This is a genomic window from Paracraurococcus ruber (genome assembly GCF_004353985.1).
Taxonomy (GTDB): domain Bacteria; phylum Pseudomonadota; class Alphaproteobacteria; order Acetobacterales; family Acetobacteraceae; genus Paracraurococcus; species Paracraurococcus ruber.
Window position 1 is genome coordinate 1 of the sequence record NZ_SMOA01000017.1, and the last position, 50,520, is coordinate 50,520.

The 50,520-nt window shown below is 74.0% G+C and carries 50 protein-coding genes and 1 tRNA gene; 22 read left to right on the forward strand and 29 right to left on the reverse strand.

Going from position 1 to position 50,520, the window contains the following annotated elements; genetic code table 11:
* Nucleotides 1-485: 485 nt before the first annotated feature.
* Complete coding sequence (locus tag E2C05_RS05805; protein ID WP_133218664.1) at nt 486-1,085, reverse strand: c-type cytochrome; 600 nt, start codon at nt 1,083-1,085, stop codon at nt 486-488.
* Nucleotides 1,085-2,311: a PQQ-dependent sugar dehydrogenase gene (locus tag E2C05_RS05810; protein ID WP_240046601.1), complete on the reverse strand. Its 1,227-nt coding sequence runs from the start codon at nt 2,309-2,311 to the stop codon at nt 1,085-1,087. Before E2C05_RS05810 ends, E2C05_RS05805 begins: the two co-directional genes overlap by 1 nt.
* A gap of 174 nt (nt 2,312-2,485) precedes the next feature.
* Between E2C05_RS05810 and ahcY the strand changes: the two genes are divergently transcribed.
* A complete protein-coding gene (ahcY, locus tag E2C05_RS05815; RefSeq protein ID WP_133218665.1) occupies nt 2,486-3,889 on the forward strand; it encodes an adenosylhomocysteinase in 1,404 nt (467 codons plus the stop codon).
* 60 nt (nt 3,890-3,949) lie between these two features.
* Here ahcY and E2C05_RS05820 read toward each other — a convergent pair whose 3' ends face one another.
* The 3 genes from E2C05_RS05820 to E2C05_RS05830 form a co-directional block, all read right to left on the reverse strand.
* On the reverse strand, nt 3,950-5,032 hold the full coding sequence (locus E2C05_RS05820; protein WP_240046603.1) for a TRAP transporter substrate-binding protein: 1,083 nt from the start codon (nt 5,030-5,032) through the stop codon (nt 3,950-3,952).
* A 143-nt stretch (nt 5,033-5,175) separates the two neighbouring features.
* On the reverse strand, nt 5,176-6,390 hold the full coding sequence (locus tag E2C05_RS05825) for a hypothetical protein (protein WP_133218667.1): 1,215 nt from the start codon (nt 6,388-6,390) through the stop codon (nt 5,176-5,178).
* A 170-nt stretch (nt 6,391-6,560) separates the two neighbouring features.
* The gene (locus E2C05_RS05830; protein WP_133218668.1) at nt 6,561-7,802 is read right to left on the reverse strand and encodes an NAD(P)/FAD-dependent oxidoreductase; all 1,242 of its coding nucleotides are present in this window, start codon (nt 7,800-7,802) and stop codon (nt 6,561-6,563) included.
* 242 nt (nt 7,803-8,044) lie between these two features.
* Here E2C05_RS05830 and E2C05_RS05835 point away from each other — a divergent pair, with 242 nt between their 5' ends.
* Nucleotides 8,045-8,458, forward strand: coding sequence for a DUF4149 domain-containing protein (locus E2C05_RS05835; protein WP_133218669.1), 414 nt, complete (start codon nt 8,045-8,047; stop codon nt 8,456-8,458).
* Nucleotides 8,459-8,552: 94 nt separating this feature from the next.
* Here the strand turns inward: E2C05_RS05835 and E2C05_RS05840 are convergent, their stop codons facing one another.
* The 3 genes from E2C05_RS05840 to E2C05_RS05850 form a co-directional block, all read right to left on the reverse strand.
* Nucleotides 8,553-8,969 (reverse strand): hypothetical protein, encoded by a 417-nt coding sequence (locus E2C05_RS05840; protein ID WP_133218670.1) that lies wholly within the window; start codon nt 8,967-8,969, stop codon nt 8,553-8,555.
* A gap of 252 nt (nt 8,970-9,221) precedes the next feature.
* Entirely contained in the window at nt 9,222-9,869 is a 648-nt protein-coding gene (locus E2C05_RS05845) for a CoA transferase subunit B (RefSeq protein WP_133218671.1), read from the reverse strand.
* A 145-nt stretch (nt 9,870-10,014) separates the two neighbouring features.
* Nucleotides 10,015-10,740 carry a CoA transferase subunit A gene (locus E2C05_RS05850; protein ID WP_133218672.1) on the reverse strand — a complete coding sequence of 242 codons (726 nt, stop codon included), beginning with the start codon at nt 10,738-10,740 and terminating at the stop codon, nt 10,015-10,017.
* Between the two features lie 198 nt (nt 10,741-10,938).
* Here E2C05_RS05850 and E2C05_RS05855 point away from each other — a divergent pair.
* Nucleotides 10,939-11,014 (forward strand) — tRNA-Ala (locus E2C05_RS05855).
* Nucleotides 11,015-11,227: 213 nt separating this feature from the next.
* Nucleotides 11,228-12,178 carry a hypothetical protein gene (locus E2C05_RS05860; protein ID WP_133218673.1) on the forward strand — a complete coding sequence of 317 codons (951 nt, stop codon included), beginning with the start codon at nt 11,228-11,230 and terminating at the stop codon, nt 12,176-12,178.
* Between the two features lie 113 nt (nt 12,179-12,291).
* On the opposite strand, the gene E2C05_RS05865 is transcribed toward E2C05_RS05860, so the two are convergent.
* Nucleotides 12,292-13,629 carry a hypothetical protein gene (locus E2C05_RS05865; protein ID WP_133218674.1) on the reverse strand — a complete coding sequence of 446 codons (1,338 nt, stop codon included), beginning with the start codon at nt 13,627-13,629 and terminating at the stop codon, nt 12,292-12,294.
* A 311-nt stretch (nt 13,630-13,940) separates the two neighbouring features.
* On the opposite strand from E2C05_RS05865, the gene E2C05_RS05870 reads away from it, so the two are divergent.
* From E2C05_RS05870 to cydB, 3 genes are all read left to right on the forward strand, one after another.
* Complete coding sequence (locus E2C05_RS05870; RefSeq protein ID WP_133218675.1) at nt 13,941-14,222, forward strand: hypothetical protein; 282 nt, start codon at nt 13,941-13,943, stop codon at nt 14,220-14,222.
* A gap of 214 nt (nt 14,223-14,436) precedes the next feature.
* A complete protein-coding gene (locus tag E2C05_RS05875; RefSeq protein WP_133218676.1) occupies nt 14,437-15,870 on the forward strand; it encodes a cytochrome ubiquinol oxidase subunit I in 1,434 nt (477 codons plus the stop codon).
* Nucleotides 15,871-15,875: 5 nt separating this feature from the next.
* Nucleotides 15,876-16,922: a cytochrome d ubiquinol oxidase subunit II gene (gene cydB, locus E2C05_RS05880; protein WP_133218677.1), complete on the forward strand. Its 1,047-nt coding sequence runs from the start codon at nt 15,876-15,878 to the stop codon at nt 16,920-16,922.
* Nucleotides 16,923-17,274: 352 nt separating this feature from the next.
* Here cydB and E2C05_RS05885 read toward each other — a convergent pair whose 3' ends face one another.
* The 8 genes from E2C05_RS05885 to E2C05_RS32835 form a co-directional block, all read right to left on the reverse strand.
* The gene (locus E2C05_RS05885) at nt 17,275-18,060 is read right to left on the reverse strand and encodes an FTR1 family iron permease (RefSeq protein WP_133218678.1); all 786 of its coding nucleotides are present in this window, start codon (nt 18,058-18,060) and stop codon (nt 17,275-17,277) included.
* Nucleotides 18,061-18,168: 108 nt separating this feature from the next.
* Complete coding sequence (locus E2C05_RS05890; RefSeq protein ID WP_133218679.1) at nt 18,169-18,978, reverse strand: EcsC family protein; 810 nt, start codon at nt 18,976-18,978, stop codon at nt 18,169-18,171.
* Nucleotides 18,979-19,273: 295 nt separating this feature from the next.
* On the reverse strand, nt 19,274-20,005 hold the full coding sequence (locus E2C05_RS05895; protein ID WP_133218680.1) for a choice-of-anchor W domain-containing protein: 732 nt from the start codon (nt 20,003-20,005) through the stop codon (nt 19,274-19,276).
* A gap of 199 nt (nt 20,006-20,204) precedes the next feature.
* Nucleotides 20,205-20,594 (reverse strand): type II toxin-antitoxin system death-on-curing family toxin, encoded by a 390-nt coding sequence (locus E2C05_RS05900; RefSeq protein WP_133218681.1) that lies wholly within the window; start codon nt 20,592-20,594, stop codon nt 20,205-20,207.
* On the reverse strand, nt 20,591-20,815 hold the full coding sequence (locus E2C05_RS05905; RefSeq protein WP_133218682.1) for an AbrB/MazE/SpoVT family DNA-binding domain-containing protein: 225 nt from the start codon (nt 20,813-20,815) through the stop codon (nt 20,591-20,593). Before E2C05_RS05905 ends, E2C05_RS05900 begins: the two co-directional genes overlap by 4 nt.
* A 77-nt stretch (nt 20,816-20,892) precedes the next feature.
* Nucleotides 20,893-22,212 (reverse strand): ATP-dependent protease ATPase subunit HslU, encoded by a 1,320-nt coding sequence (gene hslU, locus E2C05_RS05910; RefSeq protein WP_275670491.1) that lies wholly within the window; start codon nt 22,210-22,212, stop codon nt 20,893-20,895.
* A gap of 7 nt (nt 22,213-22,219) precedes the next feature.
* Nucleotides 22,220-22,795, reverse strand: coding sequence for an ATP-dependent protease subunit HslV (gene hslV, locus E2C05_RS05915; protein WP_133218684.1), 576 nt, complete (start codon nt 22,793-22,795; stop codon nt 22,220-22,222).
* 78 nt (nt 22,796-22,873) lie between these two features.
* Entirely contained in the window at nt 22,874-23,017 is a 144-nt protein-coding gene (locus E2C05_RS32835; RefSeq protein ID WP_158291970.1) for a hypothetical protein, read from the reverse strand.
* Nucleotides 23,018-23,373: 356 nt separating this feature from the next.
* Here E2C05_RS32835 and E2C05_RS05920 point away from each other — a divergent pair, with 356 nt between their 5' ends.
* The 6 genes from E2C05_RS05920 to hisA all read left to right on the forward strand — a co-directional run bounded on the left by E2C05_RS05920 (nt 23,374) and on the right by hisA (nt 29,162).
* Nucleotides 23,374-25,785, forward strand: a complete 2,412-nt coding sequence (locus E2C05_RS05920) for a methyl-accepting chemotaxis protein (RefSeq protein WP_133218685.1) — start codon at nt 23,374-23,376, stop codon at nt 25,783-25,785.
* Between the two features lie 228 nt (nt 25,786-26,013).
* The gene (gene hisB, locus E2C05_RS05925) at nt 26,014-26,616 is read left to right on the forward strand and encodes an imidazoleglycerol-phosphate dehydratase HisB (protein WP_133218686.1); all 603 of its coding nucleotides are present in this window, start codon (nt 26,014-26,016) and stop codon (nt 26,614-26,616) included.
* Nucleotides 26,616-27,002 carry a DUF2628 domain-containing protein gene (locus tag E2C05_RS05930; protein ID WP_133218687.1) on the forward strand — a complete coding sequence of 129 codons (387 nt, stop codon included), beginning with the start codon at nt 26,616-26,618 and terminating at the stop codon, nt 27,000-27,002. Before hisB ends, E2C05_RS05930 begins: the two co-directional genes overlap by 1 nt.
* The gene (gene hisH / locus E2C05_RS05935; RefSeq protein ID WP_133218688.1) at nt 26,999-27,655 is read left to right on the forward strand and encodes an imidazole glycerol phosphate synthase subunit HisH; all 657 of its coding nucleotides are present in this window, start codon (nt 26,999-27,001) and stop codon (nt 27,653-27,655) included. Before E2C05_RS05930 ends, hisH begins: the two co-directional genes overlap by 4 nt.
* Before the next feature lie 32 nt (nt 27,656-27,687).
* On the forward strand, nt 27,688-28,233 hold the full coding sequence (locus E2C05_RS05940) for a GNAT family N-acetyltransferase (RefSeq protein ID WP_133218711.1): 546 nt from the start codon (nt 27,688-27,690) through the stop codon (nt 28,231-28,233).
* 194 nt (nt 28,234-28,427) lie between these two features.
* Nucleotides 28,428-29,162: a 1-(5-phosphoribosyl)-5-[(5-phosphoribosylamino)methylideneamino]imidazole-4-carboxamide isomerase gene (gene hisA, locus E2C05_RS05945; RefSeq protein WP_133218689.1), complete on the forward strand. Its 735-nt coding sequence runs from the start codon at nt 28,428-28,430 to the stop codon at nt 29,160-29,162.
* Nucleotides 29,163-29,209: 47 nt separating this feature from the next.
* Here the strand turns inward: hisA and E2C05_RS05950 are convergent, their stop codons facing one another.
* From E2C05_RS05950 to E2C05_RS05965, 4 genes are read right to left on the reverse strand one after another with little or no spacing between them, the layout of a single operon-like run.
* Nucleotides 29,210-29,974, reverse strand: a complete 765-nt coding sequence (locus tag E2C05_RS05950) for an ABC transporter ATP-binding protein (protein WP_133218690.1) — start codon at nt 29,972-29,974, stop codon at nt 29,210-29,212.
* Nucleotides 29,975-29,976: 2 nt separating this feature from the next.
* A complete protein-coding gene (ssuC, locus tag E2C05_RS05955; RefSeq protein WP_133218691.1) occupies nt 29,977-30,798 on the reverse strand; it encodes an aliphatic sulfonate ABC transporter permease SsuC in 822 nt (273 codons plus the stop codon).
* A complete protein-coding gene (ssuD, locus tag E2C05_RS05960) occupies nt 30,795-31,937 on the reverse strand; it encodes an FMNH2-dependent alkanesulfonate monooxygenase (protein WP_200305818.1) in 1,143 nt (380 codons plus the stop codon). Before ssuD ends, ssuC begins: the two co-directional genes overlap by 4 nt.
* Nucleotides 31,938-31,948: 11 nt before the next feature.
* Nucleotides 31,949-32,902, reverse strand: a complete 954-nt coding sequence (locus tag E2C05_RS05965) for an aliphatic sulfonate ABC transporter substrate-binding protein (RefSeq protein ID WP_133218693.1) — start codon at nt 32,900-32,902, stop codon at nt 31,949-31,951.
* A 378-nt stretch (nt 32,903-33,280) separates the two neighbouring features.
* On the opposite strand from E2C05_RS05965, the gene hisF reads away from it, so the two are divergent.
* The 4 genes from hisF to E2C05_RS05985 all read left to right on the forward strand — a co-directional run bounded on the left by hisF (nt 33,281) and on the right by E2C05_RS05985 (nt 36,027).
* Nucleotides 33,281-34,051: an imidazole glycerol phosphate synthase subunit HisF gene (gene hisF / locus E2C05_RS05970; protein WP_133218694.1), complete on the forward strand. Its 771-nt coding sequence runs from the start codon at nt 33,281-33,283 to the stop codon at nt 34,049-34,051.
* Entirely contained in the window at nt 34,051-34,569 is a 519-nt protein-coding gene (locus E2C05_RS05975) for a phosphoribosyl-ATP diphosphatase (RefSeq protein ID WP_133218695.1), read from the forward strand. Before hisF ends, E2C05_RS05975 begins: the two co-directional genes overlap by 1 nt.
* Nucleotides 34,570-34,746: 177 nt before the next feature.
* Complete coding sequence (locus E2C05_RS05980; protein WP_133218696.1) at nt 34,747-35,136, forward strand: histidine triad nucleotide-binding protein; 390 nt, start codon at nt 34,747-34,749, stop codon at nt 35,134-35,136.
* Nucleotides 35,137-35,175: 39 nt separating this feature from the next.
* Nucleotides 35,176-36,027 (forward strand): SirB1 family protein, encoded by an 852-nt coding sequence (locus E2C05_RS05985; RefSeq protein WP_133218697.1) that lies wholly within the window; start codon nt 35,176-35,178, stop codon nt 36,025-36,027.
* A 37-nt stretch (nt 36,028-36,064) separates the two neighbouring features.
* Here E2C05_RS05985 and E2C05_RS35550 read toward each other — a convergent pair whose 3' ends face one another.
* A complete protein-coding gene (locus E2C05_RS35550) occupies nt 36,065-37,084 on the reverse strand; it encodes a sulfite exporter TauE/SafE family protein (RefSeq protein ID WP_456306479.1) in 1,020 nt (339 codons plus the stop codon).
* Here E2C05_RS35550 and gshB point away from each other — a divergent pair.
* The 5 genes from gshB to E2C05_RS06015 all read left to right on the forward strand — a co-directional run bounded on the left by gshB (nt 36,965) and on the right by E2C05_RS06015 (nt 43,162).
* Nucleotides 36,965-37,909, forward strand: coding sequence for a glutathione synthase (gshB, locus tag E2C05_RS05995; RefSeq protein ID WP_133218699.1), 945 nt, complete (start codon nt 36,965-36,967; stop codon nt 37,907-37,909). The genes E2C05_RS35550 and gshB overlap by 120 nt on opposite strands.
* 620 nt (nt 37,910-38,529) lie before the next feature.
* The gene (locus E2C05_RS06000; RefSeq protein ID WP_240046607.1) at nt 38,530-39,351 is read left to right on the forward strand and encodes an endonuclease/exonuclease/phosphatase family protein; all 822 of its coding nucleotides are present in this window, start codon (nt 38,530-38,532) and stop codon (nt 39,349-39,351) included.
* A 254-nt stretch (nt 39,352-39,605) separates the two neighbouring features.
* The gene (locus E2C05_RS06005; protein WP_133218700.1) at nt 39,606-41,117 is read left to right on the forward strand and encodes a phospholipase D family protein; all 1,512 of its coding nucleotides are present in this window, start codon (nt 39,606-39,608) and stop codon (nt 41,115-41,117) included.
* Nucleotides 41,118-41,358: 241 nt separating this feature from the next.
* Nucleotides 41,359-41,832 (forward strand): VOC family protein, encoded by a 474-nt coding sequence (locus E2C05_RS06010; protein WP_133218701.1) that lies wholly within the window; start codon nt 41,359-41,361, stop codon nt 41,830-41,832.
* Between the two features lie 175 nt (nt 41,833-42,007).
* Nucleotides 42,008-43,162, forward strand: a complete 1,155-nt coding sequence (locus tag E2C05_RS06015; RefSeq protein ID WP_133218702.1) for a carboxylate-amine ligase — start codon at nt 42,008-42,010, stop codon at nt 43,160-43,162.
* 110 nt (nt 43,163-43,272) lie between these two features.
* Here E2C05_RS06015 and E2C05_RS06020 read toward each other — a convergent pair whose 3' ends face one another.
* The 7 genes from E2C05_RS06020 to E2C05_RS06050 form a co-directional block, all read right to left on the reverse strand.
* The gene (locus tag E2C05_RS06020; protein ID WP_133218703.1) at nt 43,273-44,316 is read right to left on the reverse strand and encodes a hypothetical protein; all 1,044 of its coding nucleotides are present in this window, start codon (nt 44,314-44,316) and stop codon (nt 43,273-43,275) included.
* A 174-nt stretch (nt 44,317-44,490) separates the two neighbouring features.
* Nucleotides 44,491-45,579 (reverse strand): alkene reductase, encoded by a 1,089-nt coding sequence (locus tag E2C05_RS06025; RefSeq protein WP_133218704.1) that lies wholly within the window; start codon nt 45,577-45,579, stop codon nt 44,491-44,493.
* A 285-nt stretch (nt 45,580-45,864) separates the two neighbouring features.
* The gene (gene ald / locus E2C05_RS06030; RefSeq protein ID WP_133218705.1) at nt 45,865-46,983 is read right to left on the reverse strand and encodes an alanine dehydrogenase; all 1,119 of its coding nucleotides are present in this window, start codon (nt 46,981-46,983) and stop codon (nt 45,865-45,867) included.
* An 87-nt stretch (nt 46,984-47,070) separates the two neighbouring features.
* Nucleotides 47,071-48,141, reverse strand: a complete 1,071-nt coding sequence (locus E2C05_RS06035) for a hypothetical protein (RefSeq protein WP_133218706.1) — start codon at nt 48,139-48,141, stop codon at nt 47,071-47,073.
* 170 nt (nt 48,142-48,311) lie between these two features.
* A complete protein-coding gene (locus E2C05_RS06040) occupies nt 48,312-48,662 on the reverse strand; it encodes a DMT family protein (RefSeq protein ID WP_133218707.1) in 351 nt (116 codons plus the stop codon).
* Nucleotides 48,663-48,693: 31 nt separating this feature from the next.
* Nucleotides 48,694-49,392: a LysE family transporter gene (locus tag E2C05_RS06045; protein WP_133218708.1), complete on the reverse strand. Its 699-nt coding sequence runs from the start codon at nt 49,390-49,392 to the stop codon at nt 48,694-48,696.
* Between the two features lie 72 nt (nt 49,393-49,464).
* Nucleotides 49,465-50,280: a helix-turn-helix transcriptional regulator gene (locus tag E2C05_RS06050; RefSeq protein ID WP_133218709.1), complete on the reverse strand. Its 816-nt coding sequence runs from the start codon at nt 50,278-50,280 to the stop codon at nt 49,465-49,467.
* Nucleotides 50,281-50,520 lie beyond the last annotated feature (240 nt).

A 50,520-nucleotide genomic window follows, 5' to 3' on the forward strand; every position in this document is an offset into this window, starting at 1 on the left:
GCCCGGGCGCCCCCCCACCCCCGGGGCGGCGCGGCCGACCCGCCGCGCGGCGCGGGACTTGCGCCGACCGCGCCGGTTTGCTAGGAAAATAATCCGAAACACCCCACCCATGCCTGCCAGGGCGGCGGACCGGCACCGGCAAGCGCCGCAGGCGGGCGGGCGCCGGCCGGCGCGGCGCGGCCTCCGCCCCGCCGTCCCGATCCACCCGCATGCGGGTGCGGGCCAAGGAAGCGGCCGGGGCGCGCGGCGCCGGGCCCTGGCGCATAAAACGGCTCAATTCCTCAATTCCTCAGGGGCGGCAGCGCGGATCGTGGCCTTCGGGGCCGGTTTCCGCCGGATGGGGCCGGATCGGACTCAGTGGAATTGAGCCGGTCCGGCCGCGCCCGCGCCCTGCCGGCCGGTATGGGTGGCGACCGGCCCGGTCGCCCTTTCCAGCGCCGTCGCCGCGCGAAACCTGCGGACGCCCCGGCGTCCGCAGGCCGGCATCACTGGCGCTGTGCCAGGTAGTGCGCCAGGGCGCCGATCTCCGCATCGGTCACGCCGTACATCACCGCGTTCATGTTGGTGTCGGTCCCGCGCCGCGTGCCGTCGCGGTAGCCCTGCAGCGCATGCGCCAGGAATTCCTCCCGCTGGCCGGCGATGCGCGGGACCTGGTTCTGGCCGTGGTAGTCCGCGCGGTGGCAGATGCCGCAGCGCAGCCTTTCCGAAAGCCGGGCGCCCTCCTGCGCCAGGGCCTCCCGCGGCGCCGCCCGGTCCCCCGGCACGCCCGGCGGCAGGCTGGCATAGTAGGCCGCCAGGTCCTCCACCTGCTGGTCGCTCAGCCCCTGGGACAGCTGGTTCATCGGCGCGGCATCGCGGATGCCCTCGCGGAACAGGATCATCTGCAGGGTGACGAACTCGGCCTGCTGCGCGGCGAGGGAGGGGATGCCCGGCTGGGCCGACACGCCCTGCGCCCCGTGGCAGCCGCCGCAGGACCGCGCCTCGGCCACGGCGGCGCCGCGCGCCGCATCGCCGGCGGCCCAGGCCATGGGGACGAAGGCGGCGGCGGCCAGGACGGCCGCCGCCAGCACCCTTGCGCGCCGCATCAGTTCCCGTGGGTGATGCGGTAGATGGCGCCGTTCTGCTCGTCCGAGACCAGCAGCGACCCGTCGCGCCGCACCAGCACATCCACCGGCCGGCCGAGGAAGCGGTTGTTCGCCTCGTCCCGCAGACCGGTCAGGAAGGGCTCCACGCCCGTCACGTTGCCCTGCGCGTCCAGCTTCGCCACCGCCACGTCGTAGCCCGAGAGCCTGTCCCGGTTCCAGGACCCGCGGCGGGCGATGAAGATCTGGTTGCGGTATTCCGCCGGGAAGGCGGTGCCGGTGTAGAAGCGCATGCCCAGCGCCGCGACATGCGGGCCGAGCAGCGCCGCCGGCGCGGCGAATTCGCTGCAGGTGGCCGGGCCGCTGGCGATCGCCGGGTCGCGCCAGTTGGACGCGCAATAGGGGAAGCCGTGATCCTCCCCGCTGCGGCGGATGCGGTGCAGCGTGTCGTTCGGCATGTCGTTGCCGGCCCAGTCGCGGCCGTTGTTGGTCGCCCACAGTTCGCGCGTGGCCGGGTTCCAGTCGAAGCCGACGCTGTTGCGGATGCCCTTGCCCTCGATCCGCCGGCCGGAGCCGTCCGGGTTGAAGGAGACGATGAGGGCATGCGTGTCGCGGTTGTACTCGCAGATGTTGCAGGGCACGCCGATGTTCAGGTACAGCCGGCCATCCGGCCCGAAGGCGGCGAATTTCCAGCCATGGTGCTCCTCGGTCGGCAGGCCGAAGGCGGCGGTCAGGTCGGTCGGGGCGCCGGGATTGTCGAGCTTCCCTTCGATGCCGTCCCAGCGCAGCACGCGGTTGATGGCGACGACATAGAGCGCGCCGTCGCGCACCGCGATGCCGTTCGGGTTGTTGAGCTGGCCGGCGACGGTGCGGACCTGGCGCTGGCCGCCCTGGTCGCTGATGGCATAGACGCGGCCGATGGCGCGGGTGCCGACGAAGACGGTGCCGTTCGGGCCTTCCGCCATCATGCGGGCTCCCGGCGCGCCATGCGCCCAGAGCTCCACTTTGAAGCCGGCCGGCACCTTCAGCGCCGGCAGCGGCAGCTGGTCCGGCGGGGTCACGGTCAGCCGCGGCGCATGCGGCGCCAGGCTGGAGGTGGCCATGCTGTCCGGCCTTCCCTGCGCCCAGGCCGGGGCCGGGGCCTGCTGCGCCTGCGCAAGGCCGGGGAGCACCCCCAGGGACAGCGCCATGCCGGCACCCAGGCCGGCGGCGATGAGACGGGTTTTCATGCGGTTCGTTCCTCCCCACTGAACTTGGACGGACCATGGAGCGGGGATGGAGGATCCGCAAGACAGGCGCCAAGCCAGCGGATATAAAGACATGCTTATGTCTCGCGGATGCCCCTGGCCAAGCCGCGCCGGCCCGTGCTACGGGCGCGCCGACAGGAATAGGGATGCCGCGCGATGGCCGTTGCCGCCGACTACATGGTGAAGGACCTCTCCCTGGCCGATTGGGGCCGGAAGGAGATCGCCATGGCCGAGGACGAGATGCCCGGCCTGATGGCGGTGCGGAAGGAATACGACGCGGCCCAGCCGCTGAAGGGCGCCCGCATCGCCGGCTGCCTGCACATGACCATCCAGACCGCGGTGCTGATCGAGACGCTGAAGCATCTGGGCGCCGATGTCCGCTGGTCCTCCTGCAACATCTTCTCGACGCAGGACCACGCCGCGGCCGCCATCGCCGCATCCGGCACGCCGGTCTTCGCCGTGAAGGGCGAGACGCTGCCGGAATACTGGGACTACGTGAAGCGCACCCTGGAATGGGGCGATGGCGGCACGCCGAACGTCCTGCTGGACGATGGCGGCGACATGACGCTGCTGGTGCATTACGGCCTGCGCGCCGAACAGGGCGACACCGGCTTCCTCGACAAGCCGACGAACGAGGAAGAGGAAGTCTTCTTCGCCCTGATCAAGACCTGCCTGAAGACCAAGCCGGGCTGGTTCGCCCAGCTGGCCAAGAGCATCGTCGGCGTGTCCGAGGAGACGACGACGGGCGTGCACCGCCTGTACGTCATGGCGAAGGAAGGCCGGCTGCTCTTCCCCGCCATCAACGTCAACGACAGCGTCACCAAGTCGAAATTCGACAACCTCTATGGCTGCCGGGAATCGCTGGTGGACGCCATCCGCCGCGGCACCGACGTGATGATGGCCGGCAAGGTCGCCATGGTCGCGGGCTTCGGCGACGTGGGCAAGGGCAGCGCCGCCAGCCTGCGCAATGCCGGCTGCCGGGTGATGGTGAGCGAGGTCGACCCGATCTGCGCCCTGCAGGCGGCGATGGAAGGCTATGAGGTCGTGACGATGGAGGATGCCGCGCCGCGCGCCGACATCTTCGTCACCGCCACCGGCAATGTGGACGTCATCACCGCCGACCACATGCGGGCGATGAAGCACCGCGCCATCGTCTGCAACATCGGCCATTTCGACAGCGAGATCCAGGTCGCCGCGCTGCGGAACTACAAGTGGGACAACGTGAAGCCGCAGGTGGACGAGGTGGAGTTCCCCGACGGCAAGCGCATCATCCTGCTGTCGGAAGGCCGCCTGGTGAACCTCGGCAACGCCACCGGCCACCCGAGCTTCGTGATGTCCGCCAGCTTCACCAACCAGACCCTGGCGCAGATCGAGCTCTGGGCGAACCCGGGCAAGTACGAGAAGAAGGTCTACGTCCTGCCGAAGCACCTGGACGAGAAGGTGGCGGCCCTGCACCTCGAGAAGGTCGGCGCCAAGCTGACCCGGCTTTCGGCGCAGCAGGCCAGCTATATCGGCGTGGACCAGACCGGCCCGTTCAAGGCGGAACAGTACCGCTACTGAGCCCGGCCGGACCGGCGCGCAGGGAAGGGGGCGGGCGGCGACACCCGCCCCCTTCGCAATTCAGCGGGCCGTCGACACCGCGATGAAGTTCGCCAGGCTGTCCTCGGCCACGCGGAACCACTGCACCTGCTCCAGCCGGTGCCTGTCCCAGTGTTCCCAGACGCGGCGGAAGCGGCCGTCCTTCTCGCCAAGCTCGGCATACACCTCCTGCGTCGCGCGGTAGGTGGCGGCCAGCACGTCCCGCGGATAGGCCCGCAGCAGCGTGCCGGACCCGATCAGCCGCCGCAGCGCCGGCGGGTTCAGCACGTCGTAGCGCGCCATCACCCAGTGCCAGGTCTCGGTCCCCGCCGCCTCCATCGCCGCGCGGTAATGCGCCGGCAGCGCGTCCCACAGCTTGGCGTTGACCATCATGTCCACGGACGGCGCGTATTCCTGCCAGCCGGGGTAGTAGTAGTATTTGGCGATGCGGTGGAAGCCGAGCTTCTCGTCGTCATAGGGGCCGATGTATTCGGCGCCGTCGATCACCCCGCGTTCCAGCGACGGGTAGATGTCGCCGGGCGCCAGCTGCTGCGCGACGGCGCCCAGCCGCGTCACCACCGCGCCGCCCAGGCCGGCGATGCGGAATTTCAGGCCCTTCATGTCCTCCGGCGTGCGGATCTCCTTGCGGAACCAGCCGCCCATCTGGGCGCCGGTGCAGGCCATGGGGATCGCATGCACCCCCTGGTCGCGATAGACGTCGCGCATGATCTCCCGCCCGCCGCCGGCCTGCAGCCAGGACCAGGTGTGGCGGGAGGAGGGGCCGAAGGGCACCGCGGCGCCGATCGCCAGGGTCGGGTCCTTGCCGAAGTAGAAGCCGGCGCCGGTGAAGCCGCATTCGACCGAGCCCTGGCCGACCGCGTCCATCACCTGCAGCGCCGGCACGATCTCCCCGGGGCCGGAGGGGACGAGCTGGAAGGCGCCGTCCGTCAGTTCCGACACCTTCTGGCAGAAGCGTTCATGCGCCGCCCAGAGTGTGTCCACCGATTTCGGGAAGCTGCCCGGGCTTCGCCAGCGGATCCGCGGGGTCGCCGCGGCCAGGTTGGGGGTGGCCAGCGCCATGGCCGTGCCGGCGGCGATGCCGCCGGCTGCGCGTCGTCCGATCATCCGTTTTGCCTCCCGCATCCACGCCTTTGCTGGCGCTTGCGGTGAGCGTAACGGGTTCACGGCATGGTTGCAGCAGAAAACCCGCCGCCCGGCGCCGCCTGCCCCCGGGGGCCGGGTGCGGGCGGGCCGGCGATCCGCCCGGGTCAGGCGAAGGCGATGTCGCCCGGCGTCACCGCGGCATAGCCCTGCAGCAGGGCGGACCCGCCGTCCCAGGTCACCAGCGTGTCGCCGCCCACCACCTGCCGCGTCAGCGTCGCCGCCGCGGCGGCCGACAGCACCAGCCGGTCGCCGGTGGAGAAGGCCAGGTCGTCCAGGCCGAAATAGCCCGGCCCGTCCACCGACAGCGCGACGAGGTCCGCCCAGGCGGCGTCGAAGGCGACGGCCAGCGCCGTCTCCCCGGGCTGGTCCACCTTCGGGGCGGCGACGCTCAGCGTCACCGTGCCGCCATCCGCCCGCGTGCCGGTGAAGGTCACCGCCAGCCCCTCCGTCACTGCGGAGAGGCTGACGCCGTGCAGGTCGAAGGCCTCGCCCCGGGTGATGACGATGCCGGAGCCGCTGGCGCCCTCATAGCCCGGGATGCTGGCGCCGTTCTTCTCGCCGACGAAGGCGATCTGCCCGCCGGAGGATGCGGCATAGCCGAGGCCGGGATAGGCCCCGGGCTGGGCGATGCCGGCCTGCACCCAGGCGAAGCCGCCGTAATCCGGCGCGGCGAAGGCCAGCGGCGCCTCCGTCCCGCCGCCCAGGTCGATGTCGTCGAAGCTCAGGACCGTGAGGCTGCGGCTGAAGGCCGAGGCGACATCGGCCGAGCGGGTCGCCAGGTCGTCCAGCCCGAAATAGCCCGGTCCGTCGATGCCGAGGCTGCGGAGGTCCTGCCATTCCGCCCCGAAGCCGACGCTCAGCGGCACCTCCCCCGGGGCGTCCACCTTGGGGACGGCGACGGTCAGCGTCACCGTGCTGCCGTCCCAGCGCGTGCCGGTGAAGGTCACCGGCAGCCCGTCCGCCCCGGCGGAGGAGAGCGCGACGCCGAGCAGGTCGAAGCGCTCCCCGCGCGTGACGAGGAGGCCGGCGCCGCTGTCGCCCGCATAGCCGGCGATGCTGGCGCCGTTCTTCTCGCCGACGAAGGCGATCTGCCCGCCGGAGGATGCGGCATAGCCGAGGCCGGGATAGGCCCCGGGCTGGGCGATGCCGGCCTGCACCCAGGCGAAGCCGCCGTAATCCGGCGCGGCGAAGGCCAGCGGCGCCTCCGTCCCGCCGCCCAGGTCGATGTCGTCGAAGGTCAGGGTCCGGGCGGCGGCGAAGTCGCCCCAGGTCCGCGCCTGGCCATTGCGGACCAGCGTGATGCTCGTGACGCTCGACATGGATGTCTCCCGGCCTGGTTGTAACGGGAGAATAACCGTCGCGTCATGCAATCCACAAGCGATGTTCTATACTTAGAATATACTAATAGTTGTATTCGGGCCCATGATCCTGGGGCGGCCGCGCGGTCTGCCGTCCCGCCGCGGCATCCGGGCGGCCGGGCGGCCGGGCGTCAGAAGCGGTCGGCGCGGTAGGGCTCGGCCGCGACGAAGGGCGCCTCGCCCGTCATCATCTCCGCCAGCATGCGGCCGGTGGTGGGGCCCAGCGTCAGCCCCTGATGCGCATGGCCGAAGGCGCACCAAGCGCCGGCCTGCCCGGGCAGCCTGCCGATCACCGGCAGCATGTCCGGCATGCAGGGGCGCACGCCCAGCCAGGGCGCGTCCTCCACCTTCTCGGCCAGCGGCATCAGCGTCCGCGCGATCGGCTCCGCCCGTTCCAGCTGCACCGGCGTCGGCGGCGCATCCGGCCGGGCGAATTCGGCGCCGGTGGTCAGCCGGATGCCGGCGCGCATCGGCGCCAGCAGGAAGGCGCTTTCGGTATCGAGGATCGGCCGGTGCAGCACCGCATTGCCGCGCAGCGTGTAGTGCAGGTGGTAGCCACGCTTGCCGAAGATCGGCGGCGCATAGCCGAAGCGGCGCGTCACCTCGGCGGCGGCGATGCCCAGCGCGATGACGACCTCCCGCGCCTCCACCTCGCCCTCCGCGGTCCGCACCGCCCAGCCGGCGCCGGCGCGGCGCAGGCTGGTCGCGTCGCCGATCGCGAAGCGCCCGCCCTCGGCGGTGAACATCCCGGCATAGGCCAGCGTCAGCGCATGCGGGTCGCTGACCGACAGCGGGTCGGTCCAGTGGATGGCGCCAGCGCGCTGCGCCATGAAATGCGGCTCGGCCTCCGCCAGGCCGCGGCCGTCGAGCGCCACGAAATTCACCCCGTGCTGGCGGCGCGCCTGCTCCGCCTGCGCCAGGGCGGCGTCCAGCATGCGGGGGTCGCTGTACAGCCGCATCCAGCCGATCGGCCGCAGCAGCGCCTCGGCCGGGGTGCCGCGGGCCAGGGCCAGGTGCTCGTCCAGGCAGGTCTCGATCAGCGCGGCATGCGCCTGCATCGCGCGGGCGTAGCGCGCCGGTTCGGAATGCCACCAGTAGCGCAGCAGCGGCGCGGCGAAGAAGGGCATGGCCAGCGGATGGTAGACCGCATCGACCGAGCGGTTGCCGGCGATCCGCGCCATTTCCCCCACCGTGCGGGGGAAGGGATGCGGGAAGACCGCTTCCCGCTGGATCAGGCCGCCATTGCCGAAGCTCGCGCCCTCCCCCGGGCCGCGGCGGTCCACCAGCGTGACGTCGTAGCCGCGCCGGCGCAGATGCAGCGCGACGGAAACGCCGACCATCCCGGCGCCGAGCACGATGGCAGATGAAGGCATGCGGTCCTGTTCCCCGGCGGCACGATGCGAGTGTCCTGCCCGCGCCCCCCGCAGCCGGCGCGCGGGAGCGACCGGCAGGCCACGGAAGCCAGATGCTGGCGGCGCGATCCGAAGGGCGCCGCCACCGGCGGCGCCCTCCCGGCCTGGAACACTAGCGCCTTCGTGCGCTGCAACAATGGGGCCGGCGACAATGCGGCCGCCCGGGATTGCCGCGCGGCGCGGCGGGGCCATGTCGGCGGCGCATGATCCTTTCCGCCGCCGCCCTGCTCGCCACCGCCCTGCTGCTGGGCGGGATGGTGTTCTTCGCCGCCGCCGTCGCGCCGCTGGTCTTCACCCGCCTGCCGCCGGAATGGTCCGGCCGCTTCATCCGGCAGGTCTTCCCCGTCTACTACCTCTGGGTGCTCGGCCTGTCGGCCGCCGCTTCGGTGGCGCTGCTGCCGCTACGGCTGTGGGATGCGCTGGCGATGGCCGCGGTCGCGGCGCTGACGGCCTGGCTGCGGCAGGGGCTGATGCCGCGGATCAACGCGCTGTCGGATGCGGCCCAGGCCGGCGACGCGGCGGCGAAGCCGCGCTTCGACCGGGCGCATCGGCTGAGCGTGGTGCTCAACATGGCGCAGTTGCTGGTCGCGCTGGTGGTGCTGCTGCGCTTCGCCTGACCCTGCCGGCTGGCAGGGTTGCCCGCGCGCGGCCGCCACGCCGACCCTGCGCGCAACGCCGGGGTGCGGAAGCCGGGACATCCGCGCCCCGGCCTCAGCGGCGCAGCGCGCCGCCGCGGATCACCGCCAACAGATAGGTCCCCAGCAGCAGCAGATTGGGCACGACATTCGGCCAGAAGCCGGTGATGACCGAAAGCGCGCTGTCGCAGGCGAACCAGGCCAGGACGCCGGCGGTCAGCCCCATCCAGACCGGGCGACCCTGCGGGCCCAGCGCCTCCGCCGCCCGGAAGGCGGCCAGCATGCCCAGCGCCCAGCCGAGGCTGACCGCGCCCAGGACGCCGAGCGCGAAGCGCAGCGGCGGGTCCGCCGCCACCGGCGCGCCGCCCAGGCCGTGCAGCAGCAGCAGGACGGGGCGCTCCGTGGCCGGGATGGCGCCGCCCATCAGCACCAGGCCGAAGACGCCGACGGCGCCGCACCACGCCGCCAGCCAGCGTCGCCAGAAGACCGGCATCCTGTCCTTCCCTCCTCCCGTCGATGGCGAAGGGTCGGCGCAGCCCGGACGCGACGCCAATGCCGGAAGGGCATCGGCGGCGATACCAGCGGGGCCGGGTGGCGGAACCCTGGCCCCGGCGGACGCCGAGGAGGCGGCGACGCGGATGCCCGCGGCGGCGATGCCGATGGCGATCCCCGGCGGGCCAGTGTGCCGCCCGGCCATCCAGGCCGGCGCGCGAGGCCGCCGGCCGGGCGCGTCAGGCCTGCCGCGTCAGTTGCGGAAGGCGGGGGTGAACTCGGCCTCGGTCTTCGCCCGCAGCTCGTCCAGCGTCACCTCCGGCGCCAGCTCCACCAGCCGCACGGCGGTCTCGCCCTTGCGCGCCAGCTCGAAGACGCCGAGCTCGGTGATGACCATGTCCACCACCCGCGCGCCGGTCAGCGGCAGGGTGCATTCGCGCAGCAGCTTGGGCTTGCCGCCGGCGGTATGCTCCATCAGCACCACCACCTTCTTCACGCCGGCGACGAGGTCCATGGCGCCGCCCATCCCCTTCACCATCTTCCCGGGGATCATCCAGTTCGCCAGGTCGCCATTCGCCGCCACCTGCAGCGCGCCCAGGATGGACAGGTCGATATGCCCGCCGCGGATCATCGCGAAGCTGTCGGCCGAGGAGAAATAGCTGCTGGTCGGCAGGGCGGTGATGGTCTGCTTGCCGGCATTGATCAGGTCCGGATCCTCCTCGCCCTCATAGGGGAAGGGGCCGAGCCCGAGCATGCCGTTCTCGCTCTGCAGCTGCACGCTCATCCCCGCCGGGACGTGGTTCGCCACCAGGGTCGGGATGCCGATGCCGAGATTGACGTAGAATCCGTCCTGCAGCTCGCGGGCGGCACGCGCCGCCATCTGGTCACGGGTCCAGGGCACTGGAATCGCTCCTGCCATTCATGTGTTGCGGGGCCTTGCGGCCGGTGTCGTGGAAGCCGGGGCCGCGTCGGGGCGCCACGGACGCCGCGTCGCGGCGTCCATGCAGGCCCCTGGGCGGCCGCGCGGTGCCTGCGGGCACCATGCCCTAGTCCGCGCCGGCGGCGGCCGGCGCGCGCTGGCGGATGGTGCGCTGCTCGATCCGCTTCTCGTAGCCCGGCGGGCAGACGATCATGCGCTTCACGAAGATGCCCGGCGTGATGATGTGGTCCGGGTCGATCTCGCCCGGCTGCACCAGGTGCTCCACCTGCGCCACCGTCACCTTCGCCGCGGTCGCCATGATCGGGTTGAAGTTCCGCGCCGTCTTCCGGTAGACGAGGTTGCCTTCGGTGTCGGCCTTCCAGGCATGCACGATCGCCAGGTCGGCGACGATCCCGCGTTCCTGCACGTAGGTCTCGCCGTCGAACACCGCGGTCGGCTTGCCTTCCGCCACCGCGGTGCCGACGCCGGTCTTCGTATAGAAGGCCGGGATGCCGGCGCCGCCGGCGCGGATGCGCTCGGCCAGCGTGCCCTGCGGGTTGAACTCGATCTCCAGCTCGCCGGCCAGGAACTGCTCGGCGAAGGTCTTGTTCTCCCCCACATAGCTGCTGACCATCCGCTTCACCTGCCGCGTCTTCAGCAGCAGGCCGAGGCCCGCATCGTCGATGCCGGCATTGTTCGAGACGATGGTGAGGTCCTTCACGCCGGCATCGCGGATCGCCTCGATCAGCAGGGCTGGGATGCCGCACAGGCCGAAGCCGCCGGAATGGATCATCATGCCGTCCCGCAGCAGCCCGGCGAGCGCCGCCTTCGCATCCGGATAGACCTTCGACATGCTGGCCGCGTCTCCTCTCTGCAAGCCCGGGAAGTGGGCGGCAACCTAGAGCAGATCGGGGCCGGGCGGAAACGCCCCGCCGCGGGCGGCGGGCGCCTGTCGCGCCATGCCCGGCGGCGGCCGCGGAAATCGCCGCCGGCAGGCGCGGGAGCCCTTGCGGGGCCGGCGGGCGGCGGCTATACGCCGCGCTCTCTCCGGGGGGCCATAGCTCAGTTGGGAGAGCGCTTGAATGGCATTCAAGAGGTCGTCGGTTCGATTCCGATTGGCTCCACCACTCCGCTGAAGGGCCCGGTTGCCGCCGCGACCGGGCCCTTTGCATGTCCGGGCCCTGCCGGCGCCCTCCACCGCGCAGGCACGACCGCGCGCCACCCCCGCCCGACCAGCCGCGGCGCCCGGCCGGGCCCGGCGTCACCGGCCTGGGCACACCCTTTCTTCACGCCCCCCATGCTTAGGTTTCGCCGCCGGGCGCAGGAGGGCCCGCGGCCCGATGCGCCTCGCCCTGCTGCCTGCCGGCCGCCTGTCCATCGCCTGGGATCCCTGGCGCCGGCTCGCCCAATGGTGGCGGCGGGAAACCGGGCCTGACCTCTCCCTACCGGACGACCTCGCGCCGCCGGGCATGGCGCCGGCGCATGGCCACGGCGTCGCCGCGCTGCACGCCGCCGCCACGGCGCAGCCCTCGCAACCCGAAGCGCGGGCCGCCTGGGCCGACCGGCTCTGGGGCCCCGGCTTCGCCCTGCCGGGGGGAGAGGCGGAGATCCTCCGCCTCGCCTTCCTGCTGCCGCTCTCCCCGGCCACGACGCTGCTGCTGGTGGGGCGGGATGCCGGCGGTGCCGCGGCCTGCCTCGCCGCCCAGCGCGGCGCCTGGGTCGCCGCGCATCAGCATGACTGCTGGATGGCCGACCGCGCGGAGCCGCTGCTGAAGCCCTTCGGCCGGCGCGCCGCGCTGGCCGCCTGGGATCCCGCCGCGCCCGCCTTCCGGCCGCGCTTCCATCACCATGCCCTGGCGCTGGAACCGATGCTGGCCGGCACCGCGCCGGATGCCTTCTTCCCGGCCCTGGCCACCGGGCTGAAGCCCGGCGCGCAGGTAGTGCTGGTGGAGACGGTGCTGGCCGGCGACCCCGCCAGCCCCGGCCTGGCGCGCTGGCTCGCCCTGGACGAGCGGCCGACCCTGCCCCCGCCGCGGGAGGTGGTGGAGGAGGCGCTGCAGCGGGCCGGCTTCACCCTGCACGTCACCGAATCCATCGGCGGCCGCCACACCGCCGCGGCGACGGATGCCTGGATGCGCCTGCTGGCGGAATTGCGCGAAGGCGGGCGGCCCGGCGCCGCCGTGGAAGCCGCCGCCCTGGTGGCGGAGGCGGAGCGCTGGCTGCTGCATCACCGCCTGCTGCGCGGCGGCAGCATCGCCGTGCTGCGCTGGCACGCGACGCTGCGCGGCTGACCGTCGCATCATGCCAAGGGCCGCATGGAACGACCTGCGGCCGGCGCCGGACGGCGCCCGCCGCTTCAGGGCACCGGGACAAGACCGACGCTGATCTCGAATGACCGCCGGTATCAGCCCGGCCGGCCGGTGCATCCCGCCTGGGTCGGGCCCAGCAGCAGGCTGGTGGCGAAGGACAGCGGCTGCCATCCCGGCATGCCAGGCTGCGCGCCATCCCGCAGCGCGGCCCATTTGCAGGCGAAGGCGGTCGGGCGGTGGCGGAACAGCTCGGTCCGCGCCGGGTCCAGCTCGGTGAAGTGCAGCGGCCGGTCCCAGCCCTGCCGCGTCGTCGCCAGCAGCAGGACGCAGCCGAGCAGGAGGATGGCGCCGAGGCCGAGGCCGCGCAGCAGCAGCGCCGGCAGAGGCAGCACCAGCAGCAGGATCAGCAGCGCCGGCAGCAGCAGCCTCTCCCCCGGGTTCACCACGTTCTGCACCAGGTCGGGCAGCACGGCGAAGCCGGCCAGCAGCAGCCCCGCCGCCAGCAGCGCCGGCCAGGCCAGGCGGCGGTCCCGCCAGGCGGCCTGCAGGCCGAGCAGGAGCGCGAGGCCGAGGCCGGCGGCGAACAGCGCATTCGCCGCCGCGCCGCCCCAGTGCAGCGCCGGCCGCAGCGCCGCGTCGCCGCCGGTGGCGAAGACGAAATTGTGGTAGGGGCCGAGCTTCGCCAGCGTATAGGCCTTGTAGCCGAGGAAGGCGGCGACGCCGCCGAGGCTGCGCGCCTCCGTCGCCTGGCCGCCGGCGCCCGCCGCCAGGTACCACAGCGTCAGCGCCGCCGCCGGCAGCAGGCCGAGGATGGTCGGCAGCAGCCGCCACCGCAGCAGCGCGCTGAGGCCGAGCAGCAGGCCGAAGGCGGCGAAGACCATGGCATGGGTGAAGAAGATCAGCAGGCTGAAGGCCAGGATCGGCAGCGCCTGGCCCCGCCGCGCCTCCGGCAGCAGGAACCAGGCGCCCAGCAGCAGCAGGCCAAGCTGGTAATTGGCGTAGCCGTTCCAGAAGCCGGCATGCAGGAACACCGCGACCAGCAGCACGGCCGCGAAGGCGCCCGGGGCCTGCGGCTGGTAGCGCCACCCGAGCGCGAGGGCGAGCGCGACCGCCGCCGCGACCAGCGCCAGCAGGAAGGCCTTCGCCGCCACCGCGGCGGGCAGCGCCAGCGAGAGCAGGCCGAGCATCGCCTGCACGCTGCTGTTCGGCACCGGCCAGGTGGCGAGCGAGAGGCCGGGCAGGCTCTCGCCGCCGAGGATCCGCGCCAGCAGGTCGCCCTGCCAGGCCCATTCGGGGAAATCCTGCAGCGGCGGGTAGGGCGGCAGGAGGATGGCGAGCGCGGCGGCGAGGCCTAGGGCGCAGCACAGCGCGACCCAGCCTGCCTCGGCCATGGCGGGGCGCGCCTGCGGCAGCGCGGCGGAGGAAGACGGCAAGGCGGTGTCCCGTCGGTGGTGCCACCCTTCTCCCGGTCCCCGCCACCGCTGGCCATTGAACCCTGCGTGCGGCCGCCTGACGTCCGCGCGCGGCACCTGCACGGCACCCGCGCGGCAACGGGCCAGGCGATGCGACTCGCGCTTGACGCGGGCCGGCCCGCGGGTCCAGGGTGCGGGCATGTCCAGCTTCGGGATCGCCCTTTTCGCGCGAATTACCGGCCCGGCCGCCTGAGCCGCGCTGCCGTTCGGGGCGGCGCGCCTGCGCCGCCGGGTTCACGGTTCAAACCCCTCGCCGAAACGGATGCTTCCCGATGACCGATTGTCCCGATCACGACCTCGTCGCCGCCCGCTTCCTCGTCACCGCGGAAGCCTCGCCCGGCCTGCTGCCGCGGCTGCTCCAGCCCCTCGCCAAGCGCGACCTGACGGCCGATGCCGTGCTGGCCCGGCGGCAGGGCGACTTGGTGCACACGGAAATGGTGATGGAGGCGATGCCAGCGGGAATGGTACATCTCGTCGCCGGCAACCTCGGCCAGGTGTTCGGCGTGCTGGACGTGCGGGTCGAACGCCCCGCCGCCCTTCGCGCCGCCGCCTGATCCCGCCCGCCTCCGGGTTTCGTGGCGCGGCCGTGCCGCGTCGCGGGGATGGCCCCGCGTTGCCGTCGGCCAGGTGGCCGGCCGGGAAGGAGTGAGGGGACGATCCGGCGGGACGCGCCGTGCCGCCCGCGGCGGCCATGGCACCTTTCCCGGCGCGGCGCGTCCTTCTCCCCGACCGGCCTCCGCGGCCGCCACCAGAATGGGGCCCGCACCCATGCCGGATGCCTTGCCGAGCGCGCTCGACCTCGCGCGCTTCCAGTTCGCCTTCACCGTCACCTTCCACTTCCTGTTCCCCGCCTTCACCATCGGGCTGGCCAGCTACCTGGCGGTGCTGGAGGGGCTGTGGATCTGGAAGGGGGATGCGAAGTACCTCGACCTCTTCCGCTACTGGCTGAAGGTCTTCGCCGTGAACTTCGCCATGGGCGTCGTCTCCGGCATCGTGCTGTCCTACCAGTTCGGCACGAACTGGTCCGCCTGGTCGGACCGGGTGGGGCCGGTGCTCGGCCCGCTGATGGCCTATGAGGTGCTGACGGCCTTCTTCCTCGAGGCCGGCTTCCTCGGCGTCATGCTGTTCGGCCTCGGGCGCGTCGGGCGCGGGCTGCATTTCACCGCCACCTGCCTGGTCGCCATCGGCACGCTGATCTCCGGCTTCTGGATCCTGTCCGCCAATTCCTGGATGCACACGCCGGCCGGCCATTCCATCGCGCCCGATGGCCGCTTCATGCCGGAGGACTGGTGGGCGATCGTCTTCAACCCGTCCTTCCCCTTCCGCTACCTCCACACCATCACCGGCGCCTTCCTGACCACGGCGATGATCGTCGGCGCGGTCGGCGCCTGGCACCTGCTGCGGGACCGGCGCAACGAGCGGGCGCGGACCATGTTCAGCATGGCGATGTGGATGGCCGCCGCCGTCGCGCCGGCGCAGGCCTTCTTCGGCGACATGCAGGGGCTGTGGGCGCTGCACTACCAGCCGCAGAAGGTCGCCGCCATGGAGGGCCACTGGGAGACGCAGGCGCCCGCGCCGCTGATCCTGTTCGGCATCCCCGACATGCAGCGGGAGGAGACGCGCTACAAGGTCGAGATCCCCTATCTCGGCAGCCTCATCCTCAAGCACAGCCTGGAGGGCGAGCTGAAGGGGCTGAAGGACTTCCCGAAGGAGGACCGGCCGACCAACGTGCCGCTGGTCTTCTGGTCCTTCCGCATCATGGTCGGCATGGGCCTGCTGATGATCGGGCTCGGCGCCATGTCGCTGCTGCTGCGCTGGAAGGGGCGGCTGTACGACAGCCGCTGGTTCCTGCGCTGGACGGTGGCCATGGCGCCCTCCGGCCTCATCGCCGTCACCTTCGGCTGGATCACGACCGAGGCGGGGCGGCAGCCCTTCACCGTCTACGGCCTGATGCGCACGGCCGAGAGCGCGAGCCCGATCGCGGCGCCGGCGCTCGCCACCTCCATCGCCATGTTCGTCACGGTGTACTTCGTCGTCTTCGGCGCCGGCATCTGGTACCTGCTGAAGCTGTTCCGCCAACCGCCGATGCCGCAGGAGCATGGCGTGGAATCGGAGCCGCCGACCCGCACCGCCGGCATCACGCCGGTGGCGTCCGTCAACCCCGACCGCGTCGTGCAGGCGCGGCCGCAGCCGGCGGAGTGACGCGGATGAGCGCTGAGACGATCGCCACGATCTGGGCCTTCCTGATCGCCTTCGCCGTCTTCCTGTACGTGTGCATGGACGGCTTCGACCTGGGCGTCGGCATCCTGTTCCCCTGGATCGAGGGGCAGGAGGAGCGCGACCTGTCGGTGAACACCGTCGCGCCCGTCTGGGACGGCAACGAGACCTGGCTGATCCTGGGCGGCGGCGGGCTCTTCGCCGCCTTCCCGCTGGCCTATGCCGTGGTGATGCCGGCGGTCTACATGCCGATCATCATCATGCTGCTGGCGCTGATCTTCCGCGGCGTCTCCTTCGAGATGCGGTTCCGCGCCGCCAGCCCGCGGCAGCTGTTCCTGTGGGACTGCGCCTTCTGCGGCGGCAGCTATGTCGCCAGCTTCGCGCAGGGCGTGGTGCTGGGCGCGCTGGTGCAGGGCGTGCAGGTCAGCGGCCGCGCCTATGCCGGCGGCTGGTGGGACTGGCTGTCGCCCTTCTCGGTGCTGACCGGCTTCGCGGTGGTGGCGGGCTACGGGATGCTGGGCGCCTGCTGGCTGGTCTGGAAGACCGAGGACTGGCTGCAGGAGCAGGTGAAGGCGCTGGCGCGGCGGACCACGCTGCTGACGCTGGGCTTCATGGCGCTGGTCAGCGCCATCGTCCCATTCCTGCTGCCGCAGTTCCGCGCCCGCTGGTTCGACTTCCCCATCATCCTGACGGCGGCGCCGGTGCCGATCCTGGTGGTGGTGCTGTCCGTGCTGCTGTTCCGCGGGCTGGCGCGGGCCGGACGCTACACGCCGACGACGAGCATGATCTGGCGCGACGGCATCCCCTTCGCCTGCGCGCTGGGGCTGTTCTTCCTGGCCTATACCGGGCTCGGCATCTCCATGTGGCCCAACATCGTGCCGCCGGACATCACCATCTGGGACGCCGCGTCGCCGCGGTCCTCGCAGGTGTTCATGCTGGTGGGCTCGGCGGTGCTGATCCCGATCATCCTGGCCTATACCGGCTACGCCTACTGGCTGTTCCGCGGCAAGATGAAGTCCGGCCAGGGCTACCACTAGGCGATGGCCCAGGGGATGAACCGGAGGATGAGCCGGGGGACGGCACGGCGGCTGCTGTGGTTCGCCGGGCTCTGGGCCGCGGGCGTGGCGGCGGTGGGGCTGCTGGCCCTGGTGCTGCGCGGGCTGCTGCGGCTCTGAAAACGGCACGGGTTCGGATGCGCCCGTCCGAACGCGATAGGGCCTCGCGGCGGGCGGTGTCGTAAGGCCGGCATCGCCGCCGATGGCGATGGCAGCGCGCGTCCCGGGATGCGGGCCGCGCCATCGTCATCGGCCTGGTGGCGGACCGGGCCGGACGCTTCGCGCGCAGCCGCCGCGCGGCGGACCCGGGGTTTCGCCCCGGGATCCGGGCGCCTCACTCCGCCGCGGCGTGCCCGGCGACCGGAAGGCGCTTCGGCCAGGCCAGCACGAGCGCGGCGCCGGCCAGGACCATCGCCTGCGCGACCAGGCCCTCCCAGCTCGGCGACAGGCCGATGGCCTCGGCCAGCGGCGGCAGCTCGGCCGGGGTGAAGGAGATGATGGCCTGTTCCTGGAATTCCTGCAGCCCGGCCGCCACCAGCCGCGCCGCCATCAGCAGCAGGAACAGCGAGGTCACCCGGAACAGCGGCCGCAGCGGCAGCCGCACCGCGGCGCGGATGATGAGGTACCAGAGCAGGCCGAGGCCGACCGCACCCGCCGCCAGCCCGACCAGCATGCCGGGCAGCGATTCCTCCGACCCCAGGGCGCCGAGGAACAGCGCGGTCTCCGCCCCCTCGCGGAACACCGCGAGGAAACCGATCAGGCCCAGCGCCACCGGCACGCTGTCGGCCGCCAGCGCGGCATGGGCCTGGCGCTGCAGCGTCGCCGCCCAGGCCCGCGGGTCCGACCGCCGCCAGAGGAAGCCGCCGGTCCAGAGCATGAGGCCGGCGGCGAGCAGGCAGGTGACGCCCTCCACCGTGTCGTCATGCACGCCGCCGCGCCAGGCGGCATAGGCGCCGGCGGTGGCGAGGCTGGCTAGCAGGCCAAGCCCCGCCCCGGCCCAGAGCGCGCCGATGCGCGCCGGCGCGACCTTGCGCAGCAGGGCGGCGAGGGCGGCAAGGACAAGGATGGCCTCCAGCCCCTCCCGCAGGAGGATGAGGGCGGATTCGAGGGCGACGGACATGCGTGGCACCTGCAATTGCGAGTGGTTCGCAAGAACATAGGCGCCGGGCCGTCGGCGTCGCGTGAATTCGGCTCCATGCCAGGCGCGTGAGCAGCCCGGCCACCGCTGTCAGCCGATGGCCGGCCGTTCCCGCAGCCGCTCATAGGTGGCGCGGACCAGCGCGGGGCCGTGCCTTCGCTCCAGCCGGCGGACGGTGAAATGGGCGCGGGCGATGCCGCGGAAATGCTCGAGGAAGGCGAGGTTCACCGCCGCCCCGCCGGCCGCCCCGACCACCGGCGCCGCCTGGGCGGACAGCTTGAAGGCGACCGGCGCCCCGAAGCGCGCGGCGACGGCGCCGAGGAAGCCGGGCAGGAACTGCGCGACGCCGCGGCCGACCGCTGCCTGCACCGCCTCGGCCAGGGCCAGGCGCAGGGCGAAATAGCCGCTCTCCGTCTCGTCATCCTCCGGCGTGCGGCCGCCCAGGGCGAAGACCTTCAGGCATTCCGCCTGCACCGCCGGGTCGGCCAGGTCCTCCCCCTGCTCGGCGGCGATGGCGGCGACCTGACGCAGCAGCAGGGTGGTGGAGACGGGCAGTTCCAGCAGCGTCCCCGGCAGGCCCAGCGCCCCGCCGGCGGCGCCCGAGGCGGCGAGGAGGCCGCGATGCAGCCATTCCCCCGGCAGCCGGCCGGGCGTGCCGCCGGGATTGCTGCGCAGGGCGGCGCGCAGCGCGGCGTCCAGCGCCCGCCGCACCGCCGAATCCAGCCCGGCCTGGGCGAAGGATGGCAGGCGGCGCTTCAGCGCCTCCACCGAGCCACCGACCAGGGCGGCAAGGCGGACGGGCAGCGAGGTGCCCTCCAGCACCACCACGGCGGCGTCGAGCTCGGCGAGTTCAGCCTCGGACAGGGCGGGGACGGGGAGGAGGCGGTCGGGGTCTGGCATGGCCTGGGATGAACCCGGGGTTGGGGCAAGGGTTCGCCGGCCGGAAGAATGGGGCCACCCGGACGGCCCCGCCAGGGCGGACGCCGCGCCGGGACGGCGAGGGCAGCCGACGCCCCGGCGCAGGGAAGGCCGGCGGCGGCGGCCGTCGCAGCCTGGGGCTTGGGACGGGTCGACCAGCCCGCCATGTCAGGCACAGCCCGGGCGCGCCCGCCGCGAGCCTCCCGCCGCCACGGCGGGGGCCGGGTCGCCCGCAGGAAGGACCTGCGCGGGGAGCCCCGGCCTCCCGCCGGTCGGTTCAGCCGGCCCGGGCGCTGGCCGCGGAACCGCGCCGCGCCACGCCCAGCGCGGCCAGGCCGAGACCCAGCAGGGCGATGCCCGCCGGCTCCGGCACGGGGGGCGGGACGGCAAGGTTGGTCAGCTTGAACTGCACGGAGGGCACGGCCCCCGCCCCGGGGCCGCCGGTCATGGCGATGGTGCCGGTCAGGTTCCAGGCGGAGGACCAGGTGAAGTTCGACACGCGCAGGTAGTCCCCGCCGCTGTCGCCGGCCAGCGTGGGCAGGGCGTTGCCGCTCAGCGCGAGCCCGGCGATCGTGGTGTCGGCCCCGCCCGACCGCGCCACCGCCCGGATGAACAGCGTCTGCGTGGCGGCGAGGGAGACGGTGTAGGTCACATCCTGGAATCCGCTGCCGCGATCGATGCCGAAGCGGAGATCCGAGCCGTCATAGGCGAGGCGGAAGGGCAGCGCCGTGCCGTTCCAGAGGCCTCCGCCGGTGAGGCCGCTGATGTTCACCGTGGCGGTCGGCGCCGAGGTGTTCGGGCCGATATTCCATTCGGCCTGGGCTGCCGTCCTGCCGTTGTCGCCGTTGCGAGCCTCCGCCACCGCCTGCTCGCAGGCGACGCCGTTGCAGAGCGTGCTGAAGGTGGTGTCGTAATTCGCCAGCAGCGTCGTCACCGGCGCCGCCTGCGCGGCGCCGGCGGCCAGCACCGCCCCGGCCAGGGCGGCGAGCAATCTCGTCATGTCCAGCATGGCTCCGTGGGGGCGCTGCCGATCAGCGTCCCCCCGCGGAAGGATAGGTAACTGAACTGGTATCGTCGTTCCAGAATATTGCTTGATCGGAGATTGGTGACCAGGGAGGCGGATTTGCCGATGCGTTGCAGGAAATTGCGGCGACGGCGATGGCAAGGGCGTGTCGGGCAGGGCGCCCCGCTGCCGGCCCGGGCCGTCTTCAACCCTGCCGGCGCAGATCGTCCCGCAGCCAGGCGGCGAAGCCCTCCTCCGGCAGGTCGCCGGCGGCGAGGTCCAGCATCACCACCACGCATTCGGCATCGCCGGCGACCAAGTCCAGGCCGTTCAGGACCAGGAAGGTCCCGACCGCCACATGGGCCCTGCGCTTGTTGCCATCCACGAAGGGGTGGTTGCGCGCGATCCCGAAGCCCAAGGCGGCGGCCAGTTCCGGCAGGTCCGGCTGCCCATGGGCGGGAAGGTTCCGCGGCCGCGCCAGCGCGCTCTCCAGCAGGCCGAGGTCGCGGAGGCCCTCGCCGCCGCCATGCTCGGCCAGTTGCTCCTCATGGATGGCGAGCACGACGTCCGGCGTCAGCCAGACGGGCGCGGTCACTTCGCCAGTTCGCGCGGCACGGCGCGGCGACGGCGCATGACATCCCGCGCCACCTCCATCTGCCGCTCGAATTCCGGGTCGCGCCGGACGACCCGGAAGCCGTCCGGCGTCTCGATCACCTGCACGGTATCGCCCCCGGCCAGCCGCAGACGGGTGAGGAGTTCCTCCGGCAGGACCACCCCCGCCGAGTTCCCGACGGCGCGCAGCTTCAGCGTGGCCATGGCGGCGCTTCCCTGATGGGCACGCGCGGCATCACGCGCGTGCCCTCAAGTTGCCCACACATCCGCCATGACGCCGCCTACAGGATGTAGCGGCTCAGATCGGCGCTCCCGGCCAGCGGCGCGACCTTTTCCTGCACATAGGCGGCATCCACCGGCACGCGGTCGCCCGGGCGGTCGCTGGCGGTGAAGCTGATCTCCTCCAGCAGCCGCTCCATCACCGTCGCCAGGCGGCGGGCGCCGATATTCTCGACCCTGGCATTGATGTCCGCCGCCAGGTCGGCGATGGCGTCGACCGCGTCGCCGCCGATGTCGAGCGTCACGCCCTCCGTCCCCAGCAGCGCGACATACTGCTTGATCAGGCTGTGCTCCGGCTCGGTCAGGATGCGGCGCATGTCGTCGCGGGTCAGCGCCGCCAGCTCGACGCGGATCGGCAGGCGGCCCTGCAATTCCGGCAGCAGGTCGCTGGGCTTCGACAGGTGGAAGGCGCCGGAGGCGATGAAGAGGATGTGGTCGGTCTTCACCGGGCCATGCTTGGTGGTGACCGTCGTGCCCTCGATCAGCGGCAGCAGGTCGCGCTGCACGCCCTCGCGGGAGACATCGCCGCCGCGCACGCCGTTCTCCGACCCCCGCGCGATCTTGTCGATCTCGTCGAGGAAGACGATGCCGTTGTTCTCGGCATTGGCGACCGCATCGCGGGTCAGCTGTTCCTGGTCCAGCAGCTTGTCGGCCTCGTCCTTCAGCAGGACCTGCCGCGCCTCGGCCACCGTCATCTTCCGCGGCTTGGTGCGGCCGCCGAACATCTTGCCCAGCATCTCCTGCATGTTCTGCATCTGGATGCCCTGCGCGCCGGGCAGGTCCATCATGCCGATCGGCATCCCGCCGCCCTGGTCGGACACCTGCACCTCGACCTCGCGGGTCTCCAGGCTGCCTTCGCGCAGCATGCGGCGGAATTTCATGCGGGTCTCGCCCGACGCGCCTTCGCCCACCAGGGCGGTCACCAGGCGTTCCTCGGCCGCCAGCTCCGCCTTGGCCTGCACCGACTTGCGGCTCGCCTCGCGGGTCTGGGTGATGGAGACCTCGATCAGGTCGCGGATGATGCTCTCGACGTCGCGGCCGACATAGCCGACCTCGGTGAACTTCGTCGCCTCCACCTTCAGGAAGGGGGCGTTGGCGAGCTTGGCCAGACGGCGCGCGATCTCGGTCTTGCCGCAGCCGGTCGGGCCGATCATCAGGATGTTCTTCGGCACCACCTCCTCGCGCAGCCCTTCCGGCAGCTGCTGGCGGCGCCAGCGGTTCCGCAGGGCGATGGCGACGGCGCGCTTGGCGTCCTTCTGGCCGACGATGTAGCGGTCGAGCTCGGAAACGATCTCCCGCGGGCTCAGGTTCACGGCTTCCACGGGCATCTCAGGCGGCTTCCAGGGTTTCGAGCACGATGTTGCCGTTGGTGTAGACGCAGATGTCGCCGGCGATGGCCATGGCGCGGCGGCAGATCTCCTCGGCCGACAGGCCCTCGACCGGCAGCAGGGCGCGGGCCGCGGCCAGGGCGAAATTCCCGCCCGAGCCGATGCCGATGACGGCATCCTCCGGCTCCAGCACGTCGCCCTGGCCGGTCAGCAGCAGGGACCGCCGGGCATCGGCGACCGACAGCAGCGCCTCCAGCCGGCGCAGGTAGCGGTCGGACCGCCAGTCCTTGGCCAGTTCGACGCAGGCGCGCTCCAGCTGGTCCGGGAAGCGTTCGAGCTTGGCTTCCAGCCGTTCCAGCAGGGTGAAGGCATCGGCGGTGGCGCCGGCGAAGCCGGCCAGGACCCGGCCATTGGCGATGCGCCGGACCTTCCGGGCATTGCCCTTCACCACGGTCTGGCCGAGCGAGACCTGGCCGTCGCCGGCCATGGCCACGGTGCCGCCCTTGCGGACCGAGAGGATGGTGGTGCCGTGCCAGCCGGCGAAATCCGGCTGGCCGGGGGAGGAATGGGAAGACATGGCGGCGGATGTGGGCCTTGCCGCCCCCGCGGGCAACGGGATGGCCCGAATGGGCTATTGCGGCCCGGCCCGGCAGCGTCATGCCCCGGGCGCCCGCCGCCCGCCGTTGATCAGGTCGCGGATGGTCAGGCCGGGCCCCGGCGTCACCCCGCCCCGCAGGCGCCGCGCCTCAGCCGCCGTCGCAACGTCCTGCTTCGGCACCCCCGGCACCAGCCGGGCCACCGCCCGTCAATCCCGGGTGATCACCACCCCCTCCCCCTGCTCCACCCGATCGAGCATGGCGCCGGGCTGTCCCGCAGCCTCCGGCGCGCCGCTCTCGCGCACGCGCCGCCTCCGCGCCGATCGCCGCGGGCTGCCATCCCGCCCGGCCCGGTTGCGACCCCCGCGCGCCCTCCGCCCGCCCTGGCGCCCCGGGCAGGCCGGTGCCGAGCGCCCCGGCAAGGCCGCGCCGGCAGACCCGTCCCCCGCCCGAGGCCAGCGCGGCGCGGGTCGCCCGGCCCCGGCCGCCCCGCCTTGGTTAACCCGTTCCTCATCGCGGTACGGCATCCAGGCCGTCATCGCCCCGCGGAGACCGCACCGTGCCGCCTGCCAGCCCGCCATCCTCCGGCTTCGGCCTCTCCCTCCGCGCGGCGCTGCTCGCGGTGTTGCTCGGGCTGACCGCCTTCGGCGCCGCCGCGCTCGGCTGGCGCGCCGCGGAGGACTGGCGGCAGCTGGCCGCGGCCGAGGAGGCGGGCATCGCCAATGAGGGCGCCAACCGCTTCATCGCCGGCCTGTTCGAGGTGCTGATGGAGCGCCTGGCCACCAACAACGCCCTGCAGGCGCCCGACCCCGCCGGGCCCGAGGTGCTGCAGGAGATCGCCCGCCGGCGCGCCGCGGTGCAGGCGAATTTCCTCGCCGGCCGCGCCGTGCTGGCGGCCCGCCAGTTCCCGGGCGAGGCGGCGCTGCTGCGCGACCTCGACGCCGCCCTGGCCCGCGCCGACGACCTGCGCCGGCAGGCCGACGCGGCCCTGCGCCAGCCGGTGGCGGCGCGGGACGCCGCGCTGCGGCGGGACTTCATCCCGGGCATCACCGCCTCGGTCGATGCGGCGCTGCGGGTCTGGTTCGCCGCGGTGCACCACATGGCGCAGTCGGACCCGGTGCTGGCCCGCCTCGCCGCGGTGAAGGAGATCGGCTGGCGGCTGCGCGACACCGCGGGGTTCGAGCGGTCGAACATCGCCTCCGCCATGTCGGCGCGGCAGCCGGTGGCGGCCGACCGGCTGGCCGCCAATGCCGCCATCCGCGGCCGGGTGGACCTGCTCTGGTCCCAGCTGCAGAACTTGGCGCCGGAGGCCGACCCGGCCACCGATGCCGGCCTGCGCGCCGCCATGGCCACCGCAAGGCGCGAGTATTTCGAGGGCTTCCGCGGCCTCGCCGACCGCATGGTCGCGGCGGGGGCGGAGGCCGGCCGCTACCCGATGGCGCCGGCCGATTTCGTCGCCACCACCACCGACCAGCTGGGCACGCTGCTGGCGGTCATGACCGCGGCCGGCCAGGCGAGCGAGGCGCATGCCGCCGCCGCCATCGCGGCACGCCGGACCGACCTTGCGGCCGCCGCCGGCGTGCTGCTGGCCAGTCTCGCGCTCGCCGGCCTGGCGGCCTGGATCGTCGTCGCGCGCGTCACCCGGCCGCTCGCCCGGCTGGAAGCGGCGACGGCCCGCCTGGCGCAGGGCGACCTCGCGGTCACGCTACCGGGCGCGGCGCGGCGGGACGAGGTCGGCCGGCTCGCGGGCGCCATCCGCGTTCTGCAGGACGGGCTGCTGGCCAAGGCCCGGCTGGAGGCGTCGCAGACCGAGGAGCGCGCGGCGGCCGAGGCCGAGAAGCGCAACGTGGTCCAGGCGATGGCCGAGCAGGTGGAGGCGGCCGCGCGCGAGGCGGTCTCCGCCATCGAGATCCGCAGCCAGGCCATGTCGGGCGACGCCGCCGCGCTGGCGGCGATGGCGGCCGAGGTCGCCGGCACCGCCGTGGCGATGGAAGCGACCGCGGCCAGGGTGCTGGCGGATGGCGAATGCGGCGCCGCGGCAACCGAGGAACTGGCTGCCAGCATCCGTGCCGTCGCCGGCCAGGTGGAAGGCGCGACGGCCGCGGCCCGCCGGGCGGTGGACCGGACCGAAACCAGCCAGGCCACCATCGCCGGCCTGGCCGAGGCGGCGTCGCGGATCGGCGACGTGGTGCGGCTGATCAGCGACATCGCCGGCCGCACCAATCTTCTCGCGCTGAACGCGACCATCGAGGCGGCGCGGGCCGGCGAGGCCGGCAAGGGCTTCGCGGTGGTGGCGAGCGAGGTGAAGGCGCTGGCCAGCCAGACCGCGCGCGCGACCGAGGAGATCGCCCGCCAGGTGTCCGGGATCGGCAGCGCGACTTCCGGCGCGGTCGCCGCGGTGGCCGAGATCGCCGCCGCGATCCAGGAAACGGACAGCGCCGCCGCGACCATCACCGCGGTGATCGACCAGCAGGCCAAGGCGACCGCCGAGATCGCCGAGACCGTGGCGCGCACCACCGCCGCGGCGCGGGAGGTTTCGGAACGGGCGGGCGAGGTGGCGGCTGCCATCGGCGGCGCCGGCACGCGGGCCGATGCGGTCCGCGGCGCCGCGGCCGGCACCGCCGAGGCGACGGCGACGCTGCAGGCCAGCATCGTCCGCATCATCCGCACGGCGACGCCGGAAGCGGAGCGGCGGGGCGAGCCGCGCCGGCCCGGCCAGGGGCGGCGCGCCATGCTGGGCGGCCTGGATGGCGGCCCGGCCAGCGGCGAACTGATCGATGTCTCGGCCGGCGGCGCGGCCCTGCTGCTGCCGCCCGGCAGCCCGGCCCCGCGGGTCGGCCAGCCGGTGACGCTGACCCTGGATGGCGAGCCCGCCCGGCCCGGCGCCAGGGTGCTGGAGGTCAGCCTGGTCCGGGAAGGCGGCCTGCGGGTGCGGCTGGCCTTCGCCGGCGACGCGCGGCGCGCCGCCTGATACCAGCGGCATGACCCTTCCCTTCAGGCCGAGCGCCAGGACGGGCGCCGCGGCTCATGCCGCGCAGCCAAGGTCTGCGGCGCAATGCGCCCGGCGATCGGGGGGCCGTCGATCGGTCGCGACCACCGGCCGTCAGCACAGGCCGGGGGCTCGGCGGGGCCCCCGGTAGGAGCCCGAGCGGGGGCCGCCGCCCTCGCCAAGCCCCGGCCAGGGGTCTACATGCGCCGCATGACCGCCGCCCGCACCGCCAGCATCGCGCGCCAGACCGCCGAGACCGATATCCGCGCCACCCTGGCCCTGGACGGCACCGGTAAGGTGCAGGTCGCGACCGGCATCGGCTTCCTCGACCACATGCTCACCGCGCTCGGCCGGCATGCCCTGTTCGACCTGGCGGTGGAGGCCAAGGGCGACCTGCATATCGACTTCCACCACACGACCGAGGATGTCGGCATCGTCCTCGGCCAGTGCCTGCGGCAGGCGCTGGGCGACAAGCGCGGCATCCGCCGCTACGGCCAGGCCCTGATCCCGATGGACGAGGCGCTGGCCGAGGCCGCGATCGACATCTCCGGCCGCCCCTTCCTCGGCTGGTCGGTCCCCTTCGCCCGCGACAAGGTGGGGGAGATGGACACGGAACTGTTCGAGGAATTCTTCCGCGCCTTCGCCTTCAACGCCGGCATCACCCTGCATGTCACCTTGAAGGCCGGGACCAACGCGCACCATGTCGCTGAGGCCTGCTTCAAGGCACTGGCCCGGGCGCTGCGGATGGCGGTGGAGACCGACCCGCGCGCGCCCGATTCGGTGCCATCGACCAAGGGGGTCCTCGAGGCCTGATGCGCATCTGGACCGTCCACCTGCCGCGCCTTGCCGGGGGGGCGACGCGGATGGGGAAGCCGCCGGTGCTGGTCCGGGAAGGCTTCTCCTGGGCGGCCTGCCTCCTCGCCCTGCCCTGGCTGCTCTGGCACCGGCTCTGGCTGGAAGCGATCGGCTATCTCGGGCTGATCCTGCTGCTGGCGGCCTTCGTGCCGCGCGACGCGGCGCTGCCCGTGGCGGTCGCCCTGCAATTCCTCCTCGGCGCCCAGGCGCAGGACCTGCGCCGCGCCGCGCTGACCCGCCGCGGCCGGCCCGCCGCGCATGTGGTGGCCGCGCCGGACGAGGACCTGGCGCTGGCCCGCCTGCTGGAGGCAAGGCCGGACCTGGCCCGCACGGTGCTGGCATGACGCAGCGCATCGCGGTGGTGGACCCCGGATCGGGCAACCTCGCCTCGGTCCTGCGGGCGCTGGACCGTGCCGCGGCGGATGCCGGCATCCCCATCGCCGCCGCGGTCACCCGCGACGCGGCGGCGGTCGCCGCGGCCGACCGCATCGTCCTGCCCGGCCAGGGCGCCTTCGCCGCCTGCATGCGCGGCCTTGCCGCCCTGCCCGACATGATCGGGACGCTGGAGGCGCGCATCGCCGCCGGCACCCCGCTGCTGGGGATCTGCGTCGGCATGCAGATCATGGCGGAGCGCGGGCTGGAGCACGGGGCGACCCCCGGCCTCGGCTGGATCGGCGGGGAGATCGCGCCGATGGCCCCGCGCGGGCCGGACGGCGCCCCGCTGCCCCTGCCGCAGATGGGCTGGAACACGCTGGACCCCGCCGCCGGCGGGCATGCCCTCCTCACGGGAATTCGGCCCGGCGACCACGCGTATTTCGTGCATTCCTATGCGCTGACCGGCTACAAGCCGGCCGAGGTCCTGGCGACCACCGACTATGGCGGCCCCGTCGTCGCCATCGTCGGACGCGGCAATATCGCCGGCACGCAATTCCATGTGGAGAAGAGTGCCGCGGTGGGCCTGCGCATCCTGGCTAACTTCCTCCGGTGGGCGCCGTGAGCGCGCCGGGACCCGTCCGGCGGCCCGAGCTGATGGTCGAGCGGGCGACCGAGCTCGACGACCACGACATGGCCGAGCTCTGCGAGGCGACGGACGCCGCCATCATCGAGGGCGGCGGCTTCGGCTGGGTGGAGCCGCAGGGCCGCGCCGCGCTGCAGCGCCATTTCCGCGGCGTGATGCTGGTGCCGGAACGGGAGCTGTTCGTCGCCCGGCTGGACGGCATGGTGGTGGGCAGCGCCCAGCTGGTCCGGCCGCCGAGGAACAACGAGGCGCAGGCCTTCGGCGCCACCCTCACCCATGCCTACATCGCCCCCTATGCCCGCGGCCATGGCCTGGCGCGGCTGATGATCCGCCGGGTGGAGGAGCGGGCGGCGGCGCTCGGCCACCGGGTCGTGAACCTCGACGTGCGGGAGACCCAGTCCACCGCCATCGCCCTGTTCGAGACGCTGGGCTATGAGCGCTGGGGAACCCACCCGGCTTATGCCCGGGTGAATGGCCGCACGGTCGCCGGCCACTACTACTACAAGCTGCTCGAGCCCGGCCGCGGCCGGCGCACCGGGCAGGTGATGGGCCGCTAGGGCAACCAGCGGCACCCGGCCCCGGGCGCCGTGCCGCGGCCGGGAAGCAACCGGGCCCGGTATCCTGCCCGCGTCCCCGCCGCCCCGCGCGGCGGGCGGCGCGAACCGGCAGGCCGGCGGGCACAAAGCCGCGTGGCGCGATCCGAAGGGCGCCGCTCCGGGCGATGAATTTCGGAATCGGGATACTGCGCCGCATGGCATTGACGCTCTACCCCGCCATCGACCTCAAGGGCGGGCAGGTGGTCCGCCTGAAGCGCGGCGACATGTCGAAGGCCACCGTCTATTCCTCGGAACCCGGGGCGCAGGCGCGGCGCTTCGCCGCGCTGGGCTTCCGCTGGATCCATGTGGTGGACCTGGACGGCGCCTTCGCCGGGCGCCCGGCCAATGCCGCGGCGGTGGAGACCATCCTGGCCGCGGTGCCCGGCGTGCCGGTGCAGCTGGGCGGCGGCATCCGCACCATGGGCACGGTGGAAGCCTGGCTGGACCGCGGGGTGAAGCGCGTCATCCTCGGCTCCGCCGCGGTGAAGGACCCCGATTTCGCCCTCGCCGCCTGCCGCGCCTATCCCGGGCGTGTGGCGGTGGGCATCGATGCCCGGGGCGGCTTCGTCGCCACCGAGGGCTGGGCGGAGGTGAGCGCGGTGCAGGCCGCCGACCTCGCCAAGCGGTTCGAGGATGCCGGGGCGGCCGCCATCATCTACACCGATATCGACCGCGACGGCATGCTGGGCGGGGTGAACTTGGAAGCGACCCTGGCCCTGGCGCGGGCGGTGCGCCTGCCGGTCATCGCCTCGGGCGGCGTCGCCTCGCTCAACGACCTCGCGGCGCTGTCGGGCGTGACGTCGGAGGGGATCGAGGGCGTGATCATCGGCCGGGCGCTGTATGACGGCCGCGTCGACCCGGCGGCGGCGCTGGCGCTGGTCAAGCGCTGAGGCAGCGGCCGCGCGGCGCCGGCAGCCCGGCCGCCGCGCGGCACACCCTACCGCCCGTCGGCCAGCAGCCGGTCCAGGATGCGCGCCTCGGTCGCCGCCAGCGCCGGGTCGCCGTGGCGGCGCGGCCGCGGCACATCGATCGGCAGGTCCAGCGCCACCCGCCCGCGGTCCAGCACCACCACGCGGTCGGCCAGCGCCACCGCCTCCGCCACGTCATGCGTGACCAGGACGGCGGTGAAGCCCTCGGCGCGCCAGACCTGCTCGACCAGCGCCTGCATCTCGATCCGCGTCAGCGCGTCCAGCGCGCCCAGCGGCTCGTCCAGCGCCAGCAGGCGCGGCCGGCTGACCAGGGCGCGGGCCAGCGCCACGCGCTGCTTCTGCCCGCCCGACAGCACGGACGGCCATTCCGCGGCGCGATCGGCCAGCCCCACCTCGGCCAGCGTCGCGCGCGCCCGGACCTGCCGCAGCGCCGGCGGCGTCCCGCGCGCCAGCCCGACCTCCACATTCTCCTGGATGCTGGCCCAGGGCAGCAGGCGGGGTTCCTGGAACATCAGCCGCACCGCGTCGGCGGGCGGCGCGTCCTCGCCCGGGCCGCCGATGGTCAGGGTGCCGCCGCCCGGCGCCTCCAGCCCCGCGACCAGCCGCAGCAGGGTGGACTTGCCGCAGCCGCTGCGGCCGACGATGGCGAGGAATTGCCCGGCCGGGATGTCGAGGTCGAGCCCCTGCAGCACCGCGGGCCCGCCGAAATCCTTGGCGACCCCGCGCAGCCGCACCGCGACGCCGGCGCGCGCGCCGGCCAGCATGCCGTCCATCGTCACGCCCCCCTGTAGGCCGGGTTCCAGGACAGGCAGAGCCGCTCCAGCAGCCGCGCCACGCTGTCCGCCAGCTTGCCCAGCAGCGCATAGACCAGGATCGAGAAGACCACGATGTCGGTCAGCATGAACTCCCGCGCATGCATGGCCATGTAGCCGATGCCGGAATTCGCCGCGATCGTCTCCGCCACGATCAGCGTCAGCCACATGATGCCGAGCGCGTAGCGGATGCCGACGAAGACCGAGGGCAGCGCCCCCGGCAGCACCACGCGGCGGAACAGCGTCGGCCCGTCCATGCCATAGGCCCGGCCCATCTCCATCAGCTGCGGATCGACCGAACGCACGCCATGCATGGTGTTGACATAGACCGGGAAGAAGCTGCCGAGCGCGACGAGGAAGAGCTTCGCCGCCTCGTCGATGCCAAACCACAGGATCACCAGCGGGATCAGCGCCAGATGCGGGATGTTGCGCAGCATCTGCACGCTGGAATCCAGCAGCCTCTCCCCCAGGCGCGACAGGCCGGTGAGGAAGCCGAGGGCGAGGCCGAGGCCGCCGCCGATGGCGAAGCCGGTCAGCGCGCGCCAGGCGCTGACGCGGATGTTCTCCGCCAGGGCGCCGGACTGCGCCAGGGTCCAGCCGGCCGCGACCACGGCGGAGGGGGCCGGCAGCACCTCCTCGGCGATCCAGCCCGCCATGCTGCCGGCCTGCCAAGCCAGCAGCAGCAGCGCCGGCAGCAGCCAGGGCAGCGCGGCGCGCGCCGGGCCGCGCCAGGACAGGGCGGGGCGGGGCGCTGCCTCGCGGGTCGAAAGGATCGCCTCGCTCATGCCGCCAGCACCCCGGTGCCGAAGGCCGGGAGGAAGTCGCGCGCCGCGACCGCCGGTTCCGCCGCCCGGCCGATGCCGAGCTGCGGGAAGAGCAGCTCCGCCACGGTGTAGGCTTCCTCGAGATGCGGATAGCCGGAGGCGATGACGGTGGAGATGCCGAGCGCCTGGTAGTCGCGCAGCCGCGCCGCCACGGTCTGCGGGCTGCCGACCAGGGCGGTGCCGACGCCGGCCCGCACCAGGCCGATGCCGGCCCAGAGATTTGGCGCGACCTCCAGCCTGTCCCGCCTGCCGCCATGCAGCTCGGACTGCAGGCGCTGGCCGACGCTGTCGCTCTCCGCCGCGCGCTTCGCCGCCACCGCGGCGATGGTGGCGTCGTCGAGATGCGAGATCAGCCGCGCCGCGGCCGCCCAGGCCTCCTCGTCCGTCTCCCGCACGATCAGGTGGATGCGCAGGCCGAAATTCACCTGCCGGCCCTGCGCCGCGGCGCGGGCGCGCACCGCGGCGAGCTTCGCCGCCACCTGCGCCGGGGGCTCGCCCCAGGTCAGGTAGGTGTCGACATGCTTCGCCGCGACCTCGATCCCGGCTTCGGAGGAGCCGCCGAACCAGAGCGGCGGATGCGGCCGCTGCACCGGCGGGAAATGGTTCTTCCCGCCATGCGCGGCGAGGTAGCGCCCCTCGAAGTCGATCCCCTGCTCGGTGAACAGGCCGCGGAAGATCGTCAGGAACTCCTCGGTCTGCGCGTAGCGCTCGGCGTGGCCCAGAAAGATGCCGTCGCCCGCCAGCTCCTGCGGGTTGCCGCCGGTGACCACGTTCATCAGCAGCCGGCCATCGGTGATGCGGTCGAAGGCGGCGGCCTGGCGCGCCCATTGCGCCGGCGTCTGCACGCCGGGGCGCAGGGCCAGCAGGAATTTCAGCCGCCGGGTGAAGGGCGCGATGGCCGCGCCGGTGATCCAGGGATCCTCGCACTGGTTGCCGGTGGGCATCAGCACGCCGCCGAAGCCCAGCCGGTCGGCCGCCATCGCCACGTCGCGCAGGTAGCCGAAATCCTGCGGCCGGGCGCCCTGCCGGGTGCCGATGTAGCGCCCGTCGCCGGAGGTCGGGACGAACCAGAAGAGGTCGAGCGGGGAGTCGGTACTCATCATCGGGTCCTTCAGGCCGCCGGGGCGTGCCAGACGATGTCGCGCACCGCGACGGCGCGCGGGACGAGGCCGAGGCGATGGAAGCGGTCCGCCACGCGCTGCTGCTGCGCGACGATGGCGTCGCTCAGCGGCACCACGTCGAAGGCGGTGCGGTTGGTCGCGCGGCGCGTGGCCTCCACCGGCAAACCGGTGGCCTCGCTGGCCAGGCGCGCCACATCCGCGGGGTGGGCGGCGGACCAGCGGCCGACGCCGGCCAGGATCTCGACGGCCTGGGCGACCAGGCGCGGATTCGCCTCGGTGAAGGGGCGGCTGGCCAGGAAGAAGCTGCTCTGCGGCTCCACCGCATCGCCGGCGACCAGCACCCGGGCGCCCCGTTGCAGCTCCGCCAGCGCGTAGAAGGGGTCCCAGATGCTCCAGGCATCGACATTGCCGCGGGCGAAGGCGGCGCCGGCATCGGCCGGCGGCAGTTCCACCGGCTGGATGTCGCGCCAGGCCAGCCCGGCCTGCTCCACCGCGCCGACCGCCAGGCTGTGGGCGGAGGAGCCGCGGGCATAGGCGAGCCGCTTGCCCTTCAGCTCCGCCACGGCCTGCAGCGGGCTGTCCTGCGGCACCAGGATGGCCTGGCTGGCGCCGCGGCTGGGCGTCGCCGCGACATAGAGGATCTTCGCCCGCGCCGCCTGGGCGAAGATCGGCGGCGCATCGCCGGTCGCGCCGAAATCGATGCTGCCGACATTCAGCGCCTCGAGCAGCGGCGGGCCATAGGTGAACTCCACCCAGGACACCTCGATGCCGAGCGGGTTCAGGGCGCGCTCGAAGTCGCGGTTCTGCTTCGCGGCCAGCAGCGGGCCGGATTTCTGGAAGCCGATGCGGAAGGCGCGCGGCTGGGCATGCGCCGGGCGCAGGAAGGGCGCGCCGGCGGCGAGCGCCAGCAGCGCGCGGCGCGGCGCCGCGAGGGAGGTGGACATGCGTGCGGTCTCCGGGCGCGCCGGATGCGCGCCGGTCAGGATCGGGTGGGGAAGGCTGGGGCGGCGCTCAGCGCCGACAGGGCATCCGGCGGCAGGCGTCGCGCCGAAGATGCGTGCGGCGCTTTAGCTCTTGGTGACGCGGTGCAAGCTGCATGGGTCAAATCCCGCGGGGCCGGCACGGGATGCGCCGGCGCAAGGGTATCTGCGCCCGTGTCTCGTGGTGGGTCAAGGATAAAACGTCCTGTAATGGGGAAATTTGGTATTCCACATCACACGCCGCGTGATCATGCGGCGCCTGGGCCGGCAAATGACCGCTTGACCCCCGGCGCAATCGGACGCAAGCGCACAGGCCCGCCCGATCGTCGCCGAGGTTCCCGCGTGCTCGCACTCCGCGTCATTCCCTGCCTCGACGTGAAGGATGGCCGCGTGGTGAAGGGCGTGAACTTCGTCGCGCTGCGCGATGCCGGGGACCCGGTGGAGCAGGCCCGGACCTACAGCCGCGAAGGCGCGGACGAGGTCACCTTCCTCGATATCGGCGCGACGCATGAGAACCGGGACACGATGTACGACGTCGTCTCCCGCACCGCGGCCGAGGTGTTCATCCCGCTGACCGTCGGCGGCGGCGTCCGCAGCGTGGAGGATGTGCGCCGCCTGCTGCTGGCCGGCGCCGACAAGGCCAGCATCAACAGCGCCGCCGTCGCCGACCCGGCGCTGGTCACCCGCGCGGCGGAGGCCTTCGGCAGCCAGGCGATCGTCGTCGCGGTGGATGCCCGCCAGGTCGCGCCCGGCCGGTGGGAGGTCTTCACCCATGGCGGCCGAAAGGGCACCGGCATCGATGCGGTCGGCTGGGCGGAGCGGATGGCCGAGGTCGGCGCGGGCGAATTGCTGGTCACCTCCATGGACCGGGACGGCACCAAGTCCGGCTTCGACCTCGACCTGCTGCGGGCGATCCGGGCGCGGGTGCGGCTGCCCATCGTCGCCTCCGGCGGGGTCGGCACCGTCGGGCATTTCGTCGAGGGCGCGCGGGCCGGCGCCAGCGGCCTGCTGGCCGCCAGCGTGTTCCATTACGGCGAATTCCGCATCGCCGACGCCAAGGCGGCGCTGGACGCGGCGGGATTGCCGGTGCGGCCCCTGGCGGAGGCCGCCTGATGGGGAAGCTGGCCGCGAAGCCCAAGAAGAAGCCGGCGAAGAAGGCGGCCGGGCTGCCGCTGCCGGCGGGCGTGCCGGCCAAGGCGAAGAAGCCGCCGAAATCGGTGCTGAAGGCGGAATCGCGCCATCTGCGGCCGCTCTCGGTCCCGACCGACGCCGCCGATGCCACCGTGCTGGACCGGCTGTGGGAGACGGTGGAGGCGCGCCGCGTCGCCGGCGATGTCGCGCATTCCCATTCCGCCCGGCTGATGGCGCGCGGCACCGCCAAGGTCGCCCAGAAGCTGGGCGAGGAAGCGGTGGAATGCGTGATCGAGGCGACGCAGGGCCACCGCGCCGAGACGATCCTGGAGAGCGCCGACCTGCTCTATCACCTCATGGTGGTCTGGGTGGATGCCGGCATCCGGCCGGAGGAGGTCTGGACGGAGTTGCGCCGGCGGGAAGGGATCAGCGGCATCGCCGAGAAGGCGGCGCGGCCGAAGGGCATCGTGCGGGCGGCGCGGACGACGAAGCTGCCCTGACGCAGGTGGCGTCGAGGAAGGCTCCGCCCTCCACGACCCCCTCCGGCCAAGCGCCGGAGGGCCCCTGGACCCCTCGGGTCGTCGCGGCAGGGGCGCCGCCCCGCCCGTCGCGGCCTTGACCCGCTGCCGGCATTGTGGCGTTCGGGCGCAAGCGACCAAGCGAGGGGACCCGCCGCCATGTCCGTCACCGGCCTGCCGCCCTATGACGATGCCAACATCTTCGCCCGCATCCTCCGCGGCGAGATCCCCTGCAAGAAGGTGGTGGAGACGGAGCACGCCCTCGCCTTCCACGACATCGCGCCGCAGGCGCCGGTGCATGTGCTGGTGATCCCGAAGGGGCGCTGGGTCAGCGCCGCGGATTTCCATGCCGGCGCCGATGACGCCGCCATCGCCGGGTTCTGGCGCCTGGTCTCGGCCGTGGCGAAGGACCAGGGGCTGGAAGCGCATGGCTACCGCATCCTGTCCAACATGGGCGCCGATGGCGGCCAGGAAGTGCCGCATTTCCACGTCCATATCTTCGGCGGCCGCCGCATCGGCCGCATGGTGCCGGCCGCGCCGCAGGGATAGCGGCTTGCAGCCGGCGGGCGCCGGGACGACATTCGCCCGATGCCAACCACCCCGCAGGAAGAGGCACGCGCCGCCCTCGACGCCGCCGGCCAGCTTCCCGACGCCGAGATCGAGCTTGCCGCCGTCGCGCTGCAATTCGCCCGGATCGATGCGCCGGAGGCGGATTGGCGCGCCGCCGCCGGCACCCTGTCCGAGCTGGCGCAGGCGGCCGTGGCCGCCGCCACCGCCAACCCCACCGCCGACGCCGGCGATGCCGAGGGGCGGCGGGAGGTGCTGGCGCAGGTCATCCATGGCCGCTTCGGCTTCGCCGGCGACACCGAGACCTATGACGACCTGGCCAATGCCAACCTGATCCGGGTGGCGGAGCGGCGACGGGGCCTGCCGGTTGCGCTCGGCATCCTCTGGCTGCACGCGGCCGAAGCGGCGGGCTGGACGGCGCATGGCATCGACTTCCCCGGGCATTTCCTGCTGGCGGTCGAAGGCGGCCGCGGCCAGGCGCTGGTCGATGTCTATGCCGGCGGCGACGGCCTGGCGGCGCCGGAGCTGCGCGCCCTGCTGAAGCGGATCGAGGGCGAGAAGGCCGAATTGCGCCCGGGCCTGCTGCGGCTGATGGACAAGCGGGCGGTGCTGCTGCGGCTGCAGAACAACATCAAGCTGCGGCGGCTGCGCGCGGGCGACCTCTCCGGCGCATTGGCCTGCACGGAGGACATGCTGCGCCTCGCCCCCGACCAGGCGCTGCTGTGGCGGGAAGCCGGGCTGATGAACCAGCGGCTGGACCGCATCGGCGCCGCGCTCGGCTGCCTCGACAAGTCGCTGGAGATCGAGCCGGAGGGCGAGGCGGCGCGCCGCATCCGCTCGGTGATCGAGGAATTGCGCCACCGGCTGAACTGAACCGCGCCGGCCGCCGGGGCATCCGCGCGGCCGGGGATCACAGCGCGGTCGCGACCAGCACGGCGCCGCTGGCCGCCAGCAGCCACAGCACCACCCGGCGGAAGGCGGCATCGTCCAGCCGGCGGTAGAGCCGGGCGCCGAGCAGCGCCGGCACCAGCATGGCCGGCGCCACCACCAGGAACAGCCCGGCCGCCTCGGCCGACAGCGTGCCGGTCGCGGCATAGCCGGCCAGGGCCAGCAGATGCATGGCGGTGTTGAACGCCTGCAGGGCGGATCGCTGCGCATCCCGCGGCAGGCCGCGCAGCGTGGTCCAGAGGGTGGGGGCAGGCCCGCTCAGCCCGCCCAGGCCACCCATGACGCCGCCCACCCACCCTGCCGCGGCATCGGCCAGGGCGCCGCCGCGCGTCACCCGCGGCAGGCGGCGCGCCAGCAGCATGGCCGGGCACCAGGCCAGCAGCAGCAGGCCGAGCGCAAGGCGGAAGCCGGCCGGGTCCAGCCAGCGCAGCAGCAGGATGCCCGGCGGCAGGCCCAGCACCCCGCCGGCGACCAGGGGCAGCACGTTGCGCCAGGAGAAGCCCTGCCGGATGACGCCGAGGGCGAGCGCCTGGCCGAGCAGCGAGCCGAGCACCACCAGCGGCGCCGCCAGCCGGGGGTCCAGCACCCAGGCCCAGACCGCCATGGCGACCAGGCCGAAGGCGAAGCACGACAGGCCCCTGCACGAAGCCGCCCAGCGCCGCGCCCAGCGCCACCGCCGCGATCTGGTCCAGCCCTTCGACTCCCGGGCCCTGCCGGCCGCGGGCAGCCTATCACGGGCCGGCCGCCGGGCGGGGCCGCCGCAGCCGGGGGGACCGAGGCGCCCCCTTCCGCCCGGACGTCCTCTCTGCCAAGCAGGCGGCCGAGACACCCTGCATCCCGGCCCCCGGGGGAGACACACGCCATGGCCCTGCGCGTCGCGGTCCAGATGGACCCGATCGAGAGCATCAACATCGATGCCGACAGCACCTTCGCCCTGATGCTGGAAGGCCAGGCGCGCGGCCACAGCCTGTGGCACTACCACGTGCGCAACCTGGCGCTGCAGGGCGGGCGGGTGACGGCGCTGGGCGAACCCGTCACGGTGGAGCGGAAGAAGGGCGCGCACTGGTCCTTCGGTGCGCGGGAGGAGATCGACCTCTCGACCATGGACGTGGTGCTGATGCGCCAGGACCCGCCCTTCGACATGGCCTACATCACGGCCACCCATATCCTCGAGCACATCCACCCCAAGACGCTGGTGGTGAACGACCCGGCCAGCGTCCGCAACGCGCCGGAGAAGCTCTTCGTCACGCATTTCCCCGACCTGATGCCGGAGACGCTGGTCACCGCCGATCGCGGCCAGATCATGAAGTTCCGGGAGAAGCACGGCGACATCATCATCAAGCCGCTGTTCGGCAATGGCGGCGCCGGCGTGTTCCACCTGAAGCCGAACGACTCCAACCTGAACTCCCTGGTGGAGATGTTCACCGAACGCTCGCGCGAGCCGCTGGTGGTGCAGAAATACGTCCCGGACGTGCGCCAGGGCGACAAGCGCATCATCCTGGTCGATGGCATCGCCCTGGGCGCCATCAACCGGGTCCCGGCGGAGGGCGAGGCGCGCAGCAACATGCATGTCGGCGGCCGCCCGGAACCGACCACGCTGACCGACCGCGAGAAGGAGATCTGCGCCCGCATCGGCCCGGAACTGCGCCGCCGCGGCATGATCTTCGTCGGCATCGACGTCATCGGCGGGTATCTCACCGAGATCAACGTCACCTCCCCCACCGGCCTGCAGGAGGTGGCGCGCTTCGACGGCGTGCACCTCGAACGGGCGATCTGGGACGCGATCGAGGCGAAGCGCGCCGGCTGAGCACCCGGCGGCGGCGGTGCCGGAACGCGGCCCCCGCCGCCCCGACCGGCCCCGCGGGGGCGCATCGATGCGGCCGCGGCAGGTGGCGGACCTAGTGTCCCGAATCCGAAGTTCGCCGCCACTGGCGACGCCCTCCGGTTCGGGCCACTAGCCTTCGTTTTCAGTGGCCTGCAGGTCCGCTGCGTTCGCAGCCAGCGGCTGCGAACTTCGCGGGCAGGACACTAGCTCAGGCCTTGGCCCCACCGGCCGGGCGCCAGGCGCCTCGACCCTGGCGCCCCTGGAACCCCCTGGCACCCCTGGGCCCTGGCGGCTAGGGGCAAGCGCCCCGGGGCCCGCACCGGCCGCGTGCACGGACCGGCAACCACCCGCCGGCCATCCTCGGAGGCGTGAGGGCCGGCGCCGGCAACCCCTCCGCCGGCGGAACGCTGCATCCGATGCTGGAATTGTGCAGCGCAACCCGGCATTCTCGGGGGTGGCCGCCCTGGCCGGCGACCATCCCCTGCCACCGCTTGCCGCACCAGGTTTCCGCGCCGGGGTCCCTGCGCAGGGACCGGGGCGGGCCCATATCCGCCGCAACCGCCGCCCGCCTCGCCCGGCCCATCGCAGCCCAGGACTCCGCCTTGCCGATCTTCCGCCTGTTGCGCCCCGCTGCCGCCATCCGCGCCGATGCCCATCGCCGTTCCGCCGCCGAGGAGACCGGGGCGCCGGCGCTGCGCGTCGCGTCCTGGAACATCCACAAATGCGTCGGCACGGACGGGCAATTCGACCCCGGCCGTGTCACCGCCGTGATCGCCGAGCTGGATGCCGAGCTGGTGGCCCTGCAGGAGGTGGACCGCCGCTTCGGCCGCCGCACCGCCCTGCTGGACGCCCGCCGCCTGGCGCAGGAGACGGGGCTGGTCCCCCTGCCGGTCTCCGACCTGCCGGACGGCATGGGCTGGCACGGCAATGCCATCCTGGTCCGCCCGGGCACGACCTGGCGGCTGCAGCGCCTGCACCTGCCGGGGGCGGAGCCGCGCGGTGCGGTGGTGGCCGAGCTGGACCTGCCCGGCGGCCGCGGCCCGTTGCGGGTGGTGGCCGCGCATTTCGGCCTGCTGCGCCGCTGCCGCACCCGCCAGGCCGCGGCGGTGGTGGCCGCGGTCGCGCGCGGCCGCGACATGCCCACGCTGATGATGGGCGACCTGAACGAATGGCGGCTGGACCGGCAGCGCTCCGCCCTGCGTGGGCTGGAACCGGTCTTCCGCGGGGTTGCCGCCGGGGTGCCCAGCTTCCCGTCCCGCCGGCCCTTCCTGCCGCTGGACCGCATCCTGGGCTGCGCCCGCGCGCCGGTCCTGGCGGTGGAGGCGCATGACACGCCGCTGGCCCGCACCGCCTCCGACCACCTGCCGCTGAAGGCCCTGGTGCGGCTGCCGGCGACCGTCCCGGCCCTCGCCAGCGCCGCCTGACGGGACGGCCCGGGCAGGTCGCGGGGTCGGCCGCGGCGACGGGCGCGACATCGCGCGAAGGCCACGGGCGGGGCCTTCGCCCGGTGGTCGATGACCCCGGGCAGCCTGCGCCCCCGGCGGCGCCCGCCGGCCGCCCCGGCGCCGCGGCGCGGCACGCCCCCGCCAACCGTTGTGACACCGGGCTGCCCCCAACCCGCGCCACCCTCGGCCGTTGGACCGCCGACACGGGCTCGGCAGGGTGCGGAGGGGATCGCGTGCCGGTTCAGGAGACTGCGCCACCGCCGGCGAAGGCGCGGGCGCCCGGCGGGACGGGGGCCGCCACGGTGCTCGACCGGGCGGTGGCGAGGGCGCTGGACGGCCTCGGCGCGCCCACCGGCGCCGCCCTGGTGGTCGAGGGGCCGGAAGCCTTCGCGCTCCGCGCCGCCGCGGCCCGCGCCGCCGGCCGCACGCTCGACCTGCAATACTATCTCTGGCACGGCGACCTGACCGGCACGCTGCTGGCCGAGGAGGTGCTGCGCGCCGCCGACCGCGGCGTGCAGGTGCGGATGCTGCTGGACGATGTCTTCGCCCTGGGCCAGGAACGGGCGATCTGCGCGCTGGACGCGCATCCCAACATCGCGGTGCGGCTGTTCAACGGCACGCGCTGGCGCGCCTTCGGCCATTTCGGCTACGCGCTGGAGATGCTGCTGGGCGGCTGGCACCTGAACCGCCGCATGCACAACAAGGCCTGGATCGCCGATGGCAGGCTGGCCATCGCCGGCGGGCGCAACCTGGCGGACGAGTATTTCGACGCCGCCGAGAGCTTCAATTTCCGCGACCTGGACCTGCTGCTGGTCGGCGCCGCCGCCCCGGAGGCGAGCGCGGTGTTCGAGCGCTACTGGACCAGCCCCTTCGCCCGCCCGGCGGCGGAGCTCAGCGCCGCGCAATCCGCGCGCGGCGGCCTGGCCAGGCTGCGCGGGAAGCTGGCCGCGGCGCGCGCGGCGCCCGACGCGCAGGCCTTCCTCGCCCGCTCGCCGGAGGGGGAGCGGCTGTCGGCCTGCCTGGAAAACCGGCTGGCGCCGCTGGCCGAGGGCGCGGTGCGGGTCGTCGCCGACCCGCCGGAGAAGGCGCGCCGCGGCCTGGGCGCCCGCCGCCGCGCCCGCGCCGCCGGCGGCATCGGGCCGGAAGCGGCGGATGCGCTGCGCGCGGCGCAGCGGGAAGCGCTGCTGGTCTCCCCCTATTTCGTGCCGGGGGAGGCCGGGCTGGCCCTGCTGCTGGACCTGCGGCGGCGCGGCGTGCGCGTCTCGGTGGTGACCAACTCCCTGGCCGCGACCGATGTGGTGGCGGTGCATGGCGGCTATGCGAGGTATCGCCACGCGCTGCTGGCGGCCGGCGTCGAGCTGTTCGAGCTGAAGGCGAGCGGCGACGAGCATGCCAGCCTGCTCGGCTCGCGCGGCGCCAGCCTGCACACCAAGGCCTTCGTGGTGGACGGGCGGCTGGTCTGCGTCGGGTCCTTCAACCTCGACCCGCGCTCCGCCGCGCTGAACACCGAGATGGGCGTCTTCGCCGAGGATCCGGCCCTGGCGCGGGAGCTGCGGGCGGAACATGCCCGCCTGGCCGACCCGGCGCGCAGCTGGCGGGTGGCGCTGGCGGAGGGCCGCCTGGCCTGGACGGCGCGGACCGCCGGCGGCGCCATGGCGACGGTGCGGCACGAGCCGGCGGCCTCGCTGCGTCGGCGCGCCATCGCCAGCCTGGTGCGGCTGCTGCCGCTGGAAGCGCAGCTCTGATGCCGGCGGCCATCCGGGATGGCCGCCGGCAGTGACGTGGCGCCCTCGGCGCCGGGCGCCCCGAAGGGACATGGGTTTGCGGCCCTGGCCCGCCGCGCGGCCTGTGGCCGGCGACGGCGTGCGGTGACGCCGCTGGGGTCCCGTGGCGGCGGGCGCCATCCGGCGCCTAGGCCGGCCGCGCCGGGCCGGTGGCCCGAGGGAGCCAGCCGGAGGCCGGCCGCGGGGGAGGGAGGACAGCAGCATGCCGAAGAACACGATCTGCCTTTGGTACGAGCGGGAGGCGGAGGCGGCCGCGCGCTTCTACGCGGCGACCTTCCCCGGCAGCGCCATGGGCGCCGTGCATCGCGCGCCGGCCGATTACCCCGGCGGCAAGGCCGGCGACGTGCTGACGGTGGCCTTCACCGTGGCGGGCATCCCCTGCCTGGGCCTGAATGGCGGGCCGGTCTTCCGCCACAGCGAGGCCTTCTCCTTCCAGATCGCCACCGAGGACCAGGCGGAAACCGACCGCTACTGGGACGCCATCCTGGGGAATGGCGGGCAGGAAAGCGCCTGCGGCTGGTGCAAGGACCGCTGGGGCATTTCCTGGCAGATCACACCGCGGGTGCTGACCGAGGCCCTGGCGGCGGGCGGCGAGGAGGCGAAGCGCGCCTTCGCCGCCATGCTGACCATGCGGAAGATCGACGTCGCGGCGATCGAGGCGGCGCGGCGCGGCTGACGCGCATCGCGTCGGCGCCGGGGCGCGGCACCGCCGCGGCGTTCGCGCCGCGGCGCTGTCCTTGCCGGATCGCCCGGCGGTTCCGCGCCCCGGGCCGTTGACCACCGCCGCGAACCGCGCGCGCCGCCCTGCGTCATGCCCGGGCCGGCCCGGTGCCGGCGGGGGAGCGCGCGCGATGGACACCGCCTATCGCTTCGGGATCGAGGAGGAATATTTCCTGGCGGATGCCGCCACGCGCGGCACGCCCGCGCCGGCGGTGCTGGAAGCCTTCCACGCCGCCGCCGGCGCCGCGCTGCCGCGGGTGGAGCGGGAGTTGCTGCGGACGCAGGTGGAAGCCTCCTCGGCGCCCGCTGCGGATTGCGCCGCGGCGCGGGCGGAGCTGTCCGGGCTGCGGCGCGGCCTGGCCACGCTGGCGCGGCAGCACGGGCTGCTGGTCTTCGCCGCCGGCACGCATCCGCTGGCGCACTGGACCCGGCAGAGCCACACGGAAAAGGAACGGTACCAGGACCTGGCGCGGCAGCTCGGCCTGCCCGGGGCGCGCAACATGGTCGGCGGGCTGCATGTGCATGTGGAGGTCCCCCGGCCGGAGACGCGGGTGGACCTGATGAACCGGCTGATGCCCTTCCTGCCGCTGCTGCTGGCGCTTTCCGCCTCCTCCCCTTTCTTCGGCGGGCGGGCGACCGGGCTGGCGGCCTACCGGCTCTGCGTCTTCGGGGAGATGCCGCGCACCGGCCTGCCGGAGCTGTTCGCCGACGCGGCGGATTACGAGAGGCTGGTGCGGGCGATGACCGGCGCCGGCGCCATCCCGGATGCCAGCTACCTGTGGTGGGTGGTGCGTCCTTCGCTGAAATACCCGACGCTGGAACTGCGCGTGGCCGACAGCTGCACGCGGCTGGCGGACTCGCTGGCCATCGCCGCGCTCTGGCGCTGCCTGGTGCGCTGCGCCGACCGGCGACCGGACCTGAACCGCGGAATGACCGGCGCATCCCGCGCCATCGCCGGGGAGAATCTCTGGCGGGCGCAGCGGGACGGGGCGAAGGCGACCTTCGTCGAGGAGGCGACGGGCGAGGCCTTGCCGGCCGCTGCCTGGCTGGACCAGGCGATCGCACTGGTCGGGGAGGATGCGGCGGCGCTCGGCTGCGGGGACGAGGTGGCGGCGACGCGCGCCATCCTGGCGGGCACCAGCGCTGACCGGCAGGCGGCGGTGTTCGAACAGGCGCGGGCGCGCGGCCTGGCGGAGGATGCGGCGCTGGCCGCGGTGGTGGACTGGCTGGCGGCGGCGACGGCGGAGTGCGGCCAAGGCGGAACGCCATCCGCCGGCGCGGCCTGACGGCAGGGCGGATCGCGGCCGGCGCCGGAGGCCGCGTCGCCGTGGCGCTGCAGGGCGGCGTCGCGCGCCGGGGCTGGCCGGGTCCGCGCCGGCGCCGCCCGAAGCCGGGTTCAGAATTTCCAGGCCGTGCGCAGGATCGGGCCGGCGCCCCATTGGTGGAACCGGCCCTCGGGCGCGCTGCTGGCCTGCCGCGTCAGGAAGACCTGCAGGTCCAGCACCGGCGCGCCGATGGCGGGCAGCCAGCCCTCGGGCGGCTGGAACTCAACCGTCAGGATCGGGGTCAGCAGCCAGTCGGCGCGCCTGCGGCCCTCGAAGCGGTCGAACCAGCGGCGGGTGACGTCGAGTTCCAGGCTGGTGCTCCAGGCCGCGGAGAGCGTCCAGGTGACGGAGGGGTTCAGCAGCGCCGCGAAGGACGGCGGGCCGCCATCGCGCTGCCGGCGCTGCAGGGCGCCGTTGACGTTCACGCTCCAGGCCGCGGCGCTGTCCGTGTCCGGCCCCGGCGGCAGGCGGCGCAGCGCGGCGTCCCAGTTCCAGCTGCGCGACGCGCCCAGCGCGACATCGTGCCAGGTGTCCACCCGCCGGGCATAGGTCGGCGCGAAGCTGTAGGTCGGGACGTAGCTGGCGAAGGGCTGCCATTCCTGGTCGTCCTGCCCGCTCTCGTATTGCGCGCGGAGGCGGCCATAGAGCAGGTCGGCATCCGCATCCTGCGCCCGCATGAAGCGGTCCGAGCTGGCATCGAGCAGGGCGGAGAGGCGGATGGGCTGCGCCTCCAGCCGACGGGTCCAGGTCAGCCGCGCCTCGGGCGTCAGCTCGGGCGAAGGGCGGCCGCGGATGGCCTGCTCGGCATCGGTGTTCCAGAGGAAGGGGAGCAGCAGGTCGGCGGAGAATTCCGGCGGCCGCGGCGCGCCCGGCGGCGGCGCCATGCCGGGCGCGAGGCCGATGCCGGCGGCCGGGTCCTCAGGGGGTGCCAGGGCATCCGTCCGTGCCTGGCGGGACGCGACCGAGGCCGCCCGGGTCGCCCTGGCCTGCCGGCGCGACTGCGTCTCGGCCGGGCGGTCCGGCGGCAGGGCCAGCGCCAGGGCGAGGAGGGCAGCGGGTTGTCCGATGCGCCGGCCGATGCGCCGGCCGATAAGCAGGGCCGTCGAGCAGGGCATCCGAGCGGCTCCGCAGCGGGTCGAGGTGCGCCGCACGGTCAGGCGACGCCCCGCACAGGAGCATGGCGGCAACGCCCGCGCCAGGCAAAGCGCGGCGTCGCGCGCCGATGCCGTCGGGTACCGGACCCGGGGAAACGGAGGGGGTGCAGGGGGATGCCTCCCCCTGCATCGCTGTCACTCGGCCGCGCGCGCCAGCACCGGATAGTCGGTGTAGCCCTTGGCGTCGCCGCCATAGAGCGTCGCCCGGTCCGGCTCGTTCAGCGGCGCGCCGATGCGCAGGCGATCCACCAGGTCCGGGTTGGCGATGAAAGGCCGGCCGAAGGCGATGGCGTCGGCGCGGCCGTCCCGCAGCGCCGCCTCGGCCAGCGCCTTGTCGTAGCCGTTGTTGGCCAGATAGGGACCGCCGAAGGCGCGCTTCAGCGCGACGAAGTCGAAGGGGATGATGTCGCGCGGGCCGCCGGTCGCGCCTTCCACCACATGCAGATAGGCCAGGCCGAAGCGGCCCAGCGCCGCCGCCACATGGCCGAACAGCGGCTGCGGGTCGCTGTCCGCGATGTCGTTGGCCGGCGAGGCGGGGGAGATGCGCACGCCGGTGCGGTCGGCGCCGAAGGCCCGGGTCACGGCCTCGGTCACCTCCAGCAGGAAGCGGGTGCGGTTCTCGATCGACCCGCCGTAGCGGTCGGTGCGGCGGTTGGTCTTGTCGCGCAGGAACTGGTCGATGAGGTAGCCATTGGCGGCGTGGATCTCGACGCCGTCGAAGCCGGCCTGCTTCGCATTCTCCGCGGCGCGGCGGAAATCCTCGACGATGCCCGAGATCTCGTCGGTCTCCAGCGCGCGCGGCGTCGGGTGCGGCTGGAAGCCGGCTTCGGTGAAGGCCTGGCCTTCCGGCCGGATGGCGCTGGGCGCCACGGGCAGGGCGCCGCCGGGCTGCAGGCTCTCATGCGAGATGCGGCCGACATGCCAGAGCTGCAGGACCATGCGGCCGCCGGCTTGGCGCACGGCGTCCGTCACCTGGCGCCAGCCCGCCACCTGCTCCGGCGCGTGGATGCCGGGCGTATAGGCATAGCCCTGGCCCTGCGGGCTGACCTGCGTCGCCTCGGCGATGATCAGGCCGGCGGTGGCGCGCTGGCGGTAGTATTCGGCGTTCATCGCGCCCGGGATGCCCCGGCTCCCGGTGCGGCTGCGGGTCAGCGGCGCCATGACGATGCGGTTGGGCAGGGTCAGCGCGCCCAGGCGGGTGGGCTGGAACAGGTCGTTGGCCATCGGGGGGGATATCCATGCTGCGGTGCCGCGAAAGCGGCGTTGCGCGGAACCTGGGCGCGCCGCCGCGGCCGGCCAATGCGGCCGGCGGCATGGCCGCCATTCAGCGCATGAATGGAACGCCGACGGTGTCAGGCCGATGCCATCACGCTCCGGCGCGTCGTAACCACCCGGGGTTCTCCCCGGACCGTGGCGATCCGCCCGGGCCGGGGCGCGGACCCGTGATGCCGCGGCCACGGCACCACGCCCCGGGAGGCGCCTTGCCCGGCTGCCAGGCGCGACCTCGCCTCAGCCCGCCAGGGCGGCCGCCAGCGGCAGCGCCGGTTGGCCCAGCGCATGGGCGACGGCGGGGTGCACGATGCGCCCGGCCTGCACGTTCAGCCCCTGCGCGAGATGCGGGTTCGCCGCCAGCGCATGCGGAAAGCCCTTCGCCGCGATCTGCAGGGTGAAGGGCAGCGTCGCGTTGTTCAGCGCGACCGCGCTGGTGCGCGCCACCGCGCCCGGCATGTTGGTGACGCAGTAATGCACCACGCCGTCCACGACATAGGTCGGGTCGGCATGGGTGGTGGGACGCGATGTCTCGAAGCAGCCGCCCTGGTCGATGGCGACATCCACCAGCACGCTGCCCGGCCGCATGCGCGCGACCATGCCGCGGGTGACGAGGCGCGGCGCGGCCGCGCCCGGCACCAGCACGGCGCCGATGACGAGGTCGGCCTCCAGCACCGCCTGCTCCACCGAATCGGTGGTGGCGAACAGGGTGGCGACGGCGCCGCCGAACTCCCGGTCCAGCGCATCCAGCACCCGCGGGCTGCGGTCCAGCACCGTCACGCGCGCCCGCATGCCGGCGGCGATGCGGGCGGCGTTCGACCCCACCACGCCGCCGCCCAGCACCGCGACGCGGGCCGGCGGCACGCCCGGCACGCCGGAGAGCAGGATTCCGGCCCCGCCCGCCTCCTTCTCCAGGCAGCGCGCGCCGACCTGCACCGCCATGCGCCCGGCCACCTCGCTCATCGGCGCCAGCAGCGGCAGGCCGCCCTGCGGGTCCGTCACCGTCTCGTAGGCGATGGCGGTGCAGCCGCTCTCCATCAGGCCCTGCGCCTGGGCCGGATCGGGGGCGAGGTGGAGATAGGTGAACAGCACCTGCCCGAGGCGAAGCCGGCGCCATTCCTCCGGCTGCGGCTCCTTCACCTTCACGACCAGGTCGGCGCGGGCGAAGACCGCGGCGGCATCGGCCACGACCTCGGCGCCGGCGGCCGCATAGGCCTCGTCCGGGAAGCCGATGCCGGCGCCGGCGCCCGCCTCCACCAGCACCTGATGGCCCTGCGCGACCAGTTCCCGCACCGAGGCGGGAACGAGGCCGACGCGGTATTCGTGGATCTTCACTTCCTTCGGCACGCCAACCAGCATCGCCGCTTCCCCCCTGCGTCGGGCCCCGAACGCCGCGGATGGGCCGGGCGTTGTCCGCGCCGCGCGGTCACGCCGCCGCGCGGGGCCTCAGGGCCCGGCGCGGGCGCCGGCCAGGTCCTCCCCGGCCAGCAGCCGGCCGGACATGCGCTGCAGCTCGGCGCGGATCTCCTCCCCGGCGAAGGGCAGCACCTCGGGCAGGGTCAGCCGCGTCAGCTCGTCGAACAGCTCGTCCGTGCGGCGCAGCGTGCGGGCCAAGTCCTGCGTCACCTGCACGGTGCGGTGGGTGTTGCGGGCGAGCGCGAGGTCGGACCGCGTGCGCAGCACCGCCTGCGCCAGCCGCTGCAGCTTCTGCCGGAAGCGGTCCTGGGCGATGGCGATGGCGGCCAGCGCGGTGCGCTGCGCCGCCTCGTTCGCATCCAGCAGGGCGCGGCGGGCGGCGTCGCGCTCGGCGGTGCGGAGCTTCACCGTCTCCCGCAGCAGGCTGCGCGTCTCCGCCTGGCGGGCGAGGATGGCGGGGACATGCCCGTCGCGGATGCGGGCGACGACGCGTTCCTGCACCGCCAGCAGGGTTTCCAGGAACAGCACGGCATAGCCGTAGTAGCGGGCGGCGGAATCGGGGTCGGAGCGGTCGGGCAGCAGCGTCTCCAGCGCATGCATCACCTCCCGCAGGCTGGCGACGCAGGCGATCAGGCCGATGTCGTCGTCGCCGCCGGGCAGCAGCGCCAGCGCCTCCAGCTGTTCCTCGGCAAGCGGCACCCGCGCCTCCTGGAAGGCCAGGCGCAGCCCGTCGCGGGCGGCGGCCAGTTCCCGCACCGCCGCGGCGGTGGCGGCGGCGGTCCTCTGCACCTCGGGGTCGGTGGCCACGGCCTGGGCGCCGGCCCGCTCCCGCGCCAGCGCCTCGGCCTGCTGGGCGGCGCGCAGCGCGGCCTCGGCGGCGCGGAGCCGGTCGCGGGCGGCGACCAGCGGCCCGGCCTCCAGCAGGGCGATCATCTCGCGCTGCAGCACCTCCAGGTCGCGTTCCGCCCGGGGGCGGTCGCGGCCGAACCAGGCGCGGTCCGGCAGGGTGTCCAGCTCGGCCCGCACCTCCTCCATCCGGCGCGCGAGCGCGATGGCCTTCGCGTCCCGCGGCGGGTCGGGGCGCGCGAAGGGCCACTTCATCCGGCGGAATCCGGGGCACGGGGCATGCCGAAGAGGTGGCAGCAAAGCAGGGGGCGGCGCAAGGCTGCTCCGCCCCTGCCGGCGCGGTTTGCGCGCCCCGACGACCGCGCGAACCGCCGCGGGTCACCGGTCGCGGAACGGGTCCGCGCCGCAGTCCGCGCCGGCGCGGATCAATCGACCGGGAGGAAGACGAAGACCACGGCGGCCACCAGGCAGGCCATGGCGGCCAGGTAGGTCCAGCGCAGGGGCTCCCCCAGCACCAGCACGCTGAAGCCGGCGAAGACGGCCAGGGTGATCACCTCCTGCATCACCTTCAGCTGCTGCCCGGTATAGGCGCCGCCGGCATAGCCGATGCGGTTGGCCGGCACCGCCAGGCAGTATTCGAAGAAGGCGATGCCCCAGGAGACGAGGATGGCCGTCAGCATGGTCCAGGCCGGCCGCTTCAGGTGGCCGTACCAGGCGATAGTCATGATGACGTTCGAGGCGAGCAGGAGGAGGGGCGTTGCGATCCATGGTGACATGCGGGCGTCCTTGGCCTGGCGGCCCGGCAGACTACAGGCCGGGCAGGCCGCGCGCTGCGCCCAGCGCCGCCACGGCGCCGAAGGCCGCCAGGGCGACGGCGCATCCGATATGCAGCGCGCGATGCAGGCCCGGCGTCAGGATGGCGCGGCACCAGGCGACGATGCCCGCCGCCGCGAAGCACCAGGCGAGGGAGGACGCGGCGAAGCCGCCGAGGAACACGGCCGCCTCCGGCGTCAGCAGGTCCGTCACGCCCAGGGCCGCCATGGGCGCGGCCAGCGCGGCCCAGAAGGAGATGTTCTGCGGGTTGGACAGGGACATCGCCGCCCCGGCGGCGAGGGCGCCGCGGCCGGCGGCGGCGCCATGGCCCGCGACGAAGCCACCCGGCCGGCGCGCATCCCGCCACGCACCCCAGGCGAGCCAGAGCAGGACCCCGGCCCCGGCGAGTTCGAGCGGCAGGCGGAGGACCGGCACGGACAGCGCGGCACCCGCCCCCGCGAGGCCGAGGACCGCCCAGCCCAGGTCACCGGCGAGCGACCCGACCTGCACCGCGAAGGCCGGCCGGAACCCTCCGCGCAGGCCGCGCCGCAGCGTCTCCGCCGTCACCGGGCCCGGGGCGGCATTGAAGGCCAGGCCGAACAGGAAGGCGGCGGCGAACAGGGTCAGCATCGGGGTCCCCGGCAAGGCGCGGATGGCGGCTGGATCGAAGGGCGGCGTCGGGCGGCGCGGCATGCGGGCCGCGGCGCGATCCGTTCTGCCGCGGCGGGATCGGCCGGTCTTGAACGGGATTGATCCGCCGCGCGATCAGGTGCGGGCGCGATACCGCCCGGGCGTGGTGCCCATGGCCTGGCGGAAGGCGCGGGTCAGATGCGCCTGGTCGGCGAAGCCGAGCATGGCGGCCACCTCGGCCGGCGGCATGCCCCGGCGCAGCCAGGTGCGGGCCCGCGCGACCCGGCGCTGCAGCGCCCAGGCCATGGGCGGCATCCCATGCACCGCGCCGAAGCGGCGGACGAGGTGTTCCCGCGACACGCCGACCTCGGCGGCGACCGCCGCGAGGGAAGGCGGGTTGCCCAGGCGGTCGAGCAGCATGGCCGCGGCGCGCCGGACCACCGCATCGCCCGGTGGCGCCGGGCGGGCCGTCGCCCCGCCGCCGACCGTCGCGGCCAGGATCGCCACGGCGATCTCCTCCGCCCGGCCGTCCTCCGCGCCATCCTCCGTCCCGTCCGGCCCGGCGATCATCCGCCCGAGTTCGGCGAACCGCCGGAGCAGGACGGGATCGCGCCGCACCGGGGCGCCCAGCGGCGGCGGCGCGGGCAGGCCGAGCGCCTGCGCCACGAAGGCGGGCTCGGCATAGAGGCTCACGAAGCGCCAGCGGCTGCCGGCGCCGGCCATGCCCTGGCTCGCCTGCAGGGCGCCGGGATCGTAGGCGGTGACGTCGCCCGCCGCCGCCTCCAGCCAGCGGCCATCCAGCCAGATGCGCTCCGCGCCCTCGATATTGGCGGCGATGACGAAGTCGTCATGCGTATGCCTGGGGAAGGTGGCGCCGGCGCCGGTCGCCTCGATCACGGCCGCCTCGAAGCCGGGGCGGCGCAGCAGGGTCTGGGAGAAGCCGGTGCCCATCCGGCGGGGCTATCATCGCACCCGCCGCCGCGTCGAGAGGCCCTGACCCCGCCTCCCTCGGCCGCCGCGCCGGGCGGACCCGATGGCTGGCCCGTGGCGCTGCCGGTCGGGGGTCGCGGGCGCGTCCGGCAGACGCCGGCGCGCGACGGCCCGGTTCGCGGCACGGGGGCCCTCTCCCCGCCAATGCGCGCGGAAGCACGCCGCGGCCCGGCGGCGCGGCCGCGGGCCGGTGCCCGCACG

Coding starts and splice junctions, on each gene's coding strand:
- E2C05_RS05805 (WP_133218664.1), bottom strand. CDS start 1,085: ATGCGGCGCGCAAGGGTGCTGGCGGCGGCCGTCCTGGCCGCCGCCGCC.
- E2C05_RS05810 (WP_240046601.1), bottom strand. CDS start 2,311: ATGAAAACCCGTCTCATCGCCGCCGGCCTGGGTGCCGGCATGGCGCTG.
- ahcY (WP_133218665.1), top strand. CDS start 2,486: ATGGCCGTTGCCGCCGACTACATGGTGAAGGACCTCTCCCTGGCCGAT.
- E2C05_RS05820 (WP_240046603.1), bottom strand. CDS start 5,032: ATGATCGGACGACGCGCAGCCGGCGGCATCGCCGCCGGCACGGCCATG.
- E2C05_RS05825 (WP_133218667.1), bottom strand. CDS start 6,390: ATGTCGAGCGTCACGAGCATCACGCTGGTCCGCAATGGCCAGGCGCGG.
- E2C05_RS05830 (WP_133218668.1), bottom strand. CDS start 7,802: ATGCCTTCATCTGCCATCGTGCTCGGCGCCGGGATGGTCGGCGTTTCC.
- E2C05_RS05835 (WP_133218669.1), top strand. CDS start 8,045: ATGATCCTTTCCGCCGCCGCCCTGCTCGCCACCGCCCTGCTGCTGGGC.
- E2C05_RS05840 (WP_133218670.1), bottom strand. CDS start 8,969: ATGCCGGTCTTCTGGCGACGCTGGCTGGCGGCGTGGTGCGGCGCCGTC.
- E2C05_RS05850 (WP_133218672.1), bottom strand. CDS start 10,740: ATGTCGAAGGTCTATCCGGATGCGAAGGCGGCGCTCGCCGGGCTGCTG.
- E2C05_RS05860 (WP_133218673.1), top strand. CDS start 11,228: ATGCGCCTCGCCCTGCTGCCTGCCGGCCGCCTGTCCATCGCCTGGGAT.
- E2C05_RS05870 (WP_133218675.1), top strand. CDS start 13,941: ATGACCGATTGTCCCGATCACGACCTCGTCGCCGCCCGCTTCCTCGTC.
- E2C05_RS05875 (WP_133218676.1), top strand. CDS start 14,437: ATGCCGGATGCCTTGCCGAGCGCGCTCGACCTCGCGCGCTTCCAGTTC.
- cydB (WP_133218677.1), top strand. CDS start 15,876: ATGAGCGCTGAGACGATCGCCACGATCTGGGCCTTCCTGATCGCCTTC.
- E2C05_RS05885 (WP_133218678.1), bottom strand. CDS start 18,060: ATGTCCGTCGCCCTCGAATCCGCCCTCATCCTCCTGCGGGAGGGGCTG.
- E2C05_RS05890 (WP_133218679.1), bottom strand. CDS start 18,978: ATGCCAGACCCCGACCGCCTCCTCCCCGTCCCCGCCCTGTCCGAGGCT.
- E2C05_RS05895 (WP_133218680.1), bottom strand. CDS start 20,005: ATGCTGGACATGACGAGATTGCTCGCCGCCCTGGCCGGGGCGGTGCTG.
- E2C05_RS05905 (WP_133218682.1), bottom strand. CDS start 20,815: ATGGCCACGCTGAAGCTGCGCGCCGTCGGGAACTCGGCGGGGGTGGTC.
- hslV (WP_133218684.1), bottom strand. CDS start 22,795: ATGTCTTCCCATTCCTCCCCCGGCCAGCCGGATTTCGCCGGCTGGCAC.
- hisB (WP_133218686.1), top strand. CDS start 26,014: ATGACCGCCGCCCGCACCGCCAGCATCGCGCGCCAGACCGCCGAGACC.
- E2C05_RS05930 (WP_133218687.1), top strand. CDS start 26,616: ATGCGCATCTGGACCGTCCACCTGCCGCGCCTTGCCGGGGGGGCGACG.
- hisH (WP_133218688.1), top strand. CDS start 26,999: ATGACGCAGCGCATCGCGGTGGTGGACCCCGGATCGGGCAACCTCGCC.
- E2C05_RS05940 (WP_133218711.1), top strand. CDS start 27,688: ATGGTCGAGCGGGCGACCGAGCTCGACGACCACGACATGGCCGAGCTC.
- hisA (WP_133218689.1), top strand. CDS start 28,428: ATGGCATTGACGCTCTACCCCGCCATCGACCTCAAGGGCGGGCAGGTG.
- E2C05_RS05950 (WP_133218690.1), bottom strand. CDS start 29,974: ATGGACGGCATGCTGGCCGGCGCGCGCGCCGGCGTCGCGGTGCGGCTG.
- ssuC (WP_133218691.1), bottom strand. CDS start 30,798: ATGAGCGAGGCGATCCTTTCGACCCGCGAGGCAGCGCCCCGCCCCGCC.
- ssuD (WP_200305818.1), bottom strand. CDS start 31,937: ATGAGTACCGACTCCCCGCTCGACCTCTTCTGGTTCGTCCCGACCTCC.
- E2C05_RS05965 (WP_133218693.1), bottom strand. CDS start 32,902: ATGTCCACCTCCCTCGCGGCGCCGCGCCGCGCGCTGCTGGCGCTCGCC.
- E2C05_RS05975 (WP_133218695.1), top strand. CDS start 34,051: ATGGGGAAGCTGGCCGCGAAGCCCAAGAAGAAGCCGGCGAAGAAGGCG.
- E2C05_RS05980 (WP_133218696.1), top strand. CDS start 34,747: ATGTCCGTCACCGGCCTGCCGCCCTATGACGATGCCAACATCTTCGCC.
- E2C05_RS05985 (WP_133218697.1), top strand. CDS start 35,176: ATGCCAACCACCCCGCAGGAAGAGGCACGCGCCGCCCTCGACGCCGCC.
- gshB (WP_133218699.1), top strand. CDS start 36,965: ATGGCCCTGCGCGTCGCGGTCCAGATGGACCCGATCGAGAGCATCAAC.
- E2C05_RS06010 (WP_133218701.1), top strand. CDS start 41,359: ATGCCGAAGAACACGATCTGCCTTTGGTACGAGCGGGAGGCGGAGGCG.
- E2C05_RS06015 (WP_133218702.1), top strand. CDS start 42,008: ATGGACACCGCCTATCGCTTCGGGATCGAGGAGGAATATTTCCTGGCG.
- E2C05_RS06020 (WP_133218703.1), bottom strand. CDS start 44,316: ATGCCCTGCTCGACGGCCCTGCTTATCGGCCGGCGCATCGGCCGGCGC.
- E2C05_RS06025 (WP_133218704.1), bottom strand. CDS start 45,579: ATGGCCAACGACCTGTTCCAGCCCACCCGCCTGGGCGCGCTGACCCTG.
- ald (WP_133218705.1), bottom strand. CDS start 46,983: ATGCTGGTTGGCGTGCCGAAGGAAGTGAAGATCCACGAATACCGCGTC.
- E2C05_RS06035 (WP_133218706.1), bottom strand. CDS start 48,141: ATGAAGTGGCCCTTCGCGCGCCCCGACCCGCCGCGGGACGCGAAGGCC.
- E2C05_RS06040 (WP_133218707.1), bottom strand. CDS start 48,662: ATGTCACCATGGATCGCAACGCCCCTCCTCCTGCTCGCCTCGAACGTC.
- E2C05_RS06045 (WP_133218708.1), bottom strand. CDS start 49,392: ATGCCGCGCCGCCCGACGCCGCCCTTCGATCCAGCCGCCATCCGCGCC.
- E2C05_RS06050 (WP_133218709.1), bottom strand. CDS start 50,280: ATGGGCACCGGCTTCTCCCAGACCCTGCTGCGCCGCCCCGGCTTCGAG.